The sequence below is a fragment of the Streptomyces sp. NPDC006197 genome (assembly GCF_040613865.1).
In the GTDB taxonomy this organism is placed as follows: Bacteria; Actinomycetota; Actinomycetes; order Streptomycetales; family Streptomycetaceae; genus Streptomyces.
Genome location: NZ_JBEXSZ010000053.1, coordinates 1 through 47,625 on the forward strand (window position 1 = coordinate 1; position 47,625 = coordinate 47,625).

Consider the following 47,625-nt stretch of genomic DNA (forward strand, 5'->3'; position numbering starts at 1 on the left):
GCCGTGGACGCGCTGCGCGGCGAACTGTGCGGCGCCGGGCTGCTGCGGCCGCCGGCGCGGCTGTGGACCGCCCGCCCGGGCCGGTCCTCCGGCGGCGCGGCCCGCCCGGGTCACGCCCCCGGCGGCGCGGCGCAGAAGAACCAGGCTCCCGCCGGGACCGCGCGCTCGGGCCCCACCCCCGGAGGGACCGGCGGGACCGGGCTCGTCGGGCTCGACGAGCGGGTGCGGCTCGCGGGCGGGTCGCTGGCGCACCGGGTCACCGGGGACGGCGGTTTCGTCCTGGAGGCCGTCCTGCCGCGAAGCGCCCCGGCGCCGCTGCCGGCCGCGCCGCGATCCGCGCGGGAGCTGGACCGGGCCCGCCGCGAGGTCCGCAAGGGCCTCGCGCGGGCGATCTGGATCCCGCTCGCGCTCCTCGCCGGTCTCGGCCTGCTGATGGTGGGCGTCGCCCTGTGGACGCAGGCCCGGTCGTACCTGGAACCGGAGGACTACGCCCGGATGCGGGTGGGGCAGTCGCCCGCGGAGATCGCCGAGCTCTCCGACGGGCTGCCCGACCGTCCGCTGGACGGCCGGCCGCAGCGCGCCCCGGCGGAGCCGCCCGGCATGGACGAGTGCCGGTACTACCGGTCCACGATGCTGGCCGCGATCCCGGTGTACCGGCTGTGCTTCGTCGACGGGCACCTCGCCGACAAGGCGAAGGTCCCGTAAGGGCTCCGGCTACCTCAGGAGCACCCCCGCCCCCTCCCCCGTCGTCTCCGACGGCAGCGCCGCGAGGCCGAGTTCGGCCGGCCGGGCGAGCAGCGGATGGGCGGGCAGGACGCGGACCGTGCAGCCGAAGGAGCCCGTCCGGTCGAGCTCCAGGGTGCCCTCGTAGGGCAGCCGTCCCTCCAGGTCGGGGCCGCCCGCCGGCTTGAGGGTGACGGTCCGGGTGGCGGCGAGGGTGTCGTCGGCGTCGACGCGGCCGGTGACGGCCTGGACCTCGACGTCGTCGGGGCCGAGCGTGCCGAGCGCCACCCGGACCCGGACGACGGGCGTGGCGCCCAGCTCCGCGTCGGTGAGGTCGTCCGCGAGGCCGTCGCCGACCTCGACGTGGTCGACGGCCACCCTGGGCCAGGCCTCCCGGACCCGGGCCTTCCAGGCGGCGAGGTCCCGCGCCCGGGCCGGGGTGAGGGCCCGGCGGGCGCCGGCGGCGGGCACGTACAGCTTCTCGACGTACTCGCGGACCATCCGGTCGGCGAGGACCTTCGGGCCGAGGTCGGCGAGGGTGCGCCGGACCATGGCCGTCCAGGCGGCCGGCACCCCGTCGGGGCCCCGGTCGTAGAAGCGGGGGGCGACCCGGCGCTCGATCAGCTCGTAGAGGGCGGCGGCCTCCAGGTCGTCGCGGCGGTCCTCGTCGGCGGCGGCCGCGCCGTCGGCGGTGGGGATGGCCCAGCCGAACTCGGGCCGGAACCACTCGTCCCACCAGCCGTCGAGGACGGAGAGGTTGAGGCAGCCGTTGAGGGCGGCCTTCATGCCGCTGGTGCCGCAGGCCTCCAGGGGGCGCAGCGGGTTGTTGAGCCAGACGTCGCAGCCGGGGTAGAGGCCGCGGGCCATCTCCATGCCGTAGTCGGGCAGGAAGACGATCCGGTGCCGGACGCGGGGGTCGTCGGCGAAGCGGACGAGTTCCTGCACGAGCCGCTTCCCGCCGTCGTCGGCGGGGTGGGCCTTGCCGGCGACGACGAGCTGCACGGGCCGCTCGGGGTGGAGGAGGAGGGCCCGCAGCCGGTCCTTGTCCCGGAGCATCAGGGTGAGCCGCTTGTACGAGGGGACGCGGCGGGCGAAGCCGATGGTGAGGACGTCGGGGTCGAGGACGGACTCGGTCCAGCCGAGTTCGGCGGCGGCCGCGCCGCGCTGCCGCCAGGAGGCCCGCAACCGTTCCCGCACGTCGGCCACGAGCCGTTCGCGGAGGGTGCGGCGCAGCTCCCACAGCTCGCGGTCGCTCGCGTCCGGGTCGAGCCGGGCCACTTCGGGGGCGACCCAGGTGGGGGCGTGGACGCCGTTGGTGATGGAGGTGATCGGCACCTCGTCGGCGTCGAAGCCCGGCCAGAGCCCGGCGAACATGGAGCGGCTGACGGCGCCGTGGAGGGTGGAGACGCCGTTGGCGCGCTGGGCGAGGCGCAGGCCCATGGCGGCCATGTTGAAGACGTCGGGTTCGCCGCCGAGCGGGGTCTCGTCGCCGAGGGCGAGGATCCGGCCGAGGTCGACGCCGGGGAGGGCGCCGTCGTCGCCGAGGTGGCGGGCGACGAGGGCCCGGTCGAAGCGGTCGATGCCGGCCGGGACGGGGGTGTGGGTGGTGAAGACGGTCCCGGCCCGGACGGTCTCCAGGGCGCTGTCGAAGTCGAGTCCCTCGCCCTGGAGTTCGCGGACGCGTTCGAGGCCGAGGAAGCCGGCGTGGCCCTCGTTGGTGTGGAAGACCTCGGGGGCGGGGTGGCCGGTGAGCCGGGTGTAGGTGCGGACGGCGCGGACGCCGCCGATGCCGAGGAGCATCTCCTGGAGGAGCCGGTGCTCGCTGCCGCCGCCGTACAGCCGGTCGGTGACGCTCCGTTCGCCGGGGGCGTTCTCCTCGACGTCGGAGTCGAGCATGAGGAGCGGGACGCGGCCGGCCCGGGCGATCCACAGGTGGGCGTGGAGGCTGCGGCCGCCGGGCAGGGCGAGGGTGATCCGGGCGGGGGTGCCGTCGGCCTCGCGGAGCAGGGTGACCGGCAGTTCGCCGGGGTCGAGGACGGGGTACTGCTCCTGCTGCCAGCCGTCCCGGCCGAGGGACTGCCGGAAGTAGCCGTGCCGGTAGAGCAGGCCGACGCCGATCAGCGGGACGCCGAGGTCGCTCGCGGACTTGAGGTGGTCGCCGGCGAGGATGCCGAGGCCGCCGGAGTACTGGGGCAGGGCGGCGGCGACGCCGAACTCGGGTGAGAAGTAGGCGACGGCGGCCGGGGCGTCGCCGGGCCGGCCCTGGTACCAGCGGGGGGCGTGCAGATAGTGGTCGAGGTCCTCGGCCGCGGCGCGCAGCCGGGCCAGGAAGTCCTGGTCGGCGGCGAGCGCGTCGAGTCGGGGCGCTTCGAGGGCGCCGAGGACCCGGACGGGGTCGGCGCCGGTCAGCCCCTCGGGGGCGAGGGAGTCGAAGAGCGCGCGGGTGGGCTCGTGCCAGGACCAGCGCAGGTTGTGCGCGAGGTCGGCGAGGGGTCGAAGGGTGTCGGGGAGGACGGGACGCACGGTGAATCGACGGATTGCCTTCACGTTGTCCACCTTCGCAGGCGAGTACGGAGCGGAGCGGGCGCACCACGCTGTGCGTCCGGCGTGCCGCTCCGACGGTAGGGCACGGCCGCCCCGGCGGGCCACGGGGCGTCAGGCGGTGGGCACCGCCGCGTCGTACGGGGAGCCCCGGTTGACGGTGGCCGGGTCGAAGGCGCCGGTGGCGGCGTACCGGCCGGCGATGGCGGCGAGTTCCTCGGCGGGGATGACCTGGTGGATGTCGGTGAAGCCGTGCGGGGCGCGGGCGTGGGCGAGGTCGATGACGACCTCGGGGCCGAGCCGCCGGTTGGCGTGCTGGAGGGCGGTCATGGCGGGGCGGCGTTCGCGCTCGTACGCGGCGAGGCCCTCGGCGGGGTCGTCGGGGTGCCGGGCGAGGGCGTGGGCGAGGGCGCGGGCGTCGACGATCGACTGGGTCGCGCCGTTGGAGCCGATGGGGTACATGGCGTGGGCGGCGTCGCCGATGAGGGTGGTGCGGCCGTGGGTCCACCGGTCGAGGGGGTCGCGGTCGACCATCGGGTACTCGTGCGCGGTGTCGGCGGCGCGCAGGACGGCGGGGACGCTGACGCCGTCGAACTCCCAGCCCTCGTAGTACGGGAGGAAGGTCTCGACGGGGACGGCGCGGTTCCAGTCGCCTCTCAGCCGCTCCTCGCCGGCGGCGGCCGGGGTGTCGGCGGGGCGGGCGAGCGCCCAGTTCACGAGGACCTCGCGGCCGGGTCCGGTGGGCCGGCCCATGGGGTAGACGACGGCCTTCTGCCGGTCGTCGCCCGCGATGAGCATGAAGGAGCCCACGGCCCGGGCGGGCATCCGGGACACGCCCCGCCACACGAGCATCCCGTTCCACGGGGGTCCGCCCTCGGCCGGGTTGAGGGCGGCGCGGACGGCGGAGCGGATGCCGTCGGCGCCGACGAGGACGTCCGGTTCGAGGGAGGCCCGGCCCCGGACGGGTCCTTCGCGGTGCTCCAGGCGCAGCCGGGGCCGCCCGCCCGGGAGCGGTTCGACGCCGGTCACCCTGACGCCCGTGACCAGGGCCGCGCTGCCGAGCCGGGCGCGGACGGCGCCGGCCAGGACCTGCTGGAGGTGGCCGCGGTGGACGGACAGCTGGGGCCAGCGGTAGCCGGCGCCGAGGCCGCGCGGTTCCCGGGATATCAGGCCGCCCGAGCGGTGGTAGTAGCGCAGCTCGCGGGTGCGCAGGGCGCCCGCCTCCAGGGCGTCGAGGAGGCCGAGCGCGTCGAGTTCGCGGACGGCGTTCGGCATCAGGTTGAGCCCGGCGCCGACGGGGCGGACGGCCGCGGCGGCCTCGACGACGGTGACCCGCTCGAATCCGGCGGCGTGCAGCGCGAGGGCGGCGGTGAGACCGGCGATGCCGCCACCGGCGATGACGATGTGGGGGCTGTGGCCCGGGTGGGCATCGGTGTGGGGGGACATGACGGGTGCTCCTTCGCGCGGTCAGGCGGCCGTGGGGGCGACGGGCGCCGCGGCGGGGCGGCGGCGCTCGGTCGCGCGGCGCACCATGGTCTCGTTCTCCCTGGTCAGGTCCAGGATCGAGCGCAGCAGCGCGACGGGGGCGCCGCCGCTGCCCTCCTCGTACAGGCGCACGTCGTCGCTGTACGCCTTGCGGGCGATGCCGAGGTGGCGGGCCCGGAAGGTCTTCAGGATCCGCAGGACGCGGCCGAGCGCCTCGGCCGAGGCGGTGAGCGTGGGCGGCAGCCGGTCGGCGCCCTCCCAGCTGACGGCCGCCGACAGCTTGCCGACGGCGGAGATCCCGCCGCGGTGCCGGGCGTGGAAGGCGCGCCAGGACGGCAGGGCGTACGGCAGGGACTCGGCGAGGAAGGCGTCGTAGGCGGTGTCGGAGCGGTCGCACTGCCACAGCGTCAGGTCGACCAGCCAGAGCGGGACCTGTGCGGCGGCCGGGCCCAGGTAGTCGTGGCCCGCGATCTCGACCTCCTCGAAGTAGGGGCGGAGGGTGAGCGCGAAGTACTCGGGCGGGACCTGCGCGACCGTGAGGTCGATGGAGTCCACCATCGCCCGCACGTGCCCGGCGATCCGGTGGAGGGCGGTGGCGAAGCCGGGGTCGTACGGTTCGAGGCGGGCGACCCGGGCGCAGTCGTCGAGGGCCGCGACGAGGCCGGGGAACACCATGCGTACGGCGTCCTGGAGGCGGGCCTCGGTGGGGTGGCCGGTGTAGGTGCGGCGGCGGGGGCCCTTGGGGTTCCAGGTCGTGTAGTGGTGGACGGTGTCGCGGGGCACCATGTCGGTGCGGCGGCCGAGGAGTTCCAGGACGGGCAGGGCCTCGGGGACCGCGTGCAGCGGCTGCACTCCGTGCCGTTTCAGGGAGCCGAGCAGGATGCCGAGGTCCCGCATGGCGGCGAGCGCGCCGCCGACGCTCCACTGCGCGGCCCGGTCGAGGTCGGGGACCAGGGCGCGCAGGGCGACGGTCAGGGCGGCGGTGTCGGCCCGCGCGTTCATCGTGGGCACCGCGGCGAGCAGGGCGTCGGCGCCCAGCGGGTCGGCGGCGCGTATGTCCTCGGTCGTGTGACGCGGGTCGCCGAGCAAGGGGGGCCTCCGTTCTTCGGGGCTCGGTGCGCCGGGGGGGGGCACGGTTCACCGGCCGGGTGGTCGTGGGGTGGGCATCGTGTCGTGGGGGGCGGGGTCAGTGCGGGTCGGGCATCCGGTCCTTCGGTGCCGTGGTCCGCGCCGGGAGGTGCGGGCGTACGGAGAGCAGGGCGGCCAGGGCGGCGAAGGCGGCGCCGGTGAGCAGGGCGGCGCGGAAGCCGGCGGTCTCGGCGGCGGCCCGGGCCGTGGTGCCGGCCTCGGTACGGGTGGTGGCGACGGCCACCAGGACGGCGAGGCCGAGGACGGAGCCGAACTGCTGGCTGGTGTTGACGAGTCCGGAGGCGAGTCCGGTCTCGGCGGGCGCGGCCTCGGCGGTGGCGGCCACGTTGGTGGTGACCATGACCAGCGGCAGGGCGGCGCCGAGGAGGAGGCTGGGGGCGAGGACGGTGCTCGCGAACGAGCCGTCGGGGGTGAGCGCCAGGGCCAGCCAGAGGGTTCCGGCGCACAGCAGGACGAAGCCGAGGGTCATGGTCCGGTGCAGGCCGGCGCGGAGGATGATCCGGCCGGTCTGCGGGGCGACCGCGACGACGACGAGGGACAGCGGCAGGAGTCCGAGGCCGCCGCCGAGGGGCGTGTGTCCGAGGACGTCCTGGAGGTAGAGGCTCACCAGGAAGAACATCGGGAACAGCGTGGTCTGGGCGAGCGCGGCGAGGACGTTGGCCCGTCGGAGCGCGGGCCGGGCGAGGACCGGGGGCGGGACGAGCGGGGCGGCGGCCCGGGTCTCGACGGCCGCGAAGACGAGCAGCAGCGCCAGGCCGGCCCCTCCGGTGCCGAGGGTGCGGGCGGTGAGCCAGCCGGTCTCGGAGCCGCCGACGAGGGCGTGGGCGACGAGACCGAGGCCGGCGGTGGCGGTGAGCGCCCCGGCGAGGTCGAAGCCGCCGGACGCCCGTCCGGTGCGCGGGTCGAGGACGGCGGCGGCGAGAAGAGCGAGGACGGCGGCGAGGAGCACGTTCAGCCAGAACGTGGCGCGCCAGCCGAGGGCGTCGGTGAGGACGCCGCCGAGGACCGTGCCGAGGACGCCGCCGAGGCCGCCCATGGCGGCGAAGGCGCCGAGGGCCTTGTGCCGGGCGGGGCCGTCGGGGAAGAGCAGGAGCAGCAGGGCGAAGGCGGCGGCCGCGGCGAGGGCGGCGCCGACGCCCTGGGCGGCGCGGGCCGCGACGAGGGCGTCGGCGCCGGGGGCGAGACCGCCGGCGGCGGAGGCGACGGCGAGCAGGCCGAGGCCGCCGAGGAAGACCCGCCGGTGGCCGAGGAGGTCGGCGACGCGTCCGCCGAGGAGGAGCAGTCCGCCGAAGGTGATGAGGTAGGCGTTGGCGACCCAGGAGAGGCCGGTGGAGCCGGAGCCGAGGTCCTCGCCGACGGAGGGCAGCGCGACGTTGACGATCGCGGTGTCCATGATCAGCAGCAGTTGGGTGGAGGCGAGCAGGGCGAGCGCTCCGCGCCGTGGGCCCGGTGGCGGCGGCGTCACCGGGTCGTCCCGAGGCCGTAGCTGTCGAGGCAGGCGCGGGCGAGGTTCTCGCACTCCTCCGCCGAGCCGGCCCAGGTCTGCATGGTGAGGTAGACGTGCGGGGCGCCGTGGTAGAAGCGCTCGTACTGCTCGTGGCGGCCGGCGAACTCCGAACCGAGGGCGTCCCAGGCGAGTTTGAGGAGTTTGACGCGGTCCTCGGCGGGGTGGCCGGGGGTGGAGAAGTAGCGGCGGACCAGCGGCCCGAGTTCGGGGTGGAGGAGGTCGCGGCCGCTCGCGGGGAGCTGGACGAGGGCGCCGCCGGCGAGGAGCTTGATCTCCTGGACGGCGCGCGGATAGAGCTCGCCGGCCATGATCCGCTGGGCGAAGGAGATCTCCTGTCCGGGGCGGACGCCGCCGCGCCCGCCGTCGACCTCCTCGTACGAGGCCTCGGCGGCGAGGACGAAGGCCTTGGCCTGGGCGGCCATGCCGAGGAGCCGGCCGAGGGCCTGGGTGACGGGCGGCAGTTTCTCGGTGCCGTGGGAGCGGGTGAGGAGGATCGCGAGGCCGGTGAGGAACTCCAGCTTGGTCCAGAAGCGGGTGGCGGACTGGTGGACGAGGTTCAGGTAGGCGGGGGTCCGCCACCAGATCGCGCCGGTGGTGGCCGGGTCCCGGTAGGTGAGCACCCTTTCCCAGGGCACGAAGACGTCCTCGCAGACGAGCATCGCGTCGTTCTCGTCGTACCGGGAGGAGAGGGGGTGGTCGAAGACGGACCGGGCGCGTTCCTCGTAGGAGGTGCGGGAGATCAGCTTGAGGCCGGGGGTGTCGAGCCGTACGGAGAAGGTGACGGCGTGCTCGGCGTCGTCGTCGGCGAGCGGTTCGATGGTGCCGACGAGGAGCTCGTCGGCGAAGACCGCGCCGGTGCCGATGGTCTTGGCGCCGCGGACGACGATCCCGCCGTCGCGTTCCCCGACGACCCGCAGGGTGAGGTCGTCCTCGCCGTGTCCCGGGGGCGGGTTGGTGAGGGTGAACGCGGTGTGCAGGTCGCCCTCGGCGAGCCGGCGGTGGAAGGCGAGGGCGTGGCCGGCGCCGTCGAAGGTCCCGCCGGTGAAGACGGCGGGCGCGGCGGCGAATCCGGCGGCGCCGGCAGCCATGTAGTCGGGGGTTCGGCCGAGGAAGCCGTAACTCGCCTCGGCGGTCGTGCGGAAGGCGCGGCGGCGGGCGACGAGGTCCTCGTACGAGCGGGGGACGGCCCCGGCCCGGCGCACCCCGCCCTGGACGAGGACGGGGCGGTGCACGGGGTCGTCGGCGAGGTCGAAGAGTCCGGCGAAGGAGGCCGCGGTGGCGCGGAAGGCGGGATGGGCGGTGACGTCCTTGACGCGCTCCCCGTCGAGCCAGATCTCGCGCCCGTCGCGCAGTCCCTCCAGATACTCCTGCCCGGACCTCGTCACCGGTGTATCGCCTCTCCTCGGCCGTCACTGTTCGTGCCGGTCCCGAGACTGTCCGGCGCGGCCCGCCCGGACAATGAGCGTCCGTCCAGGGGTCCTTAAGAACCGTCCAGGGGCTCCCGAAGATGTCAGGTCGGGCGGTCCGGAGGGCGCCGGCCGGTCCCGGCCGGGGCGGATCAGGCGGCCCTGACCTCTCCCGACCGGTACTCGCCGGGGGTCATCCCGAACCATTTGCGGAAGGCGAGGTGGAAGCCGACGGCGCTCCGGTAGCCGACCCGCTCGGGCACGGCGGACTGCGGGAGGGAGGTCTCGGTGAGGAGCCGGCCGGCCTCCTGCATGCGGCGGGCGGAGAGGTACCGGGCCGGGGACTCTCCGACGAGCTCGCGGAACGCGGCGGTGAACGCGGAGCGGGACATGCCGACCTCGCGGGCGAGGGAGTCGATGGTCCACGGCTCGGCGAACCGGGTCGCCATCATGACGACGGCCCTGCTGATCCCGGGGTGGCGGAGCAGCGGCAGCGAGGCCGGGTTGTCGGCGAGCTCGCGGAGCAGCGGGCGGAGCGCGAGGACGAGCGCCATCTCGAAGGCGCGCAGCGTGATGAGCCGGTCGCCGGGGCCGACGGGCCGGTCGGGGGCGGCGAGCAGCCGGAGGGTGTCGCGGAGCAGCGGTTCGCGGTCGACCTGGTGGCGGTCGAGGACGAGGGCCCAGGGCAGGGAGGTGTAGAGGCCGGTGGCGACGCCGGCGTCGTAGTGGAGCCCGGCGCACAGGAGGCGGCTCTCGGGTCCGCTGCCGCCGAGGACGATCTCGCCGGAGGTGCCGGGCTGTCGTTCGGGCAGGACGGCCTTGAGCGGGACGCCCTGGCGTTCGGGCCGGTCGGAGAGGCGGTGCGCGGCGCCGGTGGGGAAGACGACGAGGTCCCCGGCGTGGAGTTCGACGGGGGTCTCGTCGTCGGCGGTGATCCAGCAGTGGCCCTCGACGACGTAGTGGAGGACGGCGCAGCTGCGTTCGGCGTCCCCCTCGATGGCCCAGGGGGCGCGGACGTGCCAGCGGCTGTCGAAGACGCCGGTGAGCCGGAGGGGTCTGAGGAGTTCGCTCAGCAGGTCCTCGTGCTCGCCCTCGCGGGGAGGATCGAGGGGGTCGCGCTGGTCGTGACGGTCGGTTCCCACGGTTTCCATGGACGATCCTTCAACTTCCGCCCCGGTTTGTTAATTGAACGGACGAAGCCGCCGCGGCGAGCCTGGAGGGACGCCGACACGACAGCGATGACAGCCTATCGAAGGGCCTCAGACACACATGTCCAGTGAGATTCCGATGCGGGTGGCGGTCGTGGGCGCGACCGGCTTCCAGGGCGGCGCGGTGGCCCGCCTCCTCGCCGAGCGCCACCACCGGGTGCGGGGCCTGACCCGGCGCCCGGAGGCGGACCGGCCGCCGCTCCCCGGTGCCTCCTTCCTCGCCGGCGACCTGGGGGTCCCGGGCGACGTGCGGCGGCTCTTCGCGGGGACCACGCACGCGTTCGTCACGATGCCGCTGGTGTACGACGAGGAGCGGGTGGAGGCGTACGCGCGGAACATCGCGGAGGCCGCGCTCGCGGCGGGCACGGAGCGACTGGTGTTCAACGCCAACACCCGTCTCCCGCTGGGTCCGACGGGCGTCGCCGCCTTCGAGACGCGGCGGCTCGCGGAGCGGGTGCTGCGGGACAGCGGCGTGCCGCTGGTGGTGCTCCGGCCGCCGGTGTACCTGGACAACCTGTTCTCCCCGTGGAACGGGCCCGCCCTGGTCGACGAGGGCGTCCTCGCCTATCCGCTGCCGGAGTCCGCACGGACGGCGTGGCTGTCGCACCGGGGTCTCGCGGAGGCGGCGCTCGCGGCGCTCACCCGGGAGGACCTGGAGGGCCGGACCCTCGACATCGGCGGGGACCGCGCCCTGACGGGTCGGGAACTGGCGGCGGCCTTCGGGCGGGGGCTCGGCCGGGCGGTGCGGTACGAGGAACTGGATCCGGCCGTGTTCGAGCGGGGCCTGGCGCAGCTGCTCGGGCCGGCGACGGCGGCGGGGGTCGCGGGGATCTACCACTACATGGCGGGCGGCGCGGATCCGCTGCTGATGGCGGGCGACGACGGGGTGTCGTCGGAGGTCCTCGGCGTGCAACCGTCCCCGGTGGAGGAGTGGGTGGCCCGCCAACCCTGGCAGGTGTGGTCGTCGGACGCGGAGGAGCCGGACGCCGACCTGCGTCGCTGAGCCTCGCACTGGAACCCGGCCCCGCCTCCCCTTGGGCGGGGCCGCTTCGCGTGCGCCCGGCTCCAGCGCCCCGGAGGTGAACCGAGCCAAAAAAAAGGGGGCGGGGCTCGATTGTTGTCCGGGTCGCGTGCTTGCCGGAGTGGCTACGTCCGAGTAGTTAACAAAGCGCCGGATTGCCCACCCGACAACTGTGGGAAGGCTCCTCCGGTACCACCCCCGACCCCGTCTCCCCGAGCCTCCCGTTCATCCCAGTTCATCCCTGTGGACCCGCCATCCGAGTGAACGCGGACAGGAGCCGTCATGCCCGCAACCCGCCGGCCGTCGACGGAGCTAGAAAGAGCGCACCACCACCCGCACCCCCGTAACCCGTCAGGTGATGCTGTGAATCCGCTCATGGGACGCATTCCCGTACTGGACGTCCGCCCGCTGGTCGACTGCGGTCGGCGCCCCGCGAAGGCGGTGGCCGGAGAGACCTTCGAGGTGACGGCGACCGTCTTCCGCGAGGGCCACGACGCGGTCGCCGCCAATGTCGTGCTGCGCGGCCCGTCGGGCCGGCCCGGCCCCTGGACCCCGATGCGTGAACTGGCCCCGGGCACCGACCGGTGGGGTGCCGAGGTCACCCCGGACGCCGAGGGCCTGTGGACGTACACCGTGGAGGCCTGGAGCGATCCGGTGGCCACCTGGCGCCACACGGCGAGGATCAAGATCCCGGCCGGGATCGACTCCGAACTGGTCCTCGCCGAGGGGGCCGAGCTGCACGAGCGGGCCGCGAAGGGCGTCCCGAAGAAGGGCGGCGGCCGGGAGGCCGTGCTCGCGGCGGCGGACGTGCTGCGCGACGTGTCCCGCCCGGCGGCCGTGCGGCTCGCGGCGGCGCTCGCCCCGCAGGTGGTCGGCGCCCTGGACCGCCACCCGCTGCGCGAACTGCTCTCCGCCTCCCCCGCGTTGCCACTGCAGGTGGAGCGGGAGCGGGCCCTGTTCGGCTCCTGGTACGAGTTCTTCCCGCGCTCGGAGGGCGTGCGGAAGGTCAGGGGGCGGACGGTCCCGGGGAACTTCCGCACGGCGGCCGAGCGGCTCCCGGCGGTCGCGGCGATGGGCTTCGACGTGGTGTACCTGCCGCCGGTGCACCCGATCGGCGAGACCCACCGCAAGGGACCGAACAACTCCCTGTCGGCGGCGCCGAGCGACGTCGGCGTGCCGTGGGCGATCGGCTCGCCGGAGGGCGGGCACGACGCGCTCCACCCGGACCTGGGGACCTTCGAGGACTTCGACGCCTTCGTGGCGCGGGCCCGGGAGCTGCGCCTTGAGATCGCCCTGGACTTCGCGCTCCAGTGCTCCCCGGACCACCCGTGGGTGGAGAAGCACCCGGAGTGGTTCCACCACCGGCCGGACGGTTCGATCGCGTACGCGGAGAACCCGCCGAAGAAGTACCAGGACATCTACCCGATCGCGTTCGACAAGGACATGGACGGGATCGTCGCGGAGACGGTGCGGGTGCTGCGGTTCTGGATGGACCACGGCATCCGGATCTTCCGCGTGGACAACCCGCACACCAAGCCGGTGGTGTTCTGGGAGCGGGTGATCGGCGAGATCAACCGGGCGGACCCGGACGTGATCTTCCTGGCGGAGGCGTTCACCCGCCCGGCGATGATGCGGACGCTCGGCGCGATCGGTTTCCAGCAGTCGTACACGTACTTCACCTGGCGCAACACCAAGGAGGAGCTGACGGAGTACCTCACGGAGCTGTCCGGGGAGACGGCCGCGCAGATGCGGCCGAACCTCTTCGTGAACACCCCCGACATCCTGCACGCCTACCTCCAGGAGGGCGGCCGGCCCGCGTTCGAGGTGCGGGCGGTGCTCGCGGCGACGCTCTCGCCCTCCTGGGGCATGTACGCCGGGTACGAGCTGTGCGAGAACACCCCGGTGCGGGAGGGGAGCGAGGAGTACCTCGACTCGGAGAAGTACCAACTGAGGCCGAGGGACTGGGAGTCGGCGGAGCGGGCCGGGGCGACGATCACCCCGCTCATCACCGCCCTGAACCGGATCAGGCGCCGTTACCCGGCACTCCGCCGGCTGCGGAACCTGACCTTCCACGACGTCGACAACCCGCAGGTGATCGCGTACTCGAAGCGCTCGGGTTCGAACATCGTTCTGGTGGTCGTCAACCTCGACCCGCACCACACCCAGGAGGCTTCCGTCTCGTTGAACATGCCGGAACTCGGCCTCGACTGGCACGAGACCGTGCCGGTGCGCGACGAGCTCACCGGTGAGACCTATCACTGGGGCAGGACCAGCTACGTGCGCCTGGAACCGGGTGTCGCACCCGCGCACGTCCTCGTCCTGCGACCGTCCCCGCAGACCGGAGGGTCACCCACATCATGACGACTGTCAACGAGCCCGTCCCCGACACCTTCGAGGACACCCCCGCCAAGGACCGTGATCCCGACTGGTTCAAGCGGGCGGTGTTCTACGAGGTCCTCGTCCGCTCCTTCCAGGACAGCAACGGAGACGGCGTCGGCGACCTGAGGGGCATCACGGCCAGGCTGGACTACCTCCAGTGGCTGGGCGTGGACTGCCTCTGGCTGCCGCCGTTCTTCAAGTCCCCGCTGCGGGACGGGGGCTACGACGTCGCCGACTACACGTCGGTGCTCCCCGAGTTCGGCGACCTCGCCGACTTCGTGGAGTTCGTCGACGCGGCCCACCAGCGCGGCATGCGCGTGGTCATCGACTTCGTCATGAACCACACCAGCGACCAGCACCCGTGGTTCCAGGAGTCGCGGCGCGACCCGGACGGCCCGTACGGCGACTACTACGTCTGGGCGGACGACGACAAGCAGTACGCCGACGCCCGGATCATCTTCGTCGACACCGAGTCCTCCAACTGGACCTTCGACCCGGTCCGCAAGCAGTACTTCTGGCACCGCTTCTTCTCGCACCAGCCGGACCTCAACTACGAGAACCCGGCGGTGCAGGAGGAGATCCTCTCCGCGCTGAAGTTCTGGCTGGACCTGGGGATCGACGGCTTCCGGCTCGACGCGGTGCCGTACCTGTACCAGCAGGAGGGCACCAACTGCGAGAACCTCCCGGCCACCCACGCCTTCCTCAAGCGGGTCCGCAAGGAGATCGACGACCACTACCCGGACACGGTGCTGCTCGCCGAGGCCAACCAGTGGCCGGAGGACGTCGTCGACTACTTCGGCGACTTCCGCTCCGGCGGCGACGAGTGCCACATGGCCTTCCACTTCCCGGTCATGCCGAGGATCTTCATGGCCGTGCGGCGCGAGTCCCGCTACCCGGTCTCCGAGATCCTGGCGAAGACCCCGGAGATCCCCTCCGGCTGCCAGTGGGGCATCTTCCTGCGCAACCACGACGAGCTCACCCTCGAGATGGTCACGGACGAAGAGCGCGACTACATGTACGCCGAATACGCCAAGGACCCGCGCATGCGGGCCAACATCGGCATCCGGCGGCGGCTCGCCCCGCTCCTCGACAACGACCGCAACCAGATGGAGCTGTTCACCGCGCTGCTCTTCTCGCTGCCCGGCTCGCCGGTGCTCTACTACGGCGACGAGATCGGCATGGGCGACAACATCTGGCTCGGCGACCGGGACGGGGTGCGGACCCCGATGCAGTGGACCCCCGACCGGAACGCGGGGTTCTCCTCCTGCGACCCGGGGCGGCTCTACCTTCCGGCCATCATGGACCCGGTCCACGGCTACCAGGTGACCAACGTCGAGGCGGGCATGGCCTCGCCGTCCTCGCTCCTCCACTGGACGAAGCGGATGATCGAGATCCGGAAGCAGAACCGCGCCTTCGGGACGGGGACGTACACGGAACTCCCGGCGTCCAACCCGGCCGTGCTCGCCTTCCTGCGGGAGGACGGCGACGACCTGGTGCTGTGCGTGAACAACTTCTCGCGCTTCGCGCAGCCCACCGAGCTGGACCTGCGGCGCTTCGACGGCACGCACCCCGTGGAGCTGATCGGCGGGGTGAAGTTCCCGGCCATCGGACAGCTGCCGTACCTCCTGACCCTTGCGGGGCACGGCTTCTACTGGTTCCGTCTCAAGAAGGCCTGAGCGGAAGCCAGTTCCCGATCGACCCGGGTGGGGCGGTTTCCCCCGTCCCACCCTGGGCACTGTGAACGACACACGATTCAGGTCCATACGGGTTTACTCACCGGACCCGTACGGATCTTCCCTTTCCGACACGTCCCGCACATCCGGACAGTCACAGCCGCCATCCGGGACACTCTGCGCATTTGAACACCTATGAAAGCCACTTGCGCGCCCCGGGGAAAGGACGCGATGCCATGCCGGAGACCGCATCCACCACCCGGGCCCCGGACGCCCTCCTTCCGTCCCTCGCCCCCCTGCTCCACGAATGGCTGCCACGGCAGCGCTGGTTCGCGGGCAAGGGCCGCCGGGTCACCGGATTCACGCTGGACGCGGCCACCGAGCTGCTGCCCCTGGACGGCGCCGGGCCCGGACTCCTCCACCTCCTCGTACGGGTCGAACAGCCGGCGCGCCCGGCCGGGACGCCCGCCGACTGCTACCAACTGCTCCTGGGGGTACGGAGCCAGCTCCCGCCCCGCCTCGCCCCCGCCCTGATCGGGCGGATCCGGCAGGGGCCGCTCGCCGGACGGGCCGTCTACGAAGGGCTGCGCGACCCGCGGCTCGCCGGCCTCCTCTACGAGCGGCTGCGCACCCCGGGCCGCACGGGGCCCCTCCGTTTCCACGCCACCACGGCACTGCCGCCCGCCCTGGCGCCGCGCGTGCTGGACGCCGAGCAGTCCAACTCGTCCATTGTCTACGGCGATTCGTTCATCCTGAAGATCTTCCGGCGCGTCAGCCCCGGAGCCAATCCGGACCTGGAACTGCCGCTTGCCCTCGCCGGCGCCGGCTGCGCCCGGGTCCCGGCGCCCGTCGCCTGGTTCGAGTCGGGAGCCTCCACCCTCGGCGTCCTCCAGCCCTATCTGCGGGACTCCCGGGACGGCTGGCGGCTCGCCCTCGACGCGCTCGCCGCAGGGCGGGACTTCACCACCGAGGCGCGGGCCCTCGGCCGCGCGACGGCCGAGGTCCATCTGGCCCTCGCCAAGGCACTCCCCACCCGGCGCCTCGCCCGCTCGGAGACCGAGCAGCTGGCCGCCGCGATGGACCGCCGGCTGCACGCGGCGGCCCAGGCGGTACCGGCGCTGCTGCCGCACGTCCCGGGCCTGCGGGCCGTGTTCGCGGCGGCGAGCGGTGGGGGCGTGGTGCAGCGGATCCACGGCGACCTGCACCTCGGCCAGACCCTGCGCGGCTCCGACGGGAGCTGGGCCGTCATCGACTTCGAGGGCGAACCGGCGAAGCCGCTGGACGAGCGGCGCAGCCCCCAGCCCACCGTCCGCGACGTCGCCGGAATGCTCCGTTCCTTCGACTACGCGGCCCGCACGCACCGGCCCTGGAAACCGGACTGGGCGGCGCGGTGCCGGGCGGCGTACTGCACGGGCTACGCGGAGGCGGCGGGTGCGGATCCCCGGGCGGATCCGGCCCTCCTCCGTGCCTACGAGACGGACAAGGCGGTGTACGAGGTCGTGTACGAGGCCCGCCACCGGCCGGACTGGCTCCCGGTCCCCATGTCCGCGATCGAACGCCTCGCGGCACCGTGAACCCGCCGCACGGCCACGCCTCCCGCCCACCCCCACACGGGGCGCGCCCGCAGGGGGGGGTCGGCGGGGGCGTGGCCCTCGGTGGTGTGTCGACCCGTTCGGAGCAGTCCCCTGGGGCGCCGCACCACGCCCCGCCTGCGCAAGCAGGACCCGCCCCCGTTCGGCCGAGTGTCCCCCGTCACCACCTCACCGTTCCGTACCCGTACCCCCTTCCCCTGCCCCCAGGAGGCACCCCCGTGACCGCCCGCTCCGCAGGCAAGACGTCCAGCTCCGTACGGAAGGCGCCGGCGCTCGACCCGGGCGACCGGGCCCGGCTGCTCGCCGGGGAGCATCACGATCCGCACGGCGTGCTCGGCGCGCACCGGGTGAAGGGCGGGGTCGTCATCAGGGTGCTGCGCCCCTGGGCGAAGGAGGTCGCCGTCCTCACCAAGGGCAAGCGCCTCACGATGGACGACGACGGCGACGGGCTCTTCTCCGTGTTCGTCCCGCTGCTGCGCAAGGTGCCCGCGTACGAGCTGCGGGTCAGGTACGACGGGGACGAGATGCCCGTCCACGACCCGTACCGCTTCCTCCCCTCCCTCGGCGAGCTGGACCTGCATCTGATCGGCGAGGGCCGGCACGAGGAGCTGTGGACGGCGCTCGGCTCCCACCCGATGACCCACGAGGGCGTCACGGGCACCCGCTTCGCCGTGTGGGCGCCGAACGCGCGCGGGGTGCGGATCACGGGTGACTTCACGCACTGGGACGGCACGGCGCTGCCGATGCGCTCGCTCGGTTCGACGGGCGTGTGGGAGCTGTTCGTGCCGGGGATCGGCGAGGGCGCCGTCTACAAGTACGACATCGCGCGGCCCGACGGTTCGCACACCCTCCGCGCGGACCCGATGGCCCGTCGTACGGAGTGCCCGCCGAACACCGCGTCGATCGTCACCGCCTCGCACTACGCGTGGGAGGACGCGGAGTGGCTGGAGCGGCGCGGGGCGCGGCCGCCGCACGAGGCGCCGATCTCCGTCTACGAGGTGCACCTGCCGTCGTGGCGGCCGGGGCTGACCTACCGCGAGCTGGCCGAGCAGCTGCCCGCGTACGTGCGTGACCTCGGGTTCACGCACGTGGAGCTGATGCCGGTCACCGAGCACCCCTTCGGCGGGTCCTGGGGCTACCAGGTCACCGGGTTCTACGCACCGACGGCCCGCCTGGGCACCCCGGACGACTTCCGGTTCCTGGTGGACTCGCTGCACCGGGCGGGGATCGGGGTGCTGATGGACTGGGTGCCGGCGCACTTCCCGAAGGACGACTGGGCGCTGGCGGAGTTCGACGGGCGTCCGCTGTACGAGCACGAGGATCCGCGCCGCTCGCACCATCCCGACTGGGGGACGCTCGAGTTCGACTACGGCCGCAAGGAGGTGCGGAACTTCCTGGTGGCGAACGCCGTGTACTGGTGCCAGGAGTTCCACATCGACGGTCTGCGGGTGGACGCGGTGGCGTCGATGCTCTACCTCGACTACTCGCGGGAGCACGGCGAGTGGGTGCCGAACGAGTTCGGGGGCCGGGAGAACCTGGACGCGGTCCGCTTCCTGCAGGAGATGAACGCCACCGTCTACCGCCGCTGCCCCGGCGTGGTCACCTTCGCCGAGGAGTCGACGGCCTGGGACGGGGTGACGCGGGCGACGGACCAGGTGGGTCCGGGCGGCTTCGGCGGTCTGGGCTTCGGCATGAAGTGGAACATGGGCTGGATGCACGACTCCCTGGAGTACATGCAGAAGGAGCCGGTGCACCGCAAGTACCACCACCACGAGATGACGTTCTCGATGGTGTACGCGTACAGCGAGAACTACATCCTGCCGATCTCGCACGACGAGGTGGTGCACGGCAAGCGGTCCCTGGTGTCGAAGATGCCGGGCGACTGGTGGCAGCAGCGCGCCAACCACCGCGCCTATCTGGGCTTCATGTGGGCGCACCCGGGCAAGCAGCTGCTGTACATGGGGCAGGAGTTCGCGCAGGGCGGCGAGTGGTCGGTGGACCACGGGCCGGACTGGTGGCTGCTGGATCCGGCGTACGGGGCGGAGGCGGACCACCGGGGGGTGCGGGACCTCGTCCGGGACCTGAACACGGTGTACACGGCGACGCCCTCGCTGTGGGAGCGCGACACCGTCCCGGAGGGTTTCCAGTGGGTGGTGGGGGACGCGGCCGACGACAACGTCTTCGCGTTCCTGCGGTACGACGGCATCGGTTCGCCGCTGCTCGCGGTGTGCAACTTCTCGCCGGTGGTGCGGCACGACTACCGGGTCGGGGTCCCGGACGCGTTCGCGGCCTGGACGGAGGTCCTGAACACGGACGCGGCGCGGTACGGCGGCTCGGACGTGGTGGGCACCGACCCGGTGAAGACCGAGTCGGTGCCGTGGCACGGCCGTTCGTCGAGCGTGCGGATGACGCTGCCGCCGCTGGCGACGGTCTGGCTCAGGCCCGCGTGATGATCCCGAGCCGCTGAGTGGCCCGGGTGAGCGCCACGTACAGGTCGTTGACGCCGTGCGTGGCGCCCTCCCGGATGCCGTCGGGGTCGACGACGAGGACCGTGTCGAATTCGAGGCCCTTCGCCTGGCGGGGGTCGAGGAGGACGACCGGGCGGGTGAGGTCGGGCTTCGGGCCGTACGAGGCCTCGGGCAGGGCGGCGACGAGACCGGGGTGGAGCGCGGGAGGGGCGATCACGGCGAGCCGTCCCTCGGCCCGCGTCTCCCCCGCCACCGCGTCGGCGGTCTCCTTGACCATGTCCTCCGCGGCCCGGCGCCAGGGCTCCACGCCCGTGGAGCGGACCGAGCTCGGCGGCTCGAAGGCGGGGTCGTCCTCCCTGCGGACCTCCGCGGCGACGGCCATGATCTCGGCGGGGGTGCGGTAGTTGACGCCGAGGCGGACGTGGTCCCAGCGGTCCTCGACGTACGGGCCGAGGATGGACTGCCAGGCGCCGACGCCGGCCGGGTCGCCGGTCTGGGCGGGGTCGCCGACGAGGGTCATGGAACGGCTGGGGCTGCGGCGCATGAGGAGCCGCCAGGCCATGGCGGAGAGCTCCTGGGCCTCGTCGACGATGATGTGGCCGAAGGCCCAGGTGCGGTCGGCGGCGGCCCGCTCGGCGGCGGTGCGGTGGTCGGCCTCCTCGTGGCGCTCGGCGAAGCGTTCGGCGTCGATGATGTCGTGGGCGGAGAGGACCTCGGAGGCGTCCTTGTCGAGTTCCTCCTTGTCCTCGAACTCGTAGGTGCGGGAGGCGAAGGAGACGTCGAGGACGCCCTGCGCGTACTGGATCTGCTTCTGCCGCTCGGCCTCCTCGGCGGCGCGGAGGGCGGAGTCGTCCTCGCCGAGGAGTTCGGCGGCCTCGTCGAGGAGGGGGACGTCGGCGGGGGTCCAGGCGCCGCCGGTGCGCCGGACGGCCTCGATGTCCTCCTCGGGGAGGTGGGTGGGGTCCTCCAGGTAGTCGGTGAGGAACTCCTGCGGGGTGAGGGGCGGCCAGAGGGTGTCGATCGCCGCGTGGACCTCGGGGTTGGCGGCGACGCCCTTGGCGAGCAGGGCGATGTCGTCGGGGCCGAGGAAGTTGGGGCCGCCGTAGGGGTCGGCGCCGATGCGGTCGGCGAGCTGCTCGGCGAGGGCGTCGAGGATGCGGAAGACGAAGTAGGGGCGGGCGAGGTTGTGCGGGAGGAAGGTCTCGCGGGCCTTGTGGCGGGCTTCGAGGGCCATGTCCCAGTCGATGACCAGGTCGCCGTCCTCGTGCGGGACGATCAGCGGTTCGCCGCGCTCGGGGACCTGCTGGCGGTCCCGTACGGCCGCGGCGAGGGCGTCGGCCATGGCGGCGGCGCCCTTGACGGCGGCGGCGCGCGGGGTGTCGGTGCCGGTGGCGTGGACGCCGGGGAAGAGCTCGGCGGGGGTGGCGAGGAGGACGCCGGTCTCGCCGAGGGAGGGCAGGACGTTCCCGATGTAGCCGAGGAAGGCGGGGTTGGGGCCGACGATGAGGACGGCCCGCTTGGCGAGCTGCTCGCGGTGCGCGTAGAGGAGGTACGCGGCGCGGTGCAGGGCGACGGCGGTCTTGCCGGTGCCGGGGCCGCCCTCGACGACGAGGACCCCGCGGTGCGGGGAGCGGATGATGGCGTCCTGCTCGGCCTGGATGGTCTGCACGATGTCGTGCATGCGGCCGGTGCGGGCGGCGTCGAGGGCGGCGAGCAGCACCTCGTCGGCGTCCCGGCTCTCGTGGCCGGTGCGGGTGGCGTCGGCGAGGTCGAGGACCTCGTCGTGGAGGGAGACGACCTCGCGGCCCTTGGTGGTGATGTGCCGGCGGCGGGAGAGCCCCATCGGCTCGTACCCGGTGGCGAGGTAGAAGGGGCGGGCGATCTCGGCGCGCCAGTCGACGACGAGCGGGGTGCGGTTCGGGTCGTCCTCGCGGATGCCGAGCCGGCCGATGTGGTGGTCGCGGCCGTCCTTGAAGACGAGCCGGCCGAAACAGAGACCGCTCTCCCCGGCGTTGAGCGCGGCGAGCAGCCCGGACTGCTCGGCGACCATCACGTCCCGTTCGAGCCGTCCCTGGCTGCTGCCGACCCCGGGGGTGCGCAGCGCCTGCTCGACGGCGGCCTCGGCCTGGTCCCTCAGGTCGTCGAGTCGTGCGTAGAGATCGGTGATGAATCTCTGCTCATTCCGAAATTCCTCGGTTGACAATTCGACTCCCGGCGCGATACAGTGCGTTTATTGAACTTCTCCGCGTTTTCGCCATGCCTGAACAGCACGGTCCCGGACACGGAATCCATCAATATACGCGAAGCAATACCCCGACTGTCAATTCTAGTCGGGGTATTTCTGTATGCCTCGGTGTCGTGCCGCCTCAGGCCAGCACGTCCTCCAGTTCCGCCAGGAGGCGGCGCTTCGGGCGGGCGCCGACGATCGACTTCACGGGCTCGCCGCCCCGGAAGACCATGAGGGTCGGGGTCGCGAGGACCCCGTACTTCACGGTGGTCTCCGGGTTGCGGTCCACGTCGATCTCCACGATCCGCAGCCGCGCCGCCTCCTCCGCGGCGATCGCGCCGAGCACCGGCTTCAGCTGCCGGCACGGGCCGCACCACTCCGCCGTGAACTTCACGAGGACCGGCAGCCCGGCGCCCAGCACCTCCGTGCCGAAGTCCTCGTCCGTGACCTCCGCCACGCCCTCCGCGTACGTCGTCATCTCCGTCACCCCTCCGCCTCCGTCACCGCTTCGAGTTCGCACCGGGGCTCCGGGCCGTGCGGCAGTTCCGCCTCGGCCCGCAGCAGCTGGGCGCCCACCTGGGCGCGTACCGCCTGGAGCTGTTCGATCAGCCCGTCCAGCTCGGCGACCTTCCGCCGGTAGACGGCGATCGACGCGGGGCACGAGTCCCCCGCCGGATGCCCCGCGCGCAGGCAGTCGACGAACGGCCGCGTCTCCTCCAGCTCGAACCCGAAGTCCTGCAGGGTCCTGATCTGCTGGAGCAGCCGCAGGTCGTCCTCGTCGTACGTGCGGTAACCCTGCTCCGTACGCCGTGCGGTCAGCAGACCGCGGGACTCGTAGTACCGCAGGGTCCGCGTGGTCGTCCCGGCCCGCTCGGCCAGCTCTCCGATGCGCATGTCCCCGACGGTAGGCCTTGACGCCGACGTCAAGGCAAGGGGTGACGTCACGCGGGCGGCAGCAGCGGCTTCCGCTCGACCGGGGAGGACAGCACGATCGAGGTCGTGGTCCGGCCGAGGGCCGAGGTCTGCTCCAGGACCTCTTCCAGGTGGACGGTGTCGGTGACGGCGACCTTCAGGATCCAGCAGTCCTCGCCGACCACGTGGTGGACCTCCAGGACCTCCGGGCGCGCGGTCAGCTCCAGGGTGCGGGGGTGCTTCAGGTTGTAGCCGCCGTGCGGGTTCACCCTGATGAAGGCCTGGATGCCGTAGCCGAGCACGGCCGGCGAGACGTGCGCGCCGTAGCCGGTGACCGCCCCGCTCGCCTCCAGGCGGCGGACCCGTTCGGTGACGGCCGCGGGGCTCAGCCGGACGCGGCGGCCGAGCTCGCTGAGCTTGATGCGGCCGTCGGTCTGCAGGAGGTCCAGGATCTGCCGGTCGATGGGGTCGAAAGCGGCCGCCGAGGTTTCGTCGGCGGCGGCGCGCGAATGCCGTGGTTCCTTCGGCGAGACGGCCTGCACTCCCATGTTTCCCCCTTCGATCGGCGAGCGCACAACGTAACACTTGTCGAAGAAGGCAAGGCAGACGGGAAATCGGGGGAGTTGGGGCCCATGGACGTTCTGGTCATCGGCGGGAACCGCTATTTCGGAAAGCGGCTCATCGCGCTGCTGCGGGAATCCGGGCACCGGATCACGGTGCTCAACCGGGGTTCTTCCCCGGCCCCGGAAGGAATCGAGCAGCTGGTCGCCGACCGCGACGACGAGAACGCGCTCGCGTCCGTTCTCGCGGGCCGTTCCTTCGACGCCGTCGTGGACCAGGTCTGCTACACGCCGCGCCAGGCCGAGATCGCCCGACGCGTGTTCGCGACGCGCACCCGGCGCTATGTGATGACGTCGACGGTCGAGGTCTACGAGTACGAGGACTCGGCCGAGCCGGTCGCCGAGTCCGCCCTCGACCTGACCACCGTGACCGTCGACACGGGCCTGCCCTGGGAGGACCCCGAGTTCCTCGAAGCGCACTACGGGGAGGGGAAGCGGCAGGCCGAGGCGGTCTTCGCGGCGGGGACGCCGTTCGCCTGGGCCTCGGTGCGGGTGGCGCACGTCCTGGGCGGCGCGGACGACTTCACCGGCCGGCTCGACCACTACGCGCGGCGCGTCCGGGCGGGCGAGCCCGTCGCCGTGCCGGTGGTGAACCACCCGGCGACCTATGTGTACGTGGAGGAGATCGCCGCGTTCCTCGCCTGGGCGGTCGAGTCGGACTTCACCGGACCGGTGAACGCCCACTCCCACGGTCCGCTCACCACCGCCGACCTCTGCGCGGAGATCGAGAAGCTGGTGGGCGGCCGGACCGTCTTCCAGGAGGTGGAGGTCGGCGAGGTCTCGCCGTTCTCCTTCGCCCGCTCGTACGGCATGTCCAACTCCCGCGCGACCTCCCTCGGTTACTCCTTCACGGACTCCGGCGAGTGGCTCGCGAAGGCCGTCTCGGAAACGATCGGGGCGATGCGCCGATGACGCGGCACCGGATGCTGGGAGACGTACGCGTCGGAGCCGTCGGGCTCGGCACGATGCCGCTCTCCATCGAGGGCCGCCCGGACGAGGCGCGGGCCGTCGCCACCGTGCACGCCGCGCTCGACGCGGGCGTGACCCTCCTCGACACCGCCGACTCCTACCACCCGCCGGGCGGCACGCCGGGCGAGGGCGAGCTCCTCGTGCGGCGGGCCCTCGCCTCGTACGGCGGCGGCACGGACGACGTGCTCGTCGCGACCAAGGGCGGCCGGGGGCGCACGGCCGACGGCGGCTGGACCGTGGACGGCCGCCCCGAGCACCTGCGGCGGGCCGCGGAGGGCTCGGCGCGGCGGCTCGGCGGCGACGCGATCGGCCTCTACCAGCTGCACAAGCCGGACCCGGCCGTCCCGTACGCCGAATCCCTCGGGGTGGTACGGGAGTTGCTGGACGCGGGTACGGTACGGCTCGCGGGGATCTCGAACGTCGACGCCGCCCAGATCCGGCTGGCCCGCGAGATCCTCGGCGACCGGCTGGTCTCCGTGCAGAACCGCTACTCACCCGCGGTACGGGACGGCGAGGCGGAGCTGCGGCTCTGCGCCGAACTCGGCCTCGCCTTCCTGCCGTGGAGCCCGCTGGGCGGGATCTCGCGCAGCTCCCTCGACGGGGCGTCCGCCCAGGAGGAGGACCCGGAGTTCGGCGCCTTCCACCGCGTGGCCCGGGCACACGGCGTCAGCCCCCAGCGCGTGGCCCTCGCCTGGCTCCTGACCCGCTCGGAAACGGTCCTCCCCATCCCGGGCGCAAGCCGCCCGGAGACGGTACGGGACTCGGCGGGGGCGACGGCGCTGACGCTCTCGCCGGAGGAACTGGCGGAACTGGGCGGTCCGTGAGGAGGCTCCGCCGGCCCGGGGTCAGACGCCCGCGCGGGCCCTCTCCTCGCCCTCGTCCGTGCGCTGGTCCGGGACCGCCGTCGTCCCGTGGTCGTCGACGAGGGTGGTCTCGTCGAAGGGGATCCGTCCGGCGAGGACCTCCGCGACCCGCGCCTTGTCGATCTCCTTCGTCCACGTGCCGACGAGCACCGTCGCGACCGCGTTGCCCGCGAAGTTGGTGAGGGCGCGCGCCTCGCTCATGAAACGGTCGATGCCGACGATGAGGCCGACCCCGTCGACCAGTTCGGGCCGGTGCGACTGGAGGCCGCCCGCGAGCGTGGCGAGCCCCGCGCCGGTGACGCCCGCCGCCCCCTTCGAGGCGATGATCATGAAGACGAGGAGCGAGATCTGCTCGCCGATCGACAGCGGGTCGCCCATCGCCTCGGCGGTGAAGAGCGAGGCCATCGTCAGGTAGATCGCGGTGCCGTCGAGGTTGAAGGAGTAGCCGGTCGGCACGGTGATGCCGACGACCGGCTTGCTGACGCCCAGGTGCTCCATCTTCGCGATGAGCCGCGGCAGCGCGGACTCCGAGGAGGAGGTGGAGAGGATCAGCAGGAACTCGCGGCCCAGGTACTTCAGGAGGGCCCAGATGTTGATCCCGGCGATCAGCCGGAGCAGCGCGCCGAGGACCACGAAGACGAAGAGCCCGCAGGTCAGGTAGAAGCCGATCATGATGACGGCCAACGACTTCAGCGCCGCGGCGCCCGTCGCGCCGACGACGGCCGCGATCGCGCCGAACGCGCCGACCGGCGCGGCCCACATGATCATGGCGAGGATGCGGAAGACGAGCCGCTGGATGTGCCCGATGCCCCGCAGGACGGGCTCCCCGGCGGCGCCCATGGCCTGGAGCGCGAAGCCGGCGAGGAGGGCGACGAGGAGGGTCTGCAGGACCTCGCCCTCGGTGAAGGCGGAGACGAGGGTCTTCGGGATGATCCCGAGCAGGAAGTCCGGGGTCGACTCGTGCGCGCCCTCGGCCTGCTTGGCGCCGGCCTCGGCGATCTCCTTGGTGAGGTGGAGCCCGGAGCCGGGTTCCAGGAGGTTGCCGACGAGCAGACCGATCGCGAGTGCGACGGTCGACATCACGAGGAAGTAGCCGAGGGCGAGGCCGCCGACGGCGCCGACCTTCGCGGCCTTCCGGACCGAGCCGACGCCGAGCACGATCGTGCAGAAGATGATCGGCGAGATCATCATCTTGATCAGGTTGACGAAGCCGGTGCCCAGCGGCTTGAGCTCGACGGCGACGCCCGGCGCCAGGAACCCGACCGTGATGCCGAGCAGTACGGCGCCGATGACGGCGAGATACAGATAATGGGTGCGGTCCCGGCGTGCGGCCACGGGGTCCTCCTCGTGCTGATGGGTGTCCACGTCCCGGTGGACCTCCGCGACTATCCACCAGCCTGTGACCAGGGTCACGGTTGCGTGCGTTTCGTTCACGAGGGGAAGGGCACGATTCGGGAACGCGGTGCCGCCGCGCACATTCCCACGTGCACACTTACCCGCATGCGCCGCATGCGTCTTCCCCTCCCCCGCCCCCGCAGCCTGGCCGGCCAGCTCTTCGCGATGCAGGTCGTGCTCGTGGCCGTCGTCGTGGCGGGGTGCGCGGTCTTCGCGTACGTCACGGACCTGGCGCAGGCCGAGGAGACCGCGCGGCGCCAGTCCACGGCGACCGCCGCCGCCGTCGCCGACTCCCCGTCCGTGGTCGCCGCCGCCCGCTCCGCCGATCCGACGGCCGCCCTCCAGCCGTACGCGGAGTCGCTGCGCCGCCACGCGGGCGTCGCCTTCGTGGTGATCATGGCCCCGGACGGCACCCGCTGGACCCATCCCGAGCCGGAGCAGATAGGCCGCACGTACCTCGGGCACATCGAGCAGGCGCGGCAGGGCCGGCTCTACTCCGAGACGCACCTGGGCGTCCTCGGCCCCTCCGTACGGACGGTGGCGCCCGTCCTCGACCGGCAGGGCCGGGTCGTCGCCCTGGTCAGCGCGGGCATCACGATCGACAAGATCAGCGAGCAGGTACGGGAGCAGGTGACCGCCCTGCTCGGCATGGCGGGCGCGGCGCTCGCGCTCGGCGGAGCGGGGACGTACGTCGTGAACGCGCGCCTGCGCCGCCACACGCACGGCATGAACGCCACGGAGCTGAGCCGCATGCACGACTACCACGAGGCCGCGCTGCACGCCGTCCGGGAAGGGCTCGTGATGCTCGACGGAGGGCGGCGGATCGCCCTCATCAACGACGGCGCGCGGGAGCTCTTGGGCCTGGACGAGGGCGTGGTGGGCCGGCCGGCCGCGGAGCTCGGCCTGCCCGCCTCGCTGACCGGCGCGCTGCTCTCCTCGGAGCCGCGCGTCGACGAGACGCACCTGACGGCCGACCGGGTGCTGGTGGTCAACACCCGCCCGGTGGTGGGCGGGGAGCGGCGCGGCACCGTCGTCACGCTCCGGGACCGCACCGAACTCCAGGCGCTCTCCGGCGAGCTGGACTCCGAGCGGGGCTTCACGGAGGCGCTCCGCTCCCAGGCCCACGAGGCGGCGAACCGGCTGCACACGGTCGTGTCGCTCATCGAACTGGGCCGGGTGGCGGAGGCGGTGGAGTTCGCGACGGCGGAGCTGGAGCTCGCCCAGGCGCTCACCGACCGCGTCGTCGACGCCGTCGGCGAGCCGGTCCTCGCGGCGCTGCTGCTCGGCAAGGCGGCGCAGGCCAACGAGCGGGGCGTGGAGCTGGTCCTCACCGAGGACAGCCGCATCGACGACGGCCGGGTCCCGGCGGCCCTGCCCTCCCGGGACCTGGTGACGATCCTGGGCAACCTCATCGACAACGCGGTGGAGGCGGTCGGCGGGACCCCGCACGCGCGCGTGACGGTCACGGTCGCGGCCCGCGCGGGCGACGGCGAGCTGCTGCTCCGGGTCGCCGACAACGGCCCGGGCGTCCGCCCCGCCGACCGGGAGGCGGTCCTCGGCCGCGGCTGGTCCACCCGGGGCCCCGGCCGCGGCCTCGGCCTGGCCCTGGTGGGCCAGGCGGTCTCCCGCGCCTCGGGCACCCTGCACCTCACGGAGGCGGAGGAGGGCGGCGCCCGGTTCACGGTCCGCCTGCCCCTGCGACGGGAGGCCGGGACGGGGGAAGGGGGCGGGGCACGCATCACGGATGCGAGTCCCCCCGAAGAGCCGAGCGGACCCGGCACCGCCCCGGCCGCGCCAGGTGCGGCCGGGGCGCCCCGCGACCTCGCGCACCCGGGCGGACCCGGCGTCCCGGGAACCGGCACCGACCCGGCCACGCCGGGTGCGGCCGGGGCGCCCCGCGACCTCGCCCACCCGGGCGGACCCGGTGTCCCAGGGACCGGCACCGACCCGGCCGCGCCGGACACGACCGGCGAGCCCCGCGGCCTCGCCCACCCGGGCGGGCCCGGTGTCCCGGGTCGGTCCGTGCGCGCCGGCGGCGGCGAGTCGGCCTGCGGCTCCGGGGTTTCCCGGCCGGGCGGGAGCTCGCGGGCTTCCGGGGCGGTCGATACGGAGGTGGCCCCGTGAGTACGCACCTCCTCCGGGTTCTCGTCGTCGAGGACGACCCCGTCGCCGCCGACGCCCACGCGCTCTACGCCGGGCGGGTCGAGGGCTTCACCGTCGTCGGGGTCGCGCACTCGCGGGCCGAGGCCGTGCGGATCCTCGACCGGACGCCGGTCGACCTGATCCTGCTCGACCTCTACCTGCCCGACGGCCACGGCCTCCAGCTGCTCCGGGCCCTGCGGGCCGCCGGCCACTCCGCGGACGTCATCGCCGTGACCTCCGCCCGGGACCTGGCCGTCGTCCGCGAGGGCGTGTCCCTCGGCGTCGTCCAGTACGTCCTGAAGCCGTTCGCCTTCGCCACCCTGCGGGACCGGCTCGCCCGGTACGCCGAGTTCCGGGCGGCCGCCGGGGAGGCCTCCGGCCAGGACGAGGTGGACCGGGCCCTCGCCGCACTCCGGGCCCCCCACCCCGCCACGCTCCCCAAGGGCCTCAGCGCCCCCACGCTCGAAGCCGTCACGCGCACCCTCCGGTCCACCCCGGCGGGGCTCACCGCCGCCGAGGCGGGCACGGCCGTCGGGATCTCCCGGATCACCGCCCGCCGCTACCTCGAACACCTGGTCACGGAGGGCCGGGCCGTGCGCGCCCCGCAGTACGGGCAGATCGGCCGCCCCGAGCTCCAGTACCGCTGGCTCGACGGCCCCGCGCGCCGCCCCTAGGCGGGCCCGCTGTTACCGCCCGGTTCCCACGTTCCTACGACACCGCACGTTGGAAGAACACACCGTAGCCAGCCGTCACCCTCCGCACCTACCGTGGCCGGGTGCACCAACCCTCCCCGCCCTTCGACGCCCAGGCCGCCCGCCGCCTCCGCGAGGGCCTCGGCATGCTCCCCGAACACGTCGCCTACGGCCTGCGGGCCCAGTACGGCCTCTTCGTCGAGCCCGAGACCGTCTTCGCCTGGGAACGCGGCCGCGCGGTCCCCGACGAGCAGGAGCTCACCGCCCTCGCGGGCGTCCTGTGGTGCTCCCCCGCCGACCTCATCGCCGCCGCCTCCACCCTGCGCGAGCACCGGGTCGCACGCGGCCTCTCCGTCGAGGACCTCGCCCGGCGGGTGGGCGTGGCGACCCACGCGTACCAGCGGATGGAGGACGAGGGCCGCTGGCGCGGCACCGAACGCCAGACGGTCGCGCTCGCCGAGGCACTCGGCCTCGGCCCGCGCGCCCTGATCACCGCGACCGGCGGCGACGAAGCCCTCGCCGAACTGCTGCGCGACGCGGCGACGACGCGCTGGCAGGCGTACGTGAAGCCGACCGTGAAGCTGGTGCCGCTGCCGAAGCGGATCGTGGAGTCCGCGCTCCAGCAGCTCCACGCGGACTACCACACCCGGATGACGGCGATCAGCAGCTGGGGCGCCTCGGGGACGACCGGCGACGAGGGGCGCGCCTACCTGGACGGGATCACCGAGCACTTCTGGGCGGCGGTCGGCCCGTAGATCATCCGGGACCGGGGCCGTACATTGGCGGCCGTGAGACGACACATACCCTTCGACCGACTCCACAACTTCCGTGACCTGGGCGGCTATCGGACCGCCGACGGCGGAACCGTGCGGTGGGAGACCCTCTACCGCTCCGACTCCCTCGGCAAGCTCGCGGACGCCGGCCCGGCCGACCTGGAGCGCTTCCGCGCGCTGGGCGTGGGCACGGTGATCGACCTGCGCTATCCGTGGGAGATCGCCGGCAAGGGCCGCCTGCCGGAGACCGAGGAGGTCTCCTGGCACAACCTCTCCATCGAACACCGCCCCTACGACCAGGAGGCGATCGACCCGGCCCTCGACCCCTGGCGCTACCTCGCCGACCGTTTCGCCGAGGTCGCCGAGGACGGGGCGGAGGAGCTCCGTGCGGCCCTGGAGCTGATCGCCGCCGCCGAGGGGCCGCTCGTCTTCCACTGCGCCTCCGGGAAGGACCGCACGGGTCTGCTCGCGGCCGTCGTCCTCGGCCTCCTGGAGGTCCCGGACGAGGAGATCCTCGCGGACTTCGCGCTCACCGAGCTGGCCACGGAGCGGCTGATCTCCGACTGGCGGGCCGCGCACCCGGGCCGGGAGCCGCGCTGGCCGGGCTACGGCCGGGCGCCCGCCGACGTCATCCGGCTGTTCCTCGCGGACCTGCGCGAGCGGTACGGCTCGGTGTACGCGTACGCCACCGGCCACGTCGGGCTCGACCCGGCGGTGGTGACGGCGCTCAAGGCCCGTCTGGTCGAGGCCGCCTGAGGTCCCGCCGGGGCCGCGGTGCTCGCGGGCGGTCCCGGCGGCAAGCCCTTCGTACGCGTCTCGACCGGGCCCGCCCGTTCAGTCCCACCGGTCGAAGTCGAAGAGCTGCCCGGCCGCGTCCGGCGCGCAGGGCGCCTGGGCGAGCCGCGCCCAGGCGGCCGAGCGGTCGCCGACGACGGTGACGCAGCTGCCGGGGGTCGCGGAGCCCACCGGGACGATCCGGTAGCCCTCGACGGGGGTGCCGTACGCCTCCAGGGCGAAGGACTCGACCCGGGTCGGGTCGCCGCACTCGGAGTCCTCGTACGCGGCGCCGGGTATCCGGCCGCCCGAGGGCAGGCCGGAGCAGCCGGCGCCGAAGTCGGGGTGGTCCGAAACGATCCTCCACCGGCCGCCGCCCGCCTCCGCCAGCGAGTAGCGCGGGAGGCCCGCGGCGGCGCACGGCAGCTGGTGGACCTGGCCGGTGCGGGTGCCGCGCCGCTCGCCGAGGCAGAAGTCGGTGCCGGCCACCCGGATCCGGACGTCCCCGGCGGCGGGGGCGGTGGGGGTACGGGGCGGATGCCCGGCGTGCCCGTCCCGCAGGAAGGCGACGACACTGACCCCGGCCAGCACGAGCCCGGCGAACGCGACGACCGCGACGACCGCGACGAGGGCACGCCGTATCCGGAAGCCGGGCCCGTCCGGGGCACCGGGGCCGTCCGGCGAGCCGCCAGGCCCGGACGGGGAGCCAGGCCCTGACGGGGTACCGGCCTCGGACCGGGAACCGCTCGCGCCGCCACCACCGGGAGCACCGCCCCCGGCGGGACCACCGGGACCACCGTCGCCACCGGGACCGTCAGAGCCGTCGGCGGCGCCGGCATCGGGGCCGTCTGCGGCCTCGGGCCGGGCGGGTGTCCCACCGGGGTCCGCCGCCCCCGCCCGGGCCCCGGGAGTCTCCCCCGCCCGGGCCCCGGCGAGCGCCTCCCCCCGGTCTTCGGGCGTCGCATCCGCCCGGGCTCCTGGTGCCGCCTCCCCCCGCGCCCCGGCGCCCGCCGCGCCTGCCGCGGCCGCCCCGTACGCCCCCCGCCCCGCCAGCTTCCTCCGTACCGTCCGCCAGTGGTCCGCCTCGTCCTCTTCGACCCCGCAGGCGCGGACGAAGGTGGTGAGCAGTTCCTCTCGGGGCAGGGTCGGGCGGGCCAGCATGTTCGCCACCGTGGAGCGGGGCAGGACGTCGCCGTGCGTCTCCGCGCGTGCCGACAGCTCGCGGTAGGTCAGGCCCGACCAGTCCTTGAGGGCCTGGAGGCACGCGAGGAACTCGGCGGGGTTCCGTACCTCCCGTGGGTCAGGAGCGTGCTCCCCCGGCGTCATCCGCGCGTCCCCCTTCCGCCGGACAGGGTTGGGACATGTCCGGGACAGCCCCAAGCCTTGTTGATCTCGTGCCGGGGCTCAAGAGTGGAATCCGGCATTTCCGGGGGGAGTGCCGGGGCACGACGGAGTGGCCCCGACCGTCCACGGGGGGACGGTCGGGGCCACTCGGGTCGTCTCGGGCCCCGAAGGGCCCGTCCCGACCGTCCGGGTCCCGAAGGGCCCCGTTCCGGTCAGAAGACCGACTCTGCCTCGCGCATGCGGTCCTCGGGGACCGTCTTGAGCTGGGTCACGGCCTCGGCCAGCGGCACCATCTCGACGTTCGTGCCGCGCAGCGCGGTCATCCGGCCGAAGTCGCCGCGGTGGGCCGCCTCCACCGCGTGCCAGCCGAAGCGGGTGGCGAGCACCCGGTCGTACGCGGTCGGCGTGCCGCCACGCTGGACGTGGCCGAGGATGACCGGGCGGGCCTCCTTGCCGAGGCGCCGCTCCAGCTCGACGGCGAGCTGGTTGCCGATGCCCTGGAAGCGCTCGTGGCCGAACTGGTCGATCTCGCCCTTCTCGTAGTCCATGGAGCCCTCGGCCGGGTGGGCGCCCTCGGCGACGCAGATGACGGCGAACTTCTTGCCGCGGGCGAAGCGCTCCTCGACCATCTTGACGAGGTCGTCGACCTGGAAGGGGCGCTCGGGGAGGCAGATGCCGTGGGCGCCGCCGGCCATGCCGGACTCGAGGGCGATCCAGCCGGCGTGGCGGCCCATCACCTCGACGACCATCACCCGCTGGTGGGACTCGGCGGTCGTCTTGAGGCGGTCCATGGCCTCGGTGGCGACGCCGACGGCGGTGTCGAAGCCGAAGGTGCGGTCCGTGGAGGAGATGTCGTTGTCGATGGTCTTCGGGACGCCGACGACGGGCATGCCGGCCTCGGAGAGCATCCGGGCGGCGGTCAGGGTGCCTTCGCCGCCGATGGGGATGAGGACGTCGATGCCGTACGTGCGGGCCAGGTCGGAGGCGGAATCGGCGGCCTCGCGGAGCCGGTTCCGCTCCAGGCGGGCGGAGCCGAGGATGGTGCCGCCGCGGGCGAGGATGCCGCTGACGGCGTCGAGGTCGAGGGGGCGGTAGTGGCCGTCGAGGAGGCCCTTGAACCCGTCCTCGAAGCCGATGACTTCGTCGTTGTGGCCGGTCAGCGCCCGGTGCACGACCGACCGGATCACTGCGTTCAGGCCGGGGCAGTCGCCGCCTGCGGTGAGAACTCCGATGCGCATCGTGCTTGGTCTCCTGCTCGGTCGCGGTCCGTTGTGAGCCACCACGATTCTCCCACGCGCCGCCCGGCGGACGCGTTCGTCGCCCGTCCGCGCGTCCCTGTCGGTGGCCCGCGGAGGCCTTTTGTCCCGGGTTTCCGGGCCCTTCGTCCGGGGGGCGACGTAACCATCGGCGGGGGTATTGTCAAGGGGGTAATGCCGCCCTATCGGGGCTTTCTGAGCACTGCCGATTGACGCACGGGGCGCGGATCGGTGCCGCGAGAGCACCGCTCGGCCCCTTCCGCAGGACTGGACAGGAGACCACGGCGTGACGCGCAGCGTGTACGTGACCGGGATCGACCGCGGTGACGGCCGCCAGGTCGTCGAGCTGGGAGTCATGGAGCTCCTCACCCGCCAGGTGGACCGGGTGGGGGTGTTCCGCCCGCTGGTGCACCACCGTCCCGACCGGCTCTTCGATCTGCTGCGCGCCCGCTACCGGCTCTCGCAGGACCCGTCGACGGTCTACGGCATGGACTACCACGAGGCCTCGGCGCTCCAGGCCGAGCGGGGCACCGACGAGCTGGTCTCCCGGCTCGTCGACCGCTTCCACGACGTCGCCCGCGACTACGAGGTCGTCCTCGTCCTCGGCACCGACTTCGCCGCCACCCAGCTCCCCGACGAGCTCGCGCTCAACGCGCGCCTCGCCAACGAGTTCGGCGCCTCCGTCATCCCGGTGGTCGGCGGCAAGGGCCAGGCCGCCGAGTCCGTGCGGGCCGAGGCGCGCAACGCCTTCCGGGCGTACGACGGGCTCGGCTGCGACGTCCTCGCGATGGTCGTCAACCGGGTGTCCGGCGAGGACCGCGAGCCCATCGCCGAGCGGCTCGCGGCCCGGCTCCCCGTGCCCTGCTACGTGCTGCCCGACGAGCCGGCGCTCGCCGCGCCCACGGTCGCCCAGATCACCCACGCGCTGGGCGCCTCCGTCGTCCTCGGCGACGACGCCGGGCTGGCGCGGGACGCGCTCGACTTCGTCTTCGGCGGCGCGATGCTGCCGAACTTCCTCCCCGCGCTGACCCCGGGCTGTCTCGTCGTCACCCCCGGGGACCGGGCCGACCTGGTCGTCGGCGCGCTCGCCGCGCACTCGGCCGGCACCCCGCCGATCGCCGGCGTGCTGCTCACCCTGAACGAGCGGCCCGACGACGCGATCCTGACCCTGGCGGCCCGCCTCGCGCCCGGCACGCCGGTCATCTCCGTGCCCGGCAACAGCTTCCCGACCGCGGCCGAGCTGTTCGCGCTCGAAGGCAAGCTGAGCGCCGCGACCCCGCGCAAGGCGGAGACCGCCCTCGGTCTCTTCGAGCGGCACGTGGACACCACCGACCTCCTCAAGCGGATCTCGGTGGCGCGCAGCGGCCGGGTCACGCCGATGATGTTCGAGCACGAGCTGCTCGAACAGGCCCGGGCCGACCGGCGCCGGGTGGTGCTGCCGGAGGGCACCGAGGAGCGGGTGCTGCGCGCGGCGGACGTGCTGGTCCGCCGTGACGTCTGCGATCTGACGCTGCTCGGCGACGTCGAGGCCATCCGCAAGAAGGCCGCCGACCTGAGCGTCAACCTGGGCGACACGCAGCTGATCGACCCGCAGACCTCGGAGCTGCGCGACTCCTTCGCCGAGAAGTACGCGGCGCTGCGGGCCCACAAGGGCGTCACCGTCGAGCTGGCGTACGACGTCGTCTCGGACGTGAACTACTTCGGCACCCTGATGGTGCAGGAGGGCCTCGCCGACGGCATGGTGTCGGGGTCCGTGCACTCCACGGCGGCGACGATCCGGCCCGCGTTCGAGATCATCAAGACGAAGCCGGACGCCTCGATCGTCTCCTCGGTGTTCTTCATGTGCCTCGCCGACAAGGTCCTCGTGTACGGCGACTGCGCGGTCAACCCGGACCCGAACGCCGAGCAGCTCGCGGACATCGCCGCCCAGTCGGCGGAGACCGCGGCCCGCTTCGGGGTGGAGCCGCGGATCGCGATGCTCTCGTACTCCACCGGCACCTCGGGCTCCGGCGCGGACGTCGACAAGGTGCGGGAGGCGACGAAGCTGGTCCGCGAGGCGCGTCCGGAGCTGCGGATCGAGGGCCCGATCCAGTACGACGCGGCCGTCGAGCCCTCCGTCGCGGCGACGAAGCTGCCGGGTTCGGAGGTGGCGGGTCAGGCGACCGTGCTGATCTTCCCGGACCTCAACACGGGCAACAACACCTACAAGGCCGTGCAGCGTTCGGCCGGCGCCGTGGCGGTCGGCCCGGTGCTCCAGGGTCTGCGCAAGCCCGTGAACGACCTCTCGCGCGGCGCGCTCGTCAGCGACATCGTCAACACGGTCGCCATCACGGCGATCCAGTCCCAGTCCCAGGAGCTCCCGGCATGACCCCTCCCGCCCACCCGTCGCCCACCACCGCCCTGCCCGACGGGCTTCGCTCGACCCCTCCCACCCGTGTGCTGGTCCTCAACTCCGGTTCCTCGTCGGTGAAGTACCAGCTGCTCGACATGCGTGACGACAGCCGCCTGGCGCAGGGTCTCGTGGAGCGGATCGGCGAGGAGACCTCGCGGATCGCGCACACCCCGCCGGGGGGCGGTGAGAAGCGGGAGAGGAGCGGGCCGATCGCGGATCACGCGGCCGCGCTGAAGGCGGTCGCCGAGGAGCTGGCGACGGACGGTCTGGGCCTGGACTCCCCCGAGCTGGCGGCGATCGGCCACCGGGTGGTGCACGGCGGGCTGCGGTTCACCGAGCCGACGGTGATCGACGACGAGGTGCTCGCGGAGATCGAGCGGCTCGTGCCGGTGGCGCCGCTGCACAACCCGGCGAACCTGGTGGGCATCCGTACGGCGATGGCGATGCGCCCGGACCTGCCGCAGGTGGCGGTCTTCGACACCGCCTTCCACACGACGATGCCGGAGTCGGCGGCGCGGTACGCGATCGACGTGGAGACGGCCGACGCGCACCGGATCCGCCGGTACGGCTTCCACGGCACCTCGCACGCGTACGTCTCGCGGGAGACGGCGCGCCTCCTCGGCAAGGAGCCGGAGGAGGTGAACGTGATCGTGCTGCACCTGGGGAACGGCGCGTCGGCGTCGGCGGTGCGGGGCGGCCGGTGCGTGGACACCTCGATGGGTCTGACGCCGCTGGAGGGCCTGGTCATGGGCACCCGCTCGGGCGACATCGACCCGGCGGTGACCTTCCACCTGATGCGGAACGCGGACATGTCGGCGGAGGAGGTCGACGTGCTGCTGAACAAGAAGTCCGGGCTGGTGGGGCTCTGCGGCGACAACGACATGCGGGAGATCCGCCGGCGGATCGACGAGGGCGACGAGCGGGCGGCGCTCGCCTTCGACGTCTACATCCACCGTCTGAAGAAGTACATCGGGGCGTACTACGCGGTGCTCGGCCGGGTGGACGCGGTGGCGTTCACGGCGGGGGTCGGTGAGAACGCGGCGCCGGTGCGGGAGGCTGCGATCGCGGGCCTGGAGGAGCTGGGGCTCGCGGTGGACGCGGACCTGAACTCCGTGCGTTCCGACGAGGCCCGGATCATCTCGCCGGTGTACGCGCGGGTGGCGGTCGCGGTGGTGCCGACGGACGAGGAGCTGGAGATCGCGCGCCAGAGCTACGCGCTCGTTCTGGAAGGGGCGAGCTCGAACGAGTGAACGCCTGAGCGGGCCCGCGCCCATTTGTACTTTCCGCCAGACGGAATATTCCGCAGTGAAACAAACCGATAGGATCCGCCTCATGCGCCGTTCCAAAATCGTCTGCACGCTGGGCCCCGCCGTCGACTCGTATGAGCAGCTGAAGGCTCTCATCGAGGCCGGTATGAACGTGGCCCGATTCAACTTCAGCCACGGGTCCCAGGCAGAGCACCAGGAGCGGTACGACCGTCTCCGGCAGGTCTCCGCAGAAATCGGGCGCGCCGTCGGCGTCCTCGCCGACCTCCAGGGCCCGAAGATCCGTCTGGAGACCTTCGCCGAGGGACCGGTCGAGCTGGTGCGCGGTGACGAGTTCACCATCACCACCGAGGACGTCCCGGGCGACAAGTCGATCTGCGGCACCACCTACAAGGGTCTGCCGGGCGACGTCTCCAAGGGCGACCAGGTCCTGATCAACGACGGCAACGTCGAGCTGCGGGTCGTCGAGGTCGACGGCCCCCGGGTCAAGACCATCGTCGTCGAGGGCGGCGTCATCTCCGACCACAAGGGCATCAACCTGCCCGGCGCGGCGGTCAACGTGCCCGCGCTGTCGGAGAAGGACGTCGACGACCTCCGCTTCGCGCTGCGGATGGGCTGCGACATGGTCGCCCTGTCCTTCGTCCGCGACGCCAACGACGTCAAGGACGTCCACAAGGTGATGGACGAGGAGGGCCGCCGGGTCCCCGTCATCGCCAAGGTGGAGAAGCCGCAGGCGGTCGAGAACATGGCGGACGTCGTCGCCGCCTTCGACGCCGTCATGGTGGCCCGTGGCGACCTCGCGGTGGAGTACCCGCTGGAGAAGGTCCCGATGGTGCAGAAGCGCCTCGTGGAGATGTGCCGCCGCAACGCCAAGCCGGTCATCGTCGCCACCCAGATGATGGAGTCGATGATCACCAACTCCCGGCCGACCCGCGCCGAGGCGAGCGACGTCGCCAACGCGATCCTGGACGGCGCGGACGCGGTCATGCTCTCGGCCGAGTCCTCGGTCGGCGCGTACCCGATCGAGACCGTCAAGACGATGTCGAAGATCGTCGCCGCGGCCGAGGAGGAGCTCCTCTCCAAGGGCCTCCAGCCCCTGGTCCCCGGCAAGAAGCCGCGCACCCAGGGCGGCTCCGTCGCCCGCGCGGCCTGCGAGATCGCGGACTTCCTCGACGGCAAGGCGCTGATCGCCTTCACGCAGTCCGGCGACACCGCCCGCCGCCTCTCGCGCTACCGCACGCAGCAGCCGATCCTCGCCTTCACGACGGACGAGGGCACCCGGAACCAGCTCACCCTGAGCTGGGGCGTGGAGTCCTTCCTGGTCCCGTTCGTGAACAACACGGACGCCATGGTCGACCTCGTGGACGCCGAGCTCCTCAAGCTCCAGCGCCACAGCGAGGGCGACATCATGGTCATCACTGCCGGCTCGCCCCCCGGCGTCCCGGGCACGACCAACATGGTCCGCGTCCACCACCTCGGCGGCGCCGAGCACGCCTGACCCGCGTGAGCCATGACGAAGCCCCCGTCCGGTGCGGACGGGGGCTTCGTCGTGTGCGGCTCCCGGAGTGGTACGGGGGTCAGCTGGGCTCGATCGTGTTGCGGAGGCCGGGGACCCTGAGGGTGCCGCCGAACTGGCCCGCCTGCTTGAGCTTCACGTTGGTGAAGAAGACCTCCGGGAGGTTCAGCGGCGGCGGGGACTCCGGGCTGAAGGTGATCGGGATGAGGCCGATGAGGTTGCCCTTCAGCTCCTCTGTGTACATCGTCACCGTGCCCTCGGTGATGGTCGACTCCTTGCCCTTGTCGGAACGGACGTGGGCCGTCAGCCCTTCGGAGTGCTCCGTCAGCTGGTGCAGGTCCTTGATCTTCACCGTGGTCGCGGTGAACTTCAGCACCTTCTTGATCTTGCCGCTGCCGGTCTTCACCTCGACGATGCCGTGGTACTTCAGGCCGCTCAGCGTGAGCTTCGTGCTCTCCAGGCGCCACGGCGCGTCCGGGAGCAGCGGGATGCCCTGCTCCAGGTCGGCGTCCGCGAGGGCCTGCGCGTCGTACTCGGGGCACGGGAAACGGGGCTTGGCCCCGTCGGGTATGTCCGTGTCCGGCTTGACGTCGAGACCCTTGGCGCTCTCGGGGAGCTCCTCGACCTTGGCACCGGCCTCCGCGGCGGCCTTCTCGATCGCCTTCCTCGTCCGGTCGGCGTCCGGGTCCTCCGCCGGCTTCGGCTTGGAGGACGCGGTGGCGGTCGGTGCCGGGGCGTCGGTCGCCGGCGCCTTGTCGGCGGGGGCCCCCGTCTGCTGCGGAGCGGGGGTCGTCGGCGCCGCCGTCGTGGGCGTGGCCGTCGGCGTCTTGTCGGGGCCGTCGAAGAGGTCCGTGAGGGCGTCGCCCAGGCCCAGCGGGTCCAGCGGGTTCCTGGACTGCGTCGGCGAGGGGGTGGCCGTGGGGGTCGCGGCGGGCGCGGGGGCGGTCGTCGCGCGCTCCTGCGTCTGGGGCGCGGCGGTCTGGCCGGTCTGCCGCGCGGCGGTCTGGCCGGTCTGCGTCGCGGCGGGCGTCGGGGTCCCGGACGGCGTCGCGCCGGCGGAGGGCGTGGCGGTCGCCGAGGGGGTGTCCGTCGGCGTGGCCGTGGCGGTGGGCTTCGCGCTCCCGTCCGGCTTCGCCGTGTCCGTCGCCTCCGGCGTCGGCTCGTCCGAGCGCGTCACACAGGGGCCGGGGGCGAAGGGGATGTCCGCGTCGTCCGCGAGGGCGAGTCTGGGCGTGAGGCCCATGCCCACGAGCACCGCGGTCGGCATGGCCGCCAGGGCCATCGCCTTCCCCGCGGGGCCCTGGATCCTGTTCAGCAGCGACTTGCGCGGGGCCGCGTGTCGCGGGCCCTCTTTCGCGAGCGCCGGCTGAGTCTCGTCACCCCGCACTGTTCCTCCCGCCATTGGCGTCGATGGTCGTTTCGGTCGCCTGGTGCTCCGCCTCGCGCTGCTCCGGGACCACGGCCGCGGGCACGACCTCCGTCGCGGGCTCCGCACCGGCCTCGTCCGAGGCCTCCGGCCGACCGTCGTGCTCTGCGCGCTCGCTCTCCTCGACCGGGGGCGCGGGTGCCCAGGCGGCGGACATGCCGCCTCCGATGAGGGCGAACAGGTATCCGATGACGAAGCCGCCGAAGTTCGACACCGGGATGGAGACGAGCGCCAGGACGATCGACGCGACGCCCGCGAACACCCGGACGACGGGCTGGAACCACATCGTCAGGCCGAGCGTGATCAGCAGGACGCCGATGATCAGCGCGGCCGATCCGGCCGTCGTCTGCATGGCCATGGTGATGTTGCCGAGCCGCATGTCCCCGTACGGGAGGTACGCGATCGGTACGCCGCCGATCATGGTGAACAGTCCCGCCCAGAAGGGCCGGGTCTGCCGCCAGACCTTGAACCGGTTCTCCTTTTTGGGGACTTCGCGGGAGGCGGGGATCTCGGCGCTCATGGAACAGCTCCCTGGAAGCGGTGTTGCTGAGAAAGGTGAAGAAAGGAACCTGGCGGGTGGGACCGTGCGCGACGGCCCCACCCTCCGAACGGATCGGTCCTCAGGGACCGGCCGGTCCTAGTAGCACTCGGCGCTCGTGCCCCGGTGCAGCGACAGGTGCAGGTCGGGCAGCTTGAAGGTGCCGGCCGTGGTGGCCCAGGCCTTCTGCTCCACGTTGTTCAGCGTGGCCTGCTGGGCGCGCTGGCCGAAGCCGTACGGGTTGGCCTTGGTGTTGGGCTGGATGCCCGGCTTGCCCGCGTCCGTCTTGCCGCCGAACTCGTTGAGCTTGCCGGCGGCGACGCCGATGTCGATGTTCTTGAACTCGGCGTCGGTCTTGAGCTCGGAGACATCCAGGTAGATGTCCTTGGCGTAGACCTTGTCCTCGTCCTTGCCGGTCTTGACGGCGTCGGTGCCGGCCTCCAGGCGGAGGGTGACGTCACCGATGAACGGCACCTTCGGCGTGACGACCGACTGGCACATGTTGGTGATCCAGGCCTCGGAGAAGCCGGACACGGCCACCGGGGCGGCGAAGTCCTTGCCCTCGAGGTCCTTGCCCGCGTCCACGCTGCCGTACTGGACGAAGTCCGTACCGACGAGGCTGTTGGCCTTAACCTTGAATTCCTGGCCGGAGATGCTGAAGGACGCGGCGAGCGCGCCCTGGGCCAGGCCGACACCGATCGCGGCCGTCGCGGCCACGCTCGGGACCATGACGACGGCGAACCGCTTCCATCTGGTCCCGCCACGAACCTGGGACTTCATGAGAATTCCTCCTTCTCGGACGTACATCTCCGGAGGGACCCCGGGGGGCCACCCTGGGATGGGAGAAGAGCTACGTCCTCGGGAAGGAGAGCGCCGAGGCATCAGGCGGCGCGATGCGCGTCCGAATCACCGGCGATCACCCCCGAGCGACAACCATGGGTCACGCCTTCGAGCGCGACCTGATTGGACAGGCCCCGGTCGGTGAGATCGGGAACCCCCCTGTCCACGACCGGTGCCGGAACACCGGTCCACTCGGTGGGGACCCTCGCCGCGTCCCCGGGTGGTTGCCGGGGTGGTGCGGTTCGGACCGAGCGTCGCCGATCGTGGTCCATTCCGGGCCCCCGCACAAGGGGGTTCGTTACTGGCTAGTAACGGGTGGATAACCACGTCATGGCGGGGCGGGGCCGAACGGGCACGCTGGGTGTGTTCGAGTGACGGTGAATGTCAGGAGATCGCCACATGAATCCGGACAGAACGCCGGGTTCGATTTACTGCAAGTAACAGCGGCCGCGATTACCAAGTTTTGGTAAAGCGCGGCCGCGTTTTGTCACCCTGCTGCCAAATCGTCAGACGATCCGGCACGCCCGGAGAGCTAGAACAGCACCCTGGCGAGGGCCTGCCGGGCGGCCGTCACGCGCGGGTCGTCGGCGCCGATCACCTCGAACAGCTCCAGGAGACGCAGCCGCGCCGCGTTCCGGTCCTCGCCCGCCGTGCGGCGCACGGCCTCCACGAGGCGCCCGAAGGCGTCCTGCACATGACCGCCCACCAGATCCAGGTCGGCGGCGGCGATCTGCGCGGCGACGTCGGCCGGGTTGTCCGCCGCGTTCTTGCGGACGGCGCCCGGGTCGAGGTCCTGCACCCGGGCGAGGAGCTCGGCCTGCGCCAGGCCGAGCTTGGCCTCCGGGTGGGCCGGGTCGTCGGCGAGCACGTTCTTGTACGCCTGGACGGCACCCGCCAGGTCGCCCGCGTCGAGCGCGGACATCGCCGCTTCGAGGAGCGCGTCGTACGGACCGGCCGGCCGCGCCGCCGGGTCCGAGGCGTCGGCGCCGGCGTCCACGACGATGCCGGTGAGGCCGAATCGCTCCTCACCGACCTGGATCAGCTGGTCGAGGGTCTCCCGGATCTGCGCCTCGGGCACCGCGCCCTGGAACAGCGGCAGCGCCTGACCGGCGACCACCGCGAAAACGGCCGGAATTCCCTGGATGCCGAACTGCTGCATCAGCATCTGGTTGGCGTCGACGTCGATCTTCGCGAGCAGGAAGCGGCCGTTGTACTCGACGGCCAGCCGCTCCAGGAGGGGGCCGAGCTGCTTGCACGGCTCACACCACTCGGCCCAGAAGTCGAGGACGACCGGAACCTCGGCCGAGCGCTGGAGCACGTCGCGCTCGAAGCCGGCCTCGTCGACGTCGATCACCAGGGCCGACGGGGGTACGGCGGCGGAACCGCCCTGCCGGGCGGCTTCGGCGCGCGCCTGCTCCGCCTTCGCCTTGGCCTCTCCGGCCGCCTTCACCGCGGCGAGGTCGACGACGCCGCTCATGGACATGTTTCGGGGCTGCATGGATACATCCTCCCCCCTCCGCGCGCGTAACCGGTAAGCCATGGCTGAACCGTGCCGTCCGCGCATCTCCCGCCGGTGTGCGAGACGCGTGGACGACACGGTCCTTCGTCTTCGGCGGCACCGGGTCCCCACCCGGCGCCTGCTGTCGCGCCGGATCCCCATCCGGCACTGTGGTTGTCGCTCAGGCCGCTCAATGCCTTTCGCTACGGGTCGTAGCGTAACTCCAGGGAAGGATCCGGCGGGAGGGCGGGGACGGGATCCGCACGGTGAACTGCCTCACATCACCGGCCTCTGGCGGTGTACCTACCGGCGGGTATGGTCGCTTTCCATGTGTAAGCGCACCAACCCCCGCGGCAGCCGCACCGGGCGCCCCCGCTCCACCGAGGCCGACACGGCCATCCTGGAGGCGACCCGCGCGGCCCTGGTCGAACTGGGCTGGTCCAAGCTCACGATGGGGGACGTGGCCGGCCGCGCCGGGGTCGCGAAGACGACCCTCTACCGCCGCTGGGCCAACAAGAACGAGCTCGTCGTGGACGCCGTCGCCGTCCTCTTCGACGAACTCGAACTGCCCGACCTCGGTTCCCTCCAGGCCGACATCGAGCACGTGGTGCTGCAGTTCGCGGCCCTCCTCGAACGGCCCGAGACGAAGACGGCCCTCATGGCCGTGGTGGCCGAGTCGACCCGGGACGAGCCGCTCCGCGAGCGCATACGCGCCTCCATCGTCGACCGCCAGAAGCGGCTGGTCCTGGCGGGCCGCGAGCGGGCCCAGCAGCGCGGCGAACTCCCGGCGGGCCGCGACCCGATGGCCGTGGACGCCACCGACGACCTGATCTTCGACGTCATCGCGGGCGCGGTCGTGCACCGCGCCCTGGTCAGCGCCGAACCGGTGGACGCCCCCTGGGTGGCCCGCCTCTCCGCGCTCCTGGTGGGCGGCCTGGGGGCGGCGGCGACCACCGGCTGAACGGGCGGAATCCGGCGGGACGTCAGAAGCCCGGGGGCTCCCCGCATCAGAAGCCCGGGGGCTCCGTGTAGACCCCCCACTCCTCGCGCAGGGCGTCGCAGATCTCGCCGAGCGTGGCCTCGGCGCGGACGGCCTCCAGCATCGGGGGGATCATGTTCGACCCGTCCCGGGCCGCCGCGAGCATCGCGTCGAGCGAGGCGCGGACCCGGGCGTCGTCACGCCGCCCCTTGCGCTCGCCGAGGACCCGAACCTGCTCCCACTCGACCTCGTGGCTGACCCGCAGGATCTCCAGGTCGCCGGTGACCGAGCCGTGGTGGACGTTGACGCCGACGACCCGCTTCTCACCCTTCTCCAGGGCCCGCTGGTACCGGAAGGCGGAGTCGGCGATCTCGCCGGTGAACCAGCCGTCCTCGATGCCCCGCAGGATGCCGGAGGTCATCGGGCCGATCGGGTGCCTGCCGTCCGGGTGGGCGCGCAGACCGCGCTCCTTGATCTGCTCGAAGACCTTCTCGGCGTCGGCCTCGATGCGGTCGGTGAGCTGCTCCACGTACCAGGAACCGCCCAGCGGGTCGGCGACGTTGGCGACGCCGGTCTCCTCCATCAGCACCTGCTGGGTGCGCAGCGCGATCTCGGCGGCCTGCTCGCTGGGGAGCGCGAGGGTCTCGTCCAGGGCGTTGGTGTGGAGGGAGTTGGTGCCGCCGAGGACCGCGGAGAGCGCCTCGACCGCGGTCCGCACGACGTTGTTGTACGGCTGCTGGGCGGTGAGGGAGACCCCGGCGGTCTGGGTGTGGAAGCGGAGCCACTGCGCCTTGTCGGTCCTGGCGCCGTAGACCTCCTTCATCCAGCGGGCCCAGATCCGGCGGGCGGCGCGGAACTTGGCGATCTCCTCGAAGAAGTCGAGGTGCGCGTCGAAGAAGAAGGAGAGACCGGGGGCGAAGACGTCGACGTCGAGGCCGCGGGAGAGGCCGAGCTCGACGTAGCCGAAGCCGTCGGCGAGGGTGTACGCCAGCTCCTGCGCGGCCGTCGCCCCGGCCTCGCGGATGTGGTAGCCGGAGACCGAGAGCGGCTTGTACGCGGGGATGCGCGCCGCACAGTGCTCCATCAGGTCGCCGATCAGGCGCAGATGGGGCTCGGGCCGGAAGAGCCACTCCTTCTGGGCGATGTACTCCTTGAAGATGTCGGTCTGCAGCGTGCCGTTGAGGACGGCCGGGTCGACGCCCTGGCGCTCGGCGGCGACCAGGTACATGCAGAAGACCGGGACGGCGGGCCCGGAGATCGTCATGGACGTCGTGACGTCCCCGAGCGGGATGTCCTTGAAGAGGGCCTCCATGTCGGCGGCGGAGTCGACGGCGACGCCGCAGTGCCCGACCTCGCCGAGGGAGCGGGGGTCGTCGGAGTCGCGGCCCATGAGGGTCGGCATGTCGAAGGCGACGGAGAGGCCGCCGCCGCCCGCGGCCAGGATCATCTTGTACCGCTCGTTGGTCTGCTCGGCGTTGCCGAAGCCGGCGAACTGGCGGATGGTCCAGGTCCGGCCCCGGTAGCCGGTCGGGTGCAGACCGCGGGTGAAGGGGTACTCGCCGGGCCAGCCGATGCGCTCGAACCCCTCGTAGACGTCGCCGGGCCGGGGGCCGTAGACCGGCTCGACGGCGTCTCCGGAGAGCGTGCTGAAGTCGGCGTCGCGCTTGTGGGCCTTGTCGTAGCGGGCCTGCCAGCGGCGGCGGCCCTCCTCGATGGCGTCAGCGTCCATCCCTCGAATTTACTAGGACGTCCTAGTAAATGTCGACGGCAAACCCCCGCACGGATGTACGGGGGCAGGGGTCAGGCCTTGACCGGCTGCGCCTGCGCGCCGCTGACCAGCGGAAGCGTCTCGGCGACGACCTTGCGCTCGACGAAGAACGCGGCGGTCGGGATGGTGCCGGAGACCAGCACCCAGAGGAGCTTGCCGAACGGCCACTTCGCCTTGGAGCCCAGGTCGAAGGCGAAGATCAGGTAGATGATGTAGAGGACGCCGTGCAGCTGGGAGACCGCGAAGGTCAGGTCCTCGCCGGTGTGGAAGCCGTACTTCGCCACCATGCAGGCGCAGAGCACGAGCAGCATGACGGCGGTCACGTACGCCATGACGCGGTAGCGGGTCAGCACGCTGGATTTCATGGCTACGAGCGTAACGGCACGATCCGGGCGATCTCCGCCCGGGTCGGGGTGTGGTCAGCCCTCGTCGAAGTCGTGCGCCGCGACCCGCAGCGGGCGCAGCATCGCGAAGATCTCCGCGCACTCCTCGGCGTCGTACGCGCCGAGGCCGAACTCCATCTCCATCAGGTCGCGGGTCGCGGCCTCGACCACCTCGCGGCCCTTCTCCGTGATGGAGGCGAGGGTGCCGCGGCCGTCGTTGGGGTTGGGCCGCTTGGCGACGAGCCCCGACTTCACCAGCCGGTCCACGGTGTTCGTCACCGAGGTCGGATGGACCTGCAGCCGCTCGCCGATCTTGGACATCGGCAGCTCGCCCGCCTTGGAGAAGGTGAGCAGGACCAGGGCCTCGTACCGCGCGAAGGTCAGCCCGTACGGCTTGACGACCGCGTCGACCTCCGCGAGGAGGATCTGGTGGGCGCGCATGATCGAGGTGATCGCGGCCATCGAGGGGACCGGGCCCCAGCGCTTCTGCCAGAGCTCGTCGGCTCGGGCGATGGGGTCGAAGGGGAGACTGAGCGGCTTCGGCACGCATCGACCTTACCGACTGGTCATATGCCGGTCAGCCCCGTCTCGCCTTTCGGTCGCCCGCAGCTCGGCGGCGGCGGCGAGGAGACAGACCGTGCCGAGGACGCCCGTGCCCGCGACGACCGTGTGCACGGGGGCGAACTCGGCCGCGATCCCGGCCCCGGCCATGCCGACGCCCTGCACGGTCATCATGCCCGCGGTCATCAGGGTCATGACCCTCCCCCGCTGCTCCTCGGGGACGGCGGCGACGAACCAGGCGTCGAGGCCGAGGGTGTACGCGCCGGTGGCGCCGGCCAGGAACAGGGCGACGGCCGCGAGGGCGACGCCCGGCTCGGGGGCGTACAGCAGGTACGGCAGGACGCCGGTGACGGCGAGCGGCAGCACGATCCGCGAACGGGTCCCGGCGGAGAGGAACGATCCGGCGAAGAGCTCGCCCGCGATGGTGCCGACGGGCAGCGCGCACATGAGGAGGCCGAGGGCGGCGGTGGAGACGCCGATCTCGTCGGCGTAGGGGGCGGCGAGCGCCTCGGGGACGACGGCGAAGAGCGGCGGCACCCAGAACATCAGCATCAGGGCGCGGATCCGCCGGTCGCGGAGCACCCCCCAGGTGCCGGCGAGTCCGCCCGTGGACGCGGCCGCCCGGGCGGGGCGGCGGGCGGTGCCGAGGCGCAGGAGCAGCGCGGAGACGAGGAACGTGGCGGCGGTGACGGCGAGGGCGCCGCGCGGCGGGACGAGGGTGAGGAGGACGCCGCCGGCGGCGAAGCCGGCGAGCAGCGCGCTCTGCGACACGATCCGCAGCAGCGAACGCCCGAGCACGAACAGCTCGCCCTCGCCGAGGATGTCGGCGAGGGTCGCCATGCGGGTGCCGTTGAAGACGGGCGAGACGACGGCGATGGCGCAGCGCAGCACGAGCAGGACGGCGACGGGGGTGGCGGGCACCACCATGAGCGCGACGCAGCCGGCGCAGACGAGGTCGCAGACGACGAGGATCCGCCGGGGCGGGAGCCGGTCGGTGAGCCCGGCGAGGAGGGTGCCGCCGAGGAGGTAGGGCAGGAACCCGAGCGCGAAGGTGAGCGAGGAGAGCAGCGGCGACCGGGTCAGGTCGTACACGAGCACGGTGAGCGCGAGCTCACTGACGACGACCCCGAGCAGCGAGAACAGATGCGCCACGAACACGAACCGGAACTCGGGGACGGCGAAGACGGCGAGGTATCCGGGGGCCGCGGTCGAATCCTCGGAGTCGGCGACCGGGCCGGACGCGGGCGGCGACCTCGGCCGGCTTGCGGGTGAGCGCCTCGGTCATCATCAGCTCGGTGATGCGGACGTTGGAGATCGTGCCGTCCCGCTTGATCCACGCG

At 72.9% G+C, this 47,625-nt stretch carries 34 protein-coding genes and 3 pseudogenes; 16 read left to right on the forward strand and 21 right to left on the reverse strand.

Features of this window, described 5'->3' with window-relative positions:
* Window positions 1-705: pseudogene (locus ABZ318_RS18430) on the forward strand (two-component sensor histidine kinase); the annotation flags it as partial.
* A 9-nt stretch (window positions 706-714) separates the two neighbouring features.
* On the opposite strand, the gene glgP reads toward ABZ318_RS18430, so the two are convergent.
* From glgP to ABZ318_RS18460, 6 genes are all read right to left on the reverse strand, one after another.
* Complete coding sequence (gene glgP, locus ABZ318_RS18435; protein ID WP_356903510.1) at window positions 715-3,270, reverse strand: alpha-glucan family phosphorylase; 2,556 nt, start codon at window positions 3,268-3,270, stop codon at window positions 715-717.
* Window positions 3,271-3,378: 108 nt separating this feature from the next.
* A complete protein-coding gene (locus ABZ318_RS18440; protein WP_356903511.1) occupies window positions 3,379-4,710 on the reverse strand; it encodes an FAD-dependent monooxygenase in 1,332 nt (443 codons plus the stop codon).
* A 21-nt stretch (window positions 4,711-4,731) separates the two neighbouring features.
* Complete coding sequence (locus ABZ318_RS18445) at window positions 4,732-5,838, reverse strand: monodechloroaminopyrrolnitrin synthase PrnB family protein (RefSeq protein ID WP_356903512.1); 1,107 nt, start codon at window positions 5,836-5,838, stop codon at window positions 4,732-4,734.
* 97 nt (window positions 5,839-5,935) lie between these two features.
* Window positions 5,936-7,363, reverse strand: coding sequence for an MFS transporter (locus tag ABZ318_RS18450; RefSeq protein WP_356903513.1), 1,428 nt, complete (start codon window positions 7,361-7,363; stop codon window positions 5,936-5,938).
* The gene (locus ABZ318_RS18455) at window positions 7,360-8,790 is read right to left on the reverse strand and encodes a 4-hydroxyphenylacetate 3-hydroxylase N-terminal domain-containing protein (RefSeq protein WP_356903514.1); all 1,431 of its coding nucleotides are present in this window, start codon (window positions 8,788-8,790) and stop codon (window positions 7,360-7,362) included. Before ABZ318_RS18455 ends, ABZ318_RS18450 begins: the two co-directional genes overlap by 4 nt.
* 173 nt (window positions 8,791-8,963) lie before the next feature.
* Window positions 8,964-9,962: an AraC family transcriptional regulator gene (locus ABZ318_RS18460; protein ID WP_356903515.1), complete on the reverse strand. Its 999-nt coding sequence runs from the start codon at window positions 9,960-9,962 to the stop codon at window positions 8,964-8,966.
* Window positions 9,963-10,080: 118 nt separating this feature from the next.
* Between ABZ318_RS18460 and ABZ318_RS18465 the strand changes: the two genes are divergently transcribed.
* The 5 genes from ABZ318_RS18465 to glgB all read left to right on the forward strand — a co-directional run bounded on the left by ABZ318_RS18465 (window position 10,081) and on the right by glgB (window position 19,134).
* A complete protein-coding gene (locus ABZ318_RS18465; protein WP_356903516.1) occupies window positions 10,081-11,022 on the forward strand; it encodes an NmrA family NAD(P)-binding protein in 942 nt (313 codons plus the stop codon).
* 393 nt (window positions 11,023-11,415) lie between these two features.
* Window positions 11,416-13,401 carry an alpha-1,4-glucan--maltose-1-phosphate maltosyltransferase gene (locus tag ABZ318_RS18470; RefSeq protein ID WP_356903517.1) on the forward strand — a complete coding sequence of 662 codons (1,986 nt, stop codon included), beginning with the start codon at window positions 11,416-11,418 and terminating at the stop codon, window positions 13,399-13,401.
* Window positions 13,398-15,095, forward strand: coding sequence for a maltose alpha-D-glucosyltransferase (gene treS, locus ABZ318_RS18475; RefSeq protein ID WP_356903518.1), 1,698 nt, complete (start codon window positions 13,398-13,400; stop codon window positions 15,093-15,095). The genes ABZ318_RS18470 and treS overlap by 4 nt, the downstream gene beginning before the upstream one ends.
* Window positions 15,096-15,328: 233 nt before the next feature.
* Complete coding sequence (locus tag ABZ318_RS18480; protein ID WP_356903519.1) at window positions 15,329-16,666, forward strand: maltokinase; 1,338 nt, start codon at window positions 15,329-15,331, stop codon at window positions 16,664-16,666.
* Between the two features lie 236 nt (window positions 16,667-16,902).
* Entirely contained in the window at window positions 16,903-19,134 is a 2,232-nt protein-coding gene (gene glgB / locus ABZ318_RS18485) for a 1,4-alpha-glucan branching enzyme (protein WP_356903520.1), read from the forward strand.
* Here glgB and ABZ318_RS18490 read toward each other — a convergent pair.
* The 4 genes from ABZ318_RS18490 to ABZ318_RS18505 all read right to left on the reverse strand — a co-directional run bounded on the left by ABZ318_RS18490 (window position 19,121) and on the right by ABZ318_RS18505 (window position 22,839).
* The gene (locus ABZ318_RS18490; protein WP_356903521.1) at window positions 19,121-21,355 is read right to left on the reverse strand and encodes a UvrD-helicase domain-containing protein; all 2,235 of its coding nucleotides are present in this window, start codon (window positions 21,353-21,355) and stop codon (window positions 19,121-19,123) included. The two genes, glgB and ABZ318_RS18490, sit on opposite strands and share 14 nt — an antisense overlap.
* Window positions 21,356-21,518: 163 nt before the next feature.
* Window positions 21,519-21,857, reverse strand: a complete 339-nt coding sequence (locus tag ABZ318_RS18495; RefSeq protein ID WP_356903541.1) for a thioredoxin domain-containing protein — start codon at window positions 21,855-21,857, stop codon at window positions 21,519-21,521.
* A gap of 5 nt (window positions 21,858-21,862) precedes the next feature.
* Complete coding sequence (locus ABZ318_RS18500) at window positions 21,863-22,273, reverse strand: MerR family transcriptional regulator (RefSeq protein WP_356903522.1); 411 nt, start codon at window positions 22,271-22,273, stop codon at window positions 21,863-21,865.
* Between the two features lie 47 nt (window positions 22,274-22,320).
* On the reverse strand, window positions 22,321-22,839 hold the full coding sequence (locus tag ABZ318_RS18505) for an Lrp/AsnC family transcriptional regulator (protein ID WP_356903523.1): 519 nt from the start codon (window positions 22,837-22,839) through the stop codon (window positions 22,321-22,323).
* Window positions 22,840-22,923: 84 nt separating this feature from the next.
* Here ABZ318_RS18505 and ABZ318_RS18510 point away from each other — a divergent pair, with 84 nt between their 5' ends.
* Both ABZ318_RS18510 and ABZ318_RS18515 read left to right on the forward strand, forming a co-directional pair.
* Window positions 22,924-23,823, forward strand: a complete 900-nt coding sequence (locus ABZ318_RS18510) for an NAD-dependent epimerase/dehydratase family protein (protein WP_356903524.1) — start codon at window positions 22,924-22,926, stop codon at window positions 23,821-23,823.
* 11 nt (window positions 23,824-23,834) lie between these two features.
* The gene (locus ABZ318_RS18515) at window positions 23,835-24,704 is read left to right on the forward strand and encodes an aldo/keto reductase (protein WP_356903525.1); all 870 of its coding nucleotides are present in this window, start codon (window positions 23,835-23,837) and stop codon (window positions 24,702-24,704) included.
* 21 nt (window positions 24,705-24,725) lie between these two features.
* On the opposite strand, the gene ABZ318_RS18520 is transcribed toward ABZ318_RS18515, so the two are convergent.
* Complete coding sequence (locus tag ABZ318_RS18520) at window positions 24,726-26,078, reverse strand: cation:dicarboxylase symporter family transporter (protein ID WP_356903542.1); 1,353 nt, start codon at window positions 26,076-26,078, stop codon at window positions 24,726-24,728.
* A gap of 174 nt (window positions 26,079-26,252) precedes the next feature.
* Between ABZ318_RS18520 and ABZ318_RS18525 the strand changes: the two are divergent.
* The 4 genes and pseudogenes from ABZ318_RS18525 to ABZ318_RS18540 form a co-directional block, all read left to right on the forward strand.
* Window positions 26,253-27,836 (forward strand): annotated as a pseudogene (locus ABZ318_RS18525) (sensor histidine kinase); the annotation flags it as partial.
* A 422-nt stretch (window positions 27,837-28,258) separates the two neighbouring features.
* Window positions 28,259-28,954 (forward strand): response regulator, encoded by a 696-nt coding sequence (locus tag ABZ318_RS18530; protein ID WP_356903526.1) that lies wholly within the window; start codon window positions 28,259-28,261, stop codon window positions 28,952-28,954.
* 164 nt (window positions 28,955-29,118) lie between these two features.
* Window positions 29,119-29,727, forward strand: coding sequence for a helix-turn-helix domain-containing protein (locus ABZ318_RS18535; RefSeq protein ID WP_356903543.1), 609 nt, complete (start codon window positions 29,119-29,121; stop codon window positions 29,725-29,727).
* 33 nt (window positions 29,728-29,760) lie between these two features.
* Window positions 29,761-30,501 carry a tyrosine-protein phosphatase gene (locus ABZ318_RS18540; RefSeq protein WP_356903527.1) on the forward strand — a complete coding sequence of 247 codons (741 nt, stop codon included), beginning with the start codon at window positions 29,761-29,763 and terminating at the stop codon, window positions 30,499-30,501.
* Window positions 30,502-30,579: 78 nt separating this feature from the next.
* On the opposite strand, the gene ABZ318_RS18545 is transcribed toward ABZ318_RS18540, so the two are convergent.
* The gene (locus ABZ318_RS18545) at window positions 30,580-31,845 is read right to left on the reverse strand and encodes a helix-turn-helix domain-containing protein (RefSeq protein ID WP_356903528.1); all 1,266 of its coding nucleotides are present in this window, start codon (window positions 31,843-31,845) and stop codon (window positions 30,580-30,582) included.
* A 230-nt stretch (window positions 31,846-32,075) separates the two neighbouring features.
* Window positions 32,076-33,101: an ATP-dependent 6-phosphofructokinase gene (locus ABZ318_RS18550; RefSeq protein WP_356903529.1), complete on the reverse strand. Its 1,026-nt coding sequence runs from the start codon at window positions 33,099-33,101 to the stop codon at window positions 32,076-32,078.
* Window positions 33,102-33,405: 304 nt separating this feature from the next.
* On the opposite strand from ABZ318_RS18550, the gene pta reads away from it, so the two are divergent.
* From pta to pyk, 3 genes are all read left to right on the forward strand, one after another.
* Window positions 33,406-35,487 (forward strand): phosphate acetyltransferase, encoded by a 2,082-nt coding sequence (gene pta, locus ABZ318_RS18555; protein WP_356903530.1) that lies wholly within the window; start codon window positions 33,406-33,408, stop codon window positions 35,485-35,487.
* A complete protein-coding gene (locus ABZ318_RS18560; RefSeq protein WP_356903531.1) occupies window positions 35,484-36,761 on the forward strand; it encodes an acetate kinase in 1,278 nt (425 codons plus the stop codon). The genes pta and ABZ318_RS18560 overlap by 4 nt, the downstream gene beginning before the upstream one ends.
* 82 nt (window positions 36,762-36,843) lie before the next feature.
* Complete coding sequence (gene pyk / locus ABZ318_RS18565) at window positions 36,844-38,274, forward strand: pyruvate kinase (RefSeq protein WP_356903532.1); 1,431 nt, start codon at window positions 36,844-36,846, stop codon at window positions 38,272-38,274.
* A 79-nt stretch (window positions 38,275-38,353) separates the two neighbouring features.
* Here the strand turns inward: pyk and ABZ318_RS18570 are convergent, their stop codons facing one another.
* The 4 genes from ABZ318_RS18570 to ABZ318_RS18585 all read right to left on the reverse strand — a co-directional run bounded on the left by ABZ318_RS18570 (window position 38,354) and on the right by ABZ318_RS18585 (window position 42,594).
* Window positions 38,354-39,694: a hypothetical protein gene (locus ABZ318_RS18570; protein ID WP_356903533.1), complete on the reverse strand. Its 1,341-nt coding sequence runs from the start codon at window positions 39,692-39,694 to the stop codon at window positions 38,354-38,356.
* Window positions 39,669-40,238: a DUF6114 domain-containing protein gene (locus tag ABZ318_RS18575; protein WP_356903534.1), complete on the reverse strand. Its 570-nt coding sequence runs from the start codon at window positions 40,236-40,238 to the stop codon at window positions 39,669-39,671. Before ABZ318_RS18575 ends, ABZ318_RS18570 begins: the two co-directional genes overlap by 26 nt.
* A gap of 117 nt (window positions 40,239-40,355) precedes the next feature.
* A complete protein-coding gene (locus tag ABZ318_RS18580; RefSeq protein WP_356903535.1) occupies window positions 40,356-41,036 on the reverse strand; it encodes a DUF6230 family protein in 681 nt (226 codons plus the stop codon).
* 592 nt (window positions 41,037-41,628) lie between these two features.
* Complete coding sequence (locus ABZ318_RS18585) at window positions 41,629-42,594, reverse strand: tetratricopeptide repeat protein (protein WP_356903536.1); 966 nt, start codon at window positions 42,592-42,594, stop codon at window positions 41,629-41,631.
* A gap of 328 nt (window positions 42,595-42,922) precedes the next feature.
* Here ABZ318_RS18585 and ABZ318_RS18590 point away from each other — a divergent pair, with 328 nt between their 5' ends.
* Complete coding sequence (locus ABZ318_RS18590; protein WP_356903537.1) at window positions 42,923-43,555, forward strand: TetR/AcrR family transcriptional regulator; 633 nt, start codon at window positions 42,923-42,925, stop codon at window positions 43,553-43,555.
* Between the two features lie 46 nt (window positions 43,556-43,601).
* Here ABZ318_RS18590 and ABZ318_RS18595 read toward each other — a convergent pair whose 3' ends face one another.
* From ABZ318_RS18595 to ABZ318_RS18610, 4 genes and pseudogenes are all read right to left on the reverse strand, one after another.
* Entirely contained in the window at window positions 43,602-45,302 is a 1,701-nt protein-coding gene (locus ABZ318_RS18595; protein ID WP_356903538.1) for a methylmalonyl-CoA mutase family protein, read from the reverse strand.
* Window positions 45,303-45,373: 71 nt separating this feature from the next.
* The gene (locus tag ABZ318_RS18600; RefSeq protein WP_356903539.1) at window positions 45,374-45,706 is read right to left on the reverse strand and encodes a DUF3817 domain-containing protein; all 333 of its coding nucleotides are present in this window, start codon (window positions 45,704-45,706) and stop codon (window positions 45,374-45,376) included.
* A 54-nt stretch (window positions 45,707-45,760) separates the two neighbouring features.
* The gene (locus ABZ318_RS18605; protein ID WP_356903540.1) at window positions 45,761-46,270 is read right to left on the reverse strand and encodes a MarR family transcriptional regulator; all 510 of its coding nucleotides are present in this window, start codon (window positions 46,268-46,270) and stop codon (window positions 45,761-45,763) included.
* A 9-nt stretch (window positions 46,271-46,279) separates the two neighbouring features.
* Window positions 46,280-47,488 (reverse strand): annotated as a pseudogene (locus ABZ318_RS18610) (MFS transporter); the annotation flags it as partial.
* Between the last annotated feature and the right edge of the window lie 137 nt (window positions 47,489-47,625).

What these genes read in the sequence shown, in the direction of transcription:
- ABZ318_RS18595 (WP_356903538.1), bottom strand. Translation starts at nt 45,302, where the DNA reads ATGGACGCTGACGCCATCGAGGAGGGCCGCCGCCGCTGGCAGGCCCGC.
- ABZ318_RS18590 (WP_356903537.1), top strand. Translation starts at nt 42,923, where the DNA reads ATGTGTAAGCGCACCAACCCCCGCGGCAGCCGCACCGGGCGCCCCCGC.
- ABZ318_RS18600 (WP_356903539.1), bottom strand. Translation starts at nt 45,706, where the DNA reads ATGAAATCCAGCGTGCTGACCCGCTACCGCGTCATGGCGTACGTGACC.
- ABZ318_RS18550 (WP_356903529.1), bottom strand. Translation starts at nt 33,101, where the DNA reads ATGCGCATCGGAGTTCTCACCGCAGGCGGCGACTGCCCCGGCCTGAAC.
- ABZ318_RS18580 (WP_356903535.1), bottom strand. Translation starts at nt 41,036, where the DNA reads ATGAAGTCCCAGGTTCGTGGCGGGACCAGATGGAAGCGGTTCGCCGTC.
- ABZ318_RS18560 (WP_356903531.1), top strand. Translation starts at nt 35,484, where the DNA reads ATGACCCCTCCCGCCCACCCGTCGCCCACCACCGCCCTGCCCGACGGG.
- ABZ318_RS18480 (WP_356903519.1), top strand. Translation starts at nt 15,329, where the DNA reads ATGCCGGAGACCGCATCCACCACCCGGGCCCCGGACGCCCTCCTTCCG.
- ABZ318_RS18585 (WP_356903536.1), bottom strand. Translation starts at nt 42,594, where the DNA reads ATGCAGCCCCGAAACATGTCCATGAGCGGCGTCGTCGACCTCGCCGCG.
- ABZ318_RS18470 (WP_356903517.1), top strand. Translation starts at nt 11,416, where the DNA reads ATGGGACGCATTCCCGTACTGGACGTCCGCCCGCTGGTCGACTGCGGT.
- ABZ318_RS18515 (WP_356903525.1), top strand. Translation starts at nt 23,835, where the DNA reads ATGCTGGGAGACGTACGCGTCGGAGCCGTCGGGCTCGGCACGATGCCG.
- ABZ318_RS18510 (WP_356903524.1), top strand. Translation starts at nt 22,924, where the DNA reads ATGGACGTTCTGGTCATCGGCGGGAACCGCTATTTCGGAAAGCGGCTC.
- ABZ318_RS18570 (WP_356903533.1), bottom strand. Translation starts at nt 39,694, where the DNA reads ATGGCGGGAGGAACAGTGCGGGGTGACGAGACTCAGCCGGCGCTCGCG.
- ABZ318_RS18575 (WP_356903534.1), bottom strand. Translation starts at nt 40,238, where the DNA reads ATGAGCGCCGAGATCCCCGCCTCCCGCGAAGTCCCCAAAAAGGAGAAC.
- ABZ318_RS18505 (WP_356903523.1), bottom strand. Translation starts at nt 22,839, where the DNA reads ATGGGAGTGCAGGCCGTCTCGCCGAAGGAACCACGGCATTCGCGCGCC.
- ABZ318_RS18495 (WP_356903541.1), bottom strand. Translation starts at nt 21,857, where the DNA reads ATGACGACGTACGCGGAGGGCGTGGCGGAGGTCACGGACGAGGACTTC.
- pyk (WP_356903532.1), top strand. Translation starts at nt 36,844, where the DNA reads ATGCGCCGTTCCAAAATCGTCTGCACGCTGGGCCCCGCCGTCGACTCG.
- ABZ318_RS18460 (WP_356903515.1), bottom strand. Translation starts at nt 9,962, where the DNA reads ATGGAAACCGTGGGAACCGACCGTCACGACCAGCGCGACCCCCTCGAT.
- treS (WP_356903518.1), top strand. Translation starts at nt 13,398, where the DNA reads ATGACGACTGTCAACGAGCCCGTCCCCGACACCTTCGAGGACACCCCC.
- ABZ318_RS18465 (WP_356903516.1), top strand. Translation starts at nt 10,081, where the DNA reads ATGTCCAGTGAGATTCCGATGCGGGTGGCGGTCGTGGGCGCGACCGGC.
- ABZ318_RS18535 (WP_356903543.1), top strand. Translation starts at nt 29,119, where the DNA reads ATGCTCCCCGAACACGTCGCCTACGGCCTGCGGGCCCAGTACGGCCTC.
- ABZ318_RS18545 (WP_356903528.1), bottom strand. Translation starts at nt 31,845, where the DNA reads ATGACGCCGGGGGAGCACGCTCCTGACCCACGGGAGGTACGGAACCCC.
- ABZ318_RS18440 (WP_356903511.1), bottom strand. Translation starts at nt 4,710, where the DNA reads ATGTCCCCCCACACCGATGCCCACCCGGGCCACAGCCCCCACATCGTC.
- ABZ318_RS18500 (WP_356903522.1), bottom strand. Translation starts at nt 22,273, where the DNA reads ATGCGCATCGGAGAGCTGGCCGAGCGGGCCGGGACGACCACGCGGACC.